This is a genomic window from Kitasatospora sp. NPDC054768 (genome assembly GCF_053612025.1).
This window is the reverse complement of sequence record NZ_JBSHBN010000021.1, coordinates 1-54,342: the sequence shown is the minus strand read 5'-3', so window position 1 is coordinate 54,342 and position 54,342 is coordinate 1. Positions and strand designations below refer to the sequence as shown.

The following is a 54,342-nucleotide window of genomic DNA, read 5'->3' as shown; positions in this document are numbered from 1 at the left end:
TGTGCGCGGACGGTACGGCGCCGCGCGACCCGGAGGACTACTGGCGCCGGATCGAGCGCGACCGCGCCCGGTACCCGCTGTCCGGCCCGCTGCTCGACAACATCTCCCCGTGCGCCTTCCTGGACCCCCCGCGCGAGGCGCCCACCGAGGTACGCCGCGACGCCCGGGCACTGATCCTCTCCGCCACCGGGGACCCGCGCACCCCCTACCGGGACGGCGTCGCGCTGCACGGGCTGCTGCCCGGCTCCCGGCTGCTGACCCTGCGGGGCGCCGACCAGCACGGGCTCTACGGGACGTACGGCAACGCGTGCGTGGACGACGCGGTCAACGCCTACCTGGCCGGCGGACGCCTGCCGGAGGCCGACCCGACCTGTACCAAGGCGTAGCCGGGGCGTCCCGGCCCGCTTGTCCTGGAGGTTCGCTGAAGGTCTTTCAGGACCGCTCGGTCGCGTTCCGCGCCGCGATCGCGTCCGCCCCCGACCTTGACGTCCAGGTCCCGACCTGCCCGGACTGGACGCTGCGCGAACTGGCGCAGCACCTCGGCGACGGCCGCCGCCGCCAGGCCGCCATCGTCGCGGCGGGCCCGGGCGCCGAGCCCCCGGCGAAAACGGACCCGAAGGGCGCCCCGACCGCGCCCCGCGACCGCGAAGCCCTGGACGCCTGGCTCGCCGAGTCGACCGAACTCATGCTCGACGCGATGCGCGAGGCCGGCCCGGACCGCGGCTGCTGGACCTGGTGGGGCCGCTCGCAGGCCCCGGAGACCTGTTCAGGGGCCGTCCGGTGCGGGCACCGTTCGAAGAACGTCCAGGTGCCCCCAGCAGCCGGATCAGGGCGTGGGGAACTCGACCCGGACCCGCAGTCCGCCCGTGCTGCCGGGGACGGCGGTGACGACGGCGTGATGGGCACGCGCGATGGAGGCGACGATGGACAGGCCCAGGCCCGCGCCCTCACGCGGGCTGTGTCGACGCTCCTGCAGGCGGCGGAAGGGCTCGAAGAGGTAGGGGACCGTCTCCGTCGGCACCTGGGGGCCGGTGTTGCCGATCTCCAGGACGCCGTCGCGCACGCCGACCTCGACCCGGCCGCCGTCGTGGTTGTAGCGCAGGGCGTTGCCGACCAGGTTGCGTACCAGGTGTGCCAGCAGCACCGGATCACCCTCGACGGACACGGGGGCGGTGTCGGTTCGGACGGTGACGCGGTTCGCTCGGGCTTCCTCCGAGGCGGCGCACTCGGCGGCCACCGCGCGGGCCAGCTGGTCCAGTGCGACCGGTTCGCGGTGGTCCAGCCTCTGGTCGGAGACGGACAGCAACAGCAGGCCCTCGATGAGCCGTTCGCTGCTCTCGGAGACCTCGATCAGTTTGCGGCGGATCCGGGCGACGGCGGCCGGGTCCTCGGTGGCCAGCCCGATTTCGGCCGCGGCCCGCTGCACCGCGAGCGGAGTCCGCAGTTCGTGTGCGGCGTTGGCTGCGAACCGCTGCTGCGCACCCACCAGTTGCTCCATGCGGTCGAGCATGGCGTCGAAGGTGTCGGCGAGCTGTTTGAGCTCGCCCGGGGGCGCGTCGAGGGCGATCCGCTCGTGCAGGTTCTCACCCGAGAGCCGCCGCGCCGTGTTGGTGATCACCGCCACCGGGCGCAGCACCCGTCCCGACATCCACCAGGCCAGTGCCATCGAGATGACGGCGAAGGCGGCCAGAGCGATCAGGGAGACGGTCAGCAGCTGGTTCTGGGCGGCCTGCTCGGCGGCCTGGGTGACGACCTTGACGGCCTGGAAGTGGGACTGTCCGCCGTCGGCGGGGGTGGTTCCGGGTGGAGCGTTCGCGGGTGCGGCGGTTCCCACCGTGAGGGGTTTCGCCGCGGCGAGGTCCGGGGTCGCCAGTGTGGCCAGTCGCGGTTCGACGGCGACGGCCGTGCTGATCGAGGTGTACAGACCCTCCCGGACCAGGAAGTTGACCAGGACGATGAGCATGGCCCCGGCGAGGACGAGCAGCCCGCCGTAGAGCATGGTCAGCCGGCCCCGCTCCCCGCCCGGCAGCCGCGGGCGTGGTCGGCCGGGCAGCGGAGGGCGGTTCGGGCCGACCCGGGCGGAGCGCCTCATGCCGGGACGCCGATGCGGTAGCCGTGGCCGGGCACGGTGTCGATGACCGAGGGCTCGCCGAGCTTGGCGCGGAGTTTGCTGAGGGCGACCCGGACCGCGTTGGTGCGGTATCCCATGTTCCGCTCCCACACCCGCTCGATCAGGTCCTCACCGCTGACCACGGCGCCCTCGGCCTGCATCAGCGCCTCCAGTACGCCGAACTCCTTGCGGGACAGGGCGAGGTAGCGGCCCTCCCGGAAGGCCTGGCGGCGAGCGGTGTCGAGGGTGATGCCCGCACGTTCGAGGACCGGCGGAAGGGCGGGGTGGGTGCGGCGGCCGAGCGCCAGTACCCGGGCCAGCAGTTCCTCGTAGGCGAACGGCTTGGTGAGGTAGTCGTCCGCGCCCAGGTCCAGGCCGTCGACGCGGTCGCGGACGGTGCCGGCGGCGGTGAGCATCAGTACCCGGGTCAGCAACCGCTGTTCGACGACGCTCTGGCACACCTCGTCGCCGTGCGCTCCGGGCAGGTCGCGGTCGAGCACGAGCACGTCGTAGTCCGTGAGGCGCAGCCGCTCCAGCGCGTCGGCGCCGTTGTACACGACGTCGACGGCCAGGGCGTCGCGCCGCAATCCCTCGGCGATCATGTCCGCCAGGAATTCCTCGTCCTCCACGATCAGTACACGCATGACATCAGGTGTACCTGAGAACCACCTTTCGTCGCCGTAAAGGTCTCGGCTGACAGCGGCGAAATGCGGGTGCGTGCCAGCCTCTGCGTGGTCGGTCACCCGGTATCGGAGACGGTGGTCGGTCACTCGCAATCGGACACGGAGGAATTCCATGCGGAACCACATGCGGAACCACATGCGAAACCACAGGTACGGCGCGGCGGCCGTGCTGGTGGCGGGGATGGCGCTGTTCACCGCGGCTTGCGGCGGAGGCGCCACGGGCACGGGCGGGGGCGGCGGCTCGGACTCGTCGGGCAAGGGCGCGGCGGCGGACCGGGCCTACGAGCACCGTAAGTGCCTGCGCGAACACGGCGCCCAGGTGAAGGAGCCGGAGCCGGGCCAGGACCCGCGGGGTCTGGTCATCGAGGGCGGGCAGGACAAGATGGCGGAGGCCCTCAAGGCCTGCGGGGGAGTCGGCGGCTCGGGCGGCACGAAGATGTCCCAGGCCGACAAGGACAAGGCCGTCGAATTCGCCCGGTGCATGCGCGGTAACGGTGTGGACATGCCGGACCCGAAGTTCGACGGCGACTCGGCGATGTCGGGACAGGCGATGAAGATCCCGGAGGGCGCCGAGAAGGACAGGTTCGACAAGGCGAACAAGGCGTGCAGTGGTCAGAATGCGGAGTGAGCGCGGGCGGAGCCGCCGAACGTACCTGATCGCCGCGCTGGTCACCTCGGTCTCGCTGGTGGGCGGGGTCACGGCCCTCTCGCAGACCGGCGGTGTCAGCAGCGCCGGCACGGACCGCACCGGCGGGCCGCCGCCGAGCACGGGCTCGGTGGAACGACAGGACCTGAGCAGCCGGACCCAGGTGGACGGGACCCTCGGCTATGCCGAGGAGCACCGGCTCAACGCCGGTGTGCCGGGCACCCTCACCTGGCTCCCGGAGGCCGGCGCGGTGGTGAAACGCGACGGGGTTCTCTACGAGGTCGACGGCCGGAAGGTCCGGCTCATGGACGGCGAGCGCCCCGTGTACCGGACGATGAAGGCCGGCGACAAGGGGCCGGACGTCGGACAGCTGAAGGAAAACCTCCGCGACTTGGGCTACGGCAAGGGGCTGGCCGCGGACGAGGAGTTCACCCCCGGCACCGCAGAAGCGGTCAAACGCTGGCAGAAGGCCCACGGTCTGGCCCGGACCGGCGAGATCGGCCCCGAGCAGATCGCCTTCTCGCCCGGTCCGGTGCGGATCAAGAAGAACGATGCGGCCGTCGGCGACCAGGCCGCCCCCGGCAAGCCGGTCCTCACCACCACCGGCTCCGAACGGCAGGTGCAGATCAAGATCGAGGTCTCCCGGGCCGACCTCGCCAAGCCCGGTACCCGGGTCGAGGTCGACCTGCCCGGCGGCGGCAGGGCCAAGGGCAAGGTCGCCTCCGTCGACCGCACCATCGGTGAGGACGGCAAGGAGCAGGGCTCCCAGGACAAGCCCGCCAAGATCACCGCCCGGGTGCTCTTCGACGACCCGGGGCAGGCGGAGGGCTTCGACCAGGCGCCGGTCACCGTCGAGCTCGAAGGAGAGGTCCGCAAGGACGTGCTGACGGTACCGGTCAACGCACTGCTCGCGCTGTCCGGCGGGGGCTTCGGCGTCCAGGTCGTGGAGGACGGGAAGGTGCGCGACGTCCCGGTCGAGCTCGGCATGTTCGGACAGGGCCGGGTCGAGGTCAGCGGGACCGGCCTGGCCGAGGGAATGAAGGTCGGGGTGCCCAAGTCATGAGCGCCGTGGTCGAGTTGAACCAGGTCACCAAGGAGTATCCGGGCGGGGTCGTGGCGCTGCACGGGGTGGACCTGCGCATCGGACGCGGCGACCTGCTCGCCATCGTCGGCCCTTCGGGGTCGGGCAAGTCCACCCTGCTGCACATCGTCGGCACCCTGGACCGGCCCAGCGCCGGATCCGTCACCCTGGCGGGCCACGACGTCGCCGCCCTCTCCGACCGCCGGCTGTCCGCCCTGCGGGCCCGGCACATCGGCTTCGTCTTCCAGTCCTTCCATCTGGTGGCCGGGGTCAGCGCCCAGGACAACGTCGCCGAGGGCCTGCTCTACTCGGGCCTGCCGCGCGCCCAGCGCCGCAGGCGCGCGGCCGTGGCCCTGGAGCGGGTCGGGCTCGCGGACCGCATGCACCACCGTCCGCACGAGCTGTCGGGCGGCCAGCGGCAGCGGGTGGCCATCGCCCGGGCGGTGGTCGGCGAGCCGGACCTGCTGCTGGCCGACGAGCCGACCGGCGCGCTGGACTCCGCCTCGAGCGAAGCGGTGATGGAGCTGCTGCACGACCTCAACGCCGAGGGTGCCACCATCGCGGTGATCACCCACGACGGCGAGATCGCCGACAGCCTGCCGCGCCAGGTCCGGATCCGCGACGGCCGCGTCGTGGCGGATCTGCGCACCGGCGCCGCCGACCCGGCCGATCGGGGTGGGGAGCGATGAGCCGCACACGGCTCTCCCCGGCCCGGCTCGGCCCCCGTGACGTCCTCCACGTCGGCTCGGCCGGCCTGCGCACCCGGCCGCTGCGGGTGGTGCTGTCCGCGCTGGGCATCGCCATCGGCATCGCCACCATGATCGCGGTGGTCGGCATCTCCTCCTCCAGCAAGGCCCAACTCCTGCGACAGCTCGACCAGTTGGGTACCAACTTGCTGGTGGCCTCCCCCGGCCAGGGGCTGTTCGGCGAGAAGGTGAAGCTGCCCGAGGAGTCGATCGGCATGCTGAGCCGCGTCCCCGGGGTCGAGCAGGTCGGCGCGACCGGTGACCTGGCGCAGTCCGTCAGGCGCAGCGAGAAGATCCCCAGCGACGAAACCGGCGGCATCACCGTGAAGGCCGCCACCGAAGGGCTGCTGGACGTCGTGCGCGGCGCGGTCGGCTCGGGCACCTGGCTCAACGAGGCCAACGGGCGCTACCCGTCGACGGTGCTCGGACACGTCGCGGCCCAGCGCCTGGGCATCACCGCCCCCGGTCAGCAGGTCCACATCGGCGGCCGGTACTTCACCGTCATCGGCATCCTCGACCCGCTGCCGCTGGCTCCCGAGATCGAGCGGGCCGCCCTGGTCGGCTGGGACGGCGCCGGCGCGCTGCTGGGCTTCGACGGCCATCCGACCCAGATCTACGAACGGTCGACGGACCGGACGGTCGGCGCGGTCCGCGAGCTGATCCCACGCACCGTCGATCCGCAGAACCCGCACAACGTGCAGGTCACCGACCCCTCCTCGGCGCTCCGGGCCAAGGCCGCCACCGAGGGGGCGTTCACCGACCTCCTGCTCGGGCTGGGCGGGGTGGCACTCCTGGTCGGCGGCGTCGGGGTCGCCAACACGATGATCATCTCGGTATTGGAGAGGCGCCACGAGATCGGACTGCGCCGCTCCCTGGGCGCCACCAGGGGCCAGATCCGCCTCCAGTTCGTGACGGAGTCCCTCCTGCTCTCCGGACTGGGCGGGCTGGCCGGCGTGGCCCTGGGCGCGGCCGCCACCTACGCCTTCGCCGTCTCGGGCGGCCTGCCCTGGGTGGTCCCCCTCTGGGCCGTCACCGGGGGCTTCGCCGCCACCCTGCTCATCGGGACGGTGGCAGGCCTCTACCCGGCCGTCCGGGCCTCCCGCCTCTCCCCGACCCTCGCCCTCCGCACCGGCTAGGGCGGCCTGCTCGGGAAGGCGTCGAAGGTACGCCTGGTTGGCCGTCCCGGAAAGCTTCGGGCGGCCAACCAGAGGACGAGTGGCTCTGTTCACGTGAAGTCGCAGCGGGTTCGCACCGGGGCCCCGGCCGGGTCCCGGGCCTGGTCACCCTTGACGAAAGGTTGACCTGCTCACGGCAGAAGGTTGACGATCACCGCCTCTATGGTCGGCCCATGCCCTCACAGCCCATCAGGCCCACCACCCTGCCGGTCCTGCCCTACCGCAAGCCCACCCGCGGACGGGACTACTGGGTCCTGGACGACGTGCTGCCGGACCCGGACGCCGTCCGGGAGCGCTGCCTGGCCCGCGGGGACTGGACCGAGGGCTACCCGCACCGCCCCGAGACCTGGCCCGGACTGCGCACCATGCCGGGCCTGGAACCCGAGGAGCTGGCCCGGGTCGAGTCGCTGGTCCGCAAGGCCACCGGGGCCTCCCGACTCTGGGTGCAGAGCACCCCGGGCGGCGGCACCCTCAACCACAACTGCGTCCAGGTCGTCGGCGCCGGGGAGTCGGAGTCCCGCCCGCACACCGACTCCCGCGCGCTCTGCCGCTACGCCGCCGTCCTCTACCTGAGCCCCGGCGCCCCCAAGGACGCCGGCACCAGCTTCTACCGCCAGCAGTTCCCCGGCGGCCGCCTCGGCGGCAACCTGGTCAACGCCCCGCACAACAACCTGGTCGAGGCGCTCGGCACCCGCCACGTACCGGCCGACCACTTCACCGAGGACGTCCGCGTCCCCAACCGCTACAACCAGCTGCTCCTCTACCACGCCAACCTGATCCACAGCGCCACCGGCTACTACGGCACCGACCTGGCCGAGCGGCGGATGACGGCGGTCTTCTTCTGGATGGCCTGATCCGGCACGCACCTTCTCGGACCGTCGGGCCCTCACCCGGCACCGGGCCGACCCGCCCCTCACCCGGCCCCCACGTGCGCCAGGCTCGCCCTGGTCAGCGCCGCCGCCAACCGGGCCAGGTCCCCCGGCCCGACCAGCGCCGCCAGCCCGTCCGGCTCGCCCGGCAACCCGAGCGTCCGGGCCTCCGCCAGCGCCCGCTCGTCGACGTACGGCCGCAGCGAGGGCCAGACCGCCTGCGCCTCGCGCCGGAAGATCCCGGCGCCGACCGGCCCGATCCGGGGGAACTCCCGGAGCAGCTCGCCGATCCGCTCCGACTCGCCCCCGGCCTCCTCCCGCAGCCGCCGCAGATCGCCGTGCCAGCGGTCGAGCAGCAGCCCGGCCCCCTGGGCGAGCGCCGTGGCGGTGCTCTCGTCGTAGCGCACGTAGTGGGCCCGGCCCAGGGCGGCGATCAGCGTCCGGCGCCGGGCGTCCGCCATCGCGCGCGGGGTCCGCAGTCCGGCGGCCGACAGTTCCCGGGCCGCCGCCGTGGCGGTACCGGCGCCGATCCGCACCGAGCACAGCACGGTCAGGACGAGCAGCCGGTAGAGCGGCGAGGGCTTGTCGCGCAGCGTGATCCCGGCCTCCTCCGCGTAGGTGCGGCCGAACCGGTCCAGGAGTTCGGCAACGGTCGGTTCCACGGCCTTCACCTCCTCCCCCACGCTTGCCCGGATTCGGACGCCCCGCACCCGGGGAGGCTCGCCGCATGAGTGAGCGAAGCACGGGGACACCCCCGGCCGGAGGCTGGGGGCGAATCGTCGACGGGTGCGCGCGGGCGCAGGCCCCTGCCGGGCGGAGCGGGGCGGGCGTGAGCCGGGACGCCGTACCCGCAACCGAGACCGTCCGCCCCGACTGGGCCGCGATCGACCGACTGCCCACCGTCGAGCTGCTCCGCCTGATGAACGCCGAGGACCGCACGGTTCCGGCCGCCGTCGCCGGGGAGTTGGAGCGGATCGCCGCCGTGGTCGACGCCGTGGCCGCCCGGATGGCGCGTGGTGGCCGGCTGGTCTACGCCGGCGCGGGGACGGCCGGGCGGCTCGGTGTGCTGGACGCCGTCGAGTGCCCGCCGACCTTCGGCACCGATCCGGCGCTGGTCGTCGGTCTGATCGCGGGCGGGCGCTCGGCCGTCACCGCGGCGGCCGAGGGCGCCGAGGACCGCACCGACCTCGCCGAGGCCGACGTGGCCGCGCTCGCCCTCACTCCCGCCGACACCCTGGTGGGCGTCTCCGCGTCCGGCCGGACGCCCTATCCGCTGGCCGCCGTCCGTGCGGCGCGGGCGGCCGGGGCGCTGACCGTCGGGTTGGCGTGCAACCGCGGCTCGGCGCTCGCCGCCGCGGCCGAGCTGGGCATCGAGGTGGAAGTCGGCCCGGAGGTGCTGGCCGGATCGACCCGGCTCAAGGCGGGCACGGCGCAGAAGCTGGTGCTCAATCTGCTCTCCACGGCCGTGATGGTCCGGCTCGGCCGGACGTACGGCAATCTGATGGTCGACCTCCGCGCCACCAACGACAAGCTGCGCGACCGTGCCCGACGGATCGTCGCCGAGGCGACCGGCGCCGACGAGGCCGCGGTCGACCGTGCCCTGACCGCGACCGGCGGCCGGGCCAAGGATGCGATCCTGTCCCTGCTCGCGGACGTGGACGCGTCCACCGCCGCCCGCCTGCTCACGGCCTCGGACGGACGGCTGCGCGAAGCCCTCCGCCTCGCCCGGCCGTAGCGGCCCTCCGCGTCGCCCGGCCGTAGCGGCCCGCCACCGAACCGGCGGCAACCCGCCCCGCCGGCTCACCCCAGCCGCACGTCCGCGGCCGCGACGACCTCGCCGAGGCGCGGGAAGTCCAGCTCCACCGACGCCCGGTGCTCCTCCCCCGTGAGCGCGGCCATCGCGTCCTCGACGAACACCAGCCGGTACCCGTGGTCGCCGGCGGCCCGGGCACTCGACTCCACGCCGAGGTTGGTCGCGATCCCGGCGAACACCACGGTCTCCACGCCCCGCGCCCGGAGCAGCTCGTCCAGGCCGGTGCCCTGGAAGGCGCCGATGGTGCGCTTCACCACGACCTCGTCGGCCGCCGCCGCGACCTCCGCGGGCAGCCCGCTCCCGGGCGGCTGCTCGGTCACGTTCGGCCGCTCGACCCGTACCGCGATCACGGGCGCGCCCGCCGCCCGGAACTTCCGGGCCAGCTCCAGCGAGGCCTTCAGCACCTCCGAACCGGTGCGCGGCGCGAGCGGGTTGGCGACGATCCGGTCCATCAGGTCGATCAGGACCAGGGCCGTGCTGCGGGGGTCAAGGGTGGTCATGGGGTCACGCCGGTCCATCGGACGAGTGGCCCCCGGGGCCCGGTCCGGCGCCGGGGCGCCCTGCGCCGCCTCCCGCGCGATCTCCGTCCGGAACCCCTCGATCAGCACCCGCAGCCCGTACTCGAAGTCGGCGTCGTGGTCGGTCATCCGCAGGACGTCGACCGCCTCGCGCAGCAAGGGCAGTTCGCACAGCGCCTCGTCCGGGAACGGCGGCCGGTCGCGGCCCGCGGAGTCCTGTCGCCAGGCCTGCTCCTCGGTGACCCAGCCCATGATGTACCGGTCGACGGTCAGCAGCAGGCGCAGCGCCGTTCGCGGGCGCAGGCCCGCTCCACAGAGGGCACTCAACTGGGCCTCGACCGCCGGGAGTTCGTCCTCGGTCGGGAGGGTTCCGGCGTGCACCCGGGCGCCGTCGCGGTAGGCGAGCAGGGCGTTGCGCTTGGCGCGGGCGTCGGCGGCGATCCACTCGGGCCAGCGCGCCGGGTCCGGCTCACGGTCGGGCGGGAGGGCTTCGGCGAGCATCGCCTCGGCCATCAGGTCGAGCAGTTCCCGCTTGCTCGTGAAGTGCCAGTACAACGCCGGTGACTGGACGCCGAGTTCGCGGGCGAGCCGCCGGGTGGTCAGCCCGTCGATGCCCTCCTCGTTGAGCAGGCGCAGCGCCGTGCGCACCACCTCGTCGCGCTTCAGAGCCATCCGATCGGCCTCCTGGGTCGTCCGCTTGCCAGACCCACCTTATCGCCGATAAGTTCCCGAGCTGGAATTTATCAGCGATAAGGAGAGCCGTCGCGACACCGACGGCCGCGAAGGGATCCCACCCCTCATGACCTCCGGACCGAACCCGACCCCCGGACCGAGCCCAACGCCCGGACCGAGCCCGACGCCCGGAACGGACAGCGCCTCCGGACCGAACACCACCCCCGGAACGCACCGCCGCTGGTTCCGCCTGCTGCCGAACACCGCGCCCTGGCGGTCCTCCCGCGACTTCCGGCTGACCTGGACCTCGGGCACTGTCACCCTGCTCGGCTCGATCTTCACCATGACGGCGATCCCGCTCCAGATCGCCGACCTCACCGGTTCGCCGCTGGCCGTGGGCGCGGTCGGCGCGGTCGAACTCGTGCCCACCGTCCTGTTCGGCCTCTACGGCGGCGTCCTCGCCGACCGCGCCGACCGCCGCACCGTCGCCCTGGCCACCGAGGTCGCCCTGGCCGCGCTCAGCGCCCTACTGCTGGCCAACGCGCTGCTCGGCGCCCCCGCCGTCTGGCCGCTGTACGTCGCCGCCGGGCTGGCGGCGGCGCTCCAGGGCGTCCAGCAGCCCTCGGTCGAGGCGATGGTCCCCCGGCTGGTGCCCCAGGACCAGCTGGTGGCGGCCGGCTCCCTGCTCTCGCTGCGCTGGAGCATCGGCGGCGTGGCGGCCCCGGCGGCGGCCGGCCTGCTGATCGCGACCGCCGGCGTCCCGGCGGCGTACCTGGTCGACCTCGGCACCTTCCTGCTCTCGATCGCCCTGCTCGCCCGGGTCCGGCCGGTCCCCTCGGAGCGGGACGCCGAGGCGCCGCAGCTCACCGAGTTCCTCGACGGCGCCCGGTACGCGGCCCGGCGCCCGGACCTGATCGGCACCTACCTGGCCGACCTCGCGGCCACCGTCTTCGCCCTGCCCACCGCGCTCTTCCCGTTCCTGGCCGCGGACCTGGACGCCACCTGGGCGCTCGGCCTGCTCTACTCGGCCGGCGCGGTCGGCAGCCTGATCGCCGCCGCGACCGGGGGGTGGGCGGAGCGGGTCCACCGGCACGGCCGACCCGTCCTGCTCTCCGCCGCCCTGGTCGGCGCGGCGACGGCGGCGGCCGCGTTCGCCCCGGGCCTGTGGGCCGTCCTGCTCTGCCTGACCGTCGCGGGCGGTGCCCACTGGATCGGCGACACCTTCCGCAGCGCCATCTGGAACCAGTCCATTCCGGACGAACTCCGGGGCCGCGCGGCCGGGCTGGAGATGCTGATCGGCTCCGCCGGGCCGGCCCTGGGTGACCTGCGGGCGGGCGGGCTCGCCGCCCGCCAGGGCATCCGGGCGGCCCTGCGCACCGGCGGCCTGCTCTGCCTCGGCAGCTCGGCCGCGCTGTCCGCCGCGATCCCCGCGCTCTGGCGCTACGACCGGCGGGCGCACCGGGCCGGCCCGGCGGAGCCCACCCCGTGACGCGCCCCTCGCCCCGGCCGCATCGGCCCCACCGAAGGGACCGCCCCAGGAACCGCCCCAGGAACCACCGCTCAGTCCGGGACGAGCGCCGTCGCGTGCCGGTCGATCAGCTCCCCCAGCCCCCGGAGGTCGTCGGCCCCGCGCTTGGGCAGCATGGTCAGCACCCCCGTCTCCTCGTTGCCGGTCAGCAGCAGGAACAGCCGGGGCGTCTCCAGGTAGTACCGCTGCTCCGGCCAGGAGAACTCGGTGACCGAGGCCTCGGTGCTCACGACCACCCCGTCGTCGTCCAGCAGGACCCTGAACTCGCCCTTGTCCGCCGCCGCCCTCGTCACCCGCCGCACCCGCGTCCCGGGCCCCGCGAGAACCACGAGCAGCGCGACCATCACCAGCAGGGCGGCCAGCAGCAGCACCGTCCCGCCGAGGACGGCGAGCAGCCCGGCGACCGCCGTCCCGCCGGCGGCCACCGTGTACACGGCTCGCCGCGACCGGCGTCCGGCCACCGTGCGCCGGTCCCACGCCGCGAAGGCCTCCCGGAAGTCGGCGGCCGTCGGGGTGTAGCGAACCTCGACCGACGTCACCGCCCGTCCATCGGAACCCACGTCCCCACCCTCCGACCCGTGTACGCACAACTCCTGACACCAGCTTCGCCGGATCGTAGCAAAGACCGTACGTACCCGATGCGACGGCGACGGCGGTTACAAGGGCGTGGTCAACCCCTCGATCAGCCCCGACGGCCGCTACGCGGTCTACTCGTCCTGGGTCCTGCACGGCGACACCCAGTGGGACCGTCACTTCGAGGTCTACGTCCGCGACCTGAAGCAGGGCACCGAGACCCTGGTCAGCACCGGCCTGCCCGGGACGACGACCACCCTCGGCTCCTACGGCGGCCGGATCACGGCGGACGACCGGTGGGTCGTCTTCAGCTCGGAGGCGGACAACCTCGTCCCCGGCGACGCCACAGTCGCCCCGACCCGGCCCGCCCCGGCGCGGGTGCTCCCGGACTCACACCGTGAGCGCCCGCGTCGAGGCCCGGATCGGCGCCGGAAGCTCCGTCCACCCGCGCAGGTACCGGTCCACCGCCGCCGCCACCGCCCGCCCCTCGGCGATCGCCCAGACGATCAGTGACTGCCCGCGTCCGGCGTCCCCCGCCACGAACACACCCTGCGCCTCCGTGGCGAAGCCGTCGTCCCGGGCCAGGGTGCCCGCCGACCCGGTGGTGAGGCCGAGCTGGGCGAACAGCCGCCGGTCCGGCTCCGGCCCGGTGAAGCCCAGCGCGAGCAGCACCAGCTGCGCGGGCAGGCTCCGCTCGGTGCCCGTCCGCGGGCTGCGGTCGGCCGGTTCGGCCTCGGCGAAGCGGACGGCGGCCAGCCGGCCGTCCGGGCCGGCTTCGAGGCCGACGGTGGTCGCCGCGAACACCCGGGGCCCGGCCTCCGCGGCGCCGGACTCCTCGTGCGAGGTGGTCTCCCGGTACACCTTGGGGTGCACCGGCCAGGGCTGTCCGGCGGCCCGGTCCTGCGGCGGGCGGGGGTTGATGTCCAGTTGGGTGACCGTGGCGGCGCGTTGACGGAGCGCCGTTCCCAGGCAGTCCGCCGCCGTGTCCCCGCCGCCGACGATGACCACGTCCAGCCCCTCGGCGGACACCGGCGAGACCGGGCGGTCGCCCTCGTCCACCCGGTTCGCCCAGGTCAGGTAGTCGATCGCCTGGTGCACCCCGGACAGGTCCCGGCCCGGCACCGCCAGCTCCCGGCAGGCGGTCGCCCCCACCGCGACCACCACCGCGTCGTACCCCGATCGCAGTTCCTCGCCCGGAACGTCCCGGCCGACCCACACCCCGGTGCGGAAGGCGGCGCCCTCGGCCCGCAGCTGGTCCAGTCGGCGCTCCAGCCGGTGCTTCTCCAGCCGGAACGGCGGGATGCCGTACCGCAGCAGTCCGCCCGCGCGGTCGGCCCGTTCGTACACCGTGACGGTGTGCCCGGCCCTGGTCAGTTGCTGGGCGGCGGCCAGCCCGGCCGGACCCGAGCCGATCACCGCGATCCGCCGCCCACCGGGGCGGTCGGGCGGCCGGGGCCCGTCCCAGCCCGCTTCCCAGGCCCGGTCGGCGATCGCCAGCTCCACGTTCTTGATCGCCACCGCGGCGCCGTCGATCGCCAGGACGCAGGCGCTCTCGCAGGGCGCCGGGCAGAGCCGCCCGGTGAATTCCGGGAAGTTGTTGGTGGCCAGCAGCCGTGCCGCGGCCGCCCGCCAATCCGCTCCCGCCCCCGGCTCCTGGCCCGTCCCCGATTCCGCCACCAGCCGGTTCCAGTCCGGCACCAGGTTCCCCAGGGGACAGGCGTGGTGGCAGAACGGCAGCCCGCAGTCCATGCACCGCCCCGCCTGCCCGCCCACCACCGGCAGCAGTTCGCCCGGCCGGTACACCTCCCGCCAGTCGCCCAGGCGCTCCCGCGCGTCCCGCCGCGCCCGCTCCGCGCGCGGGGTGGTGAAGAAGGCCATCCGGTCTGCCATCGCGGCCTCCGGCAGGGCGTGCCGACTCGAACCAGGCGGCCCACCCGGCGGCGCGCCACCGTACGGCCACCGTACGCCCGCGAAGCACCGCGCAACAGCCGCGGCCGTCGGGGAGGGCCGCGGAGCGGACCCGGAACACCTCGGCCCCGACCGGAAGCGCCGTGAGCACGTCAGGGAGAATCTCCGCCATGACGCACACCGTGCTGATCGCCGAGGACGACCGGGCCATCCGCGACTCGCTCGCCCGCGCCCTGATGCTGGAGGGCTACCGGGTGCGGGTCGCCGCCGACGGCACCCAGACCCTGGCCGTCCACGCCGAACAGCGCCCGGACGTCCTGGTGCTCGACGTGATGATGCCCGAGCCGGACGGCCTGGAGGTCTGCCGCCGGCTGCGCGCGGCCGGCGACCGCACCCCGGTGCTGATGCTCACCGCCCGGGTGGAGGTCCCCGACCGGATCGCCGGCCTCGACGCCGGCGCCGACGACTACCTGGTCAAGCCCTTCGACGTGGACGAGCTCTTCGCCCGCCTGCGCGCCCTGCTGCGCCGCCACCCGCCCGAGCCCGCCGCCGAGGCGCTGACCGTCGCGGACCTGCGGGTCGAGCCGCCGGCCCGTCGGGCCTGGCGCGCCGGCCGGGAGCTCGAACTCTCCCGCACCGAGTTCGACCTGCTGGAGCTGCTCGTCCGGCACGCCGGCGCCGTCCTCGACCAGGCCACCCTGTACGAGCAGATCTGGGGCTACGACTTCGGCCCCGGTTCGAAGAACCTCGCGGTGTTCATCGGCTACCTGCGCCGCAAGCTCGACCGTCCGGGCCTCGTGCCCCTGATCCACACCGTCCGCGGCGTCGGCTACACGCTGCGCGAGCCGTGACCGGCCCCGCCCGCCGCCTCCCCCGGTTCCTGCGGTTCCCGCGGTTCCCGCACCCGGCCCGCCGCCTCCCCCGGCTGCCGCGCCCGGGCCTGCCCACCACCCTCGCGCTGGCCTTCGCCGCGATCGCCGCGCTGGTCGCGGTGCTGATCGGCGCACTCGGCTACGACGCCGCCGCGCGGCTGATCCGGGACGACGAGACCGCCGACTTCGGCGCCGCCGTCGACTCCGTCGGCCGGCAGGTCCAGCGGGAGGTCCTCTTCCCGGGCGACTTCGCCGGCCCGAGCGGCCTGAGCGCCGACCTGGTCCGCCCGATCCGGGTCACCACCCAGTCGCTCGACCCCGACGGCGCGGTGCTGCCCGGCACCGCCCGGCTCGACCTGCCGCCGAGCCCGTCCGACCACGAGCTCGCCCACGCCGACCAGCCGGGCCGCACCTCGATCGGGCTGCGCCACCAGCACCGCGAGGCCTACCGGGTCGGTGTGGTCTCGCTCGGCGGGCGGCGCGGGGCGGTCCAGATCATCCAGCAGGTCGGGCCCACCGAGAAGCTGCTGACCGCCCTGCGGACCCGCACGGTCGCCCTGGTGGCGATCGTCGCGGTGCTCGCCGGCGGGGCCGGCCGGCTGCTCGCCCGGCGGATCACGCGACGGCTGGTCCGGCTCACCGCCGCGGCCGAACTGGTCGCCACCAGTGGGCGGTTGGACGTCGCGGTGCCCGCCGCCGGAACGGACGAGGTGGGCCGGCTCGGCCGGGCCTTCGACCGGATGCTTGTCCGGCTCGCCACCGCGAAGGAGAACCAGCGCCGCTTGGTGCAGGACGCCGGGCACGAGCTGCGCACCCCGCTGACCAGCCTGCGCACCAACCTCTCGGTGCTGCCCGGCCTGGACCGGCTGCCGCCCGCCGAACGTGCCGCGCTGATGGCCGATCTGATGGAGGAGTCACGGGAGTTGGCCCAGCTGGTGGAGGAGCTGGTGGCGCTCGCGGCGGACCGCAGGGCGGACGAGCGGCCGACCGAGGTGGTGCTCGCCGACGTGGTCCGGCAGGCCGCCGCCCAGGCCCGGCGGCGCAGCGACCGGCAGATCGTGGTGGACGCGGACGGAACCGTCGTCACCGCCCGGCCGGACGCGCTGGCCCGCGCGGTGGGCAACCTGCTGGACAACGCCGCCAAGTTCGACCCCTCCGGGACCGGCCCGATCGAGGTGGTGGTGCGCGGCCCGCGGGTGGAGGTGCGCGACCGCGGCCCGGGCATCGACGAGGCCGACCTCGACCGGGTCTTCGACCGCTTCTACCGGGCCACCGCCGCTCGCAGCCTGCCCGGCTCCGGACTGGGCCTGGCCATCGTGCACGAGGTGGCCCGCTCACACGGCGGGACGGCCTTCGCCGCCAACCGGGAGGGCGGCGGCGCGGTGATCGGCTTCACCCTCGGCGGCTGACGGCGCGGACCGGCCCGGCGCGTGGCGGCGCCGGGCCCGCGGTGGAACCCGCCGTCAGACGGCGGCCAGCAGCCCCCGCCCGAGCCAGTCGGCCTCGTCCCTCACGCCCGGCAGGACGAAGAAGTACCCGCCGCCGGTCGGCGAGATGTAGTCCACCAGCGGCTCGCCGATCAGCCGGGTCTGGGTGGCCTCGAACTGCCGCACCACGTCCTGCTGGTAGCAGCAGAACACCAGGCCCATGTCCAGGTTGCCCGCCTGGTCGACGCCCCGGTCGTAGTTGAAGCCCCGGCGCAGGATGCGCGAGGTGTCGGTGTCGGCGGTGCGCGGGTTGGCCAGCCGGATGTGCGCGTCGAGCGGGATCGCCTTGCCGTCCGGGTCCTTGGCGTAGTCGGGCGCGTCGGTCTCCCGGGCGCCGTCCAGCGGCGCGCCGGTGTCGCGGCGGCGGCCGAACATCTTCTCCTGCTCGGTGAGGGTGACGCGGTCCCAGAACTCGATCAGCATCCGGATGATGCGGATCACCTGGTAGCTGCCGCCGGTCGCCCAGCCGGGTTCGCCCGTCCCGTCGGCGACCCAGACCAGCCGGTCCATCTCGCGCGCGGAGCCGGTGTCGGGGTTGACGATGCCGTCCTTGAAGCCGAGCAGGTTGCGCTGCGCGCCGTCCGGGCGGGACTGGTTCTGGAAGCCGTCGATCCGCCAGAGGATCTGCATCGCGCCCCGGGTGTGCCGGGTGATGTCGCGCAGTGCGTGCAGCACGGTGTCCTGGCGGTCGGCGCAGATCTGCAGCGAGAGGTCGCCGTGCAGTTCGGCGGCCCGGAGGTTGTCGTTCGGGAAGGTCTTCATCGGCGCGAGCCTGACCGGCTTGGCCTTGGCCAGCCCGTAGCGGTCGTCGAAGAGCGAGGCGCCGGCGCCGACCGTGACGGTCAGGTGGTCGGCGGGGACGGTCGGGCCGAGGATGCCGCTGTCCGAGGGCGGCGCGCCGACCCCGAGGTCCGGCGGGGTGCCGCCGGCGGTGAGGAAGCGGATCCGCTCGGTCAGGGTCCGGAACAGCGCTTCGAGGCCCTTGCGGTCCTGGGCGATCACCTGGCAGGAGACGAAGGCCGCGAAGCCGGGGGCCGGGGTGGTGACGCCGGCCTGGTGGGCCCCGTGGAACGGCACCGCCCCGGCCTTCTCCTGCTTGCCGTCCCCGGCGGCGGCCTGGGAGGCGCCGAGGGCGAGGCCGCCACCGGCCAGCACGGCCGCGCCGGCTCCGGCGCCGAGCGCGGCCCGGACGAAACTGCGCCGGGCCGGTCCGGCCGGGCAGCCGCCCTCCGCGGCGGCCTCGGCCGGCGCGGCGTGCGGGAAGGGGCAGGACCCGGTGGCTGCGGTGTGGTCGGTCATCAGGCGGCCTTCCGGATTTCGAGCAGGGCGGGGACGGGGGCGAGGTCTTCGAGCAGTTCGCCGGTTGCCCCGTTGAGCTGTCGGCGGGCGTCGGCGGGCAGCCGGTCGACCGGGGTCCACCCCTCGGGCCGGTGCGCGGCGGCGAGCAGGTCGCCGACCCGCTTCATGCCGGCGTTCGCCTTGACGAGCACCTGCGGGTCCCGCTCGTCGAGCAGCGGCTGGAGCAGCGTCAGCAGTTCCTGGGTGCCGGTCAGGTTGGCCTGGGCGGTGGCCAGGTTGGTGCCGCTGCCCATGTCGGTGTCGCCGGTCAGCTCGAACTGGAGGGTGTTCTCCAGGATCTCGTGGGCGCGCAGCGGCAGGTCGCCGGGGGCGAAGTCCTGCCCGGGGAAGTCGTGCGCCAGCTGGTCGACGTTCTGCGCCAGGTCGTCGGCGACGGGTGTCAGCTCCTCGGCGGACCGGCCGTGCCAGAGGCCGTACTCCAGGCGCAGGAAGCCGGTGAAGCCCGGGTCCTTCTCCTTGTCGGCGAGGCCGTCCGGGCGGCCGTCGATCTTGCCGTCGAGGTCGGCGAAGGTGCCGTACGCGGCGCCGAGGGAGGCGTACTGGAGGTGGGCGGCGAGCCAGTCGGCCTTCGCGGTGGCGAGGTCGCCGGAGCGCACGTCGGCCTGGAGCTTCCGGCTCTGCGTCACGAGCGTCGCGAGGCCCTGGCCGACGTACTCCTTGTAGCCGTCGAGCGGGGCCTTGAGGTCGCCCTCGGCGACCGGCTTGACGGCCTTGACCACGGCGGCGCCGCTGACGTGCACGGCGGCCGAGGTGACGGGCTTCCCGCCGGTGGGCACGCAGCGCCAGGCGTAGTCGCCGGAGCCGATGGTGGCGGTCAGGGCGCGGGTGGTGCCGGGGGCCAGGCCCTCGATCTCCCCGTAGACCGAGCCGGTGCCCGGGTCGACGAGGTAGACCTCGGCGACCTTGTCGCCGGTGTTGCGCATCTGGAACACCTGCTGGCCGGGCCGCGGGGCGGCGAAGCCCTTGCCGCACTCCTGCTCGGAGACGGCGACGGTGGCGGAGCCGCCCTGCTTGCCGTCGCTGATCGCGATCACGGCGCCGGCCAGCACCACCGGGACGGCGACCGCCGCGGTCGGCAGCACCCAGCGCGGCCGGCCGGCCCGCGCCGGCGGGGCCTCGGACTCCGCGTCGGCCCCGGCGGGCTTCTCCGCGACGGGCGCGGCTGCCGCGACGGGCGCGGCGGCCGGGGCACTGGTGCCGCCGCGGACGCCCTCGATGAACAGCGTCATCACGATGCCCAGGTAGGCGACGTAGCCGACGACCTGGAGCACCGTCATGGTGACGGTCAGGTTGAGCGTGCCCTGAACGAGCGTCGCGTACCAGGACGAGGCGTCCAGGTGCCCGCCCAGGTCGAAGGCGTACGAGGTGCCGCCGCCGATCAGCCCGGACTCCTGGAGGTCCCGCAGGCCGTAGCCGAGCACGCCCGCCGCGACGACGATCAGGCCGATGCCGGTGATGGTGAAGAACCGGGTGAGGTTCATCCGCAGGGCTCGCCGGTACAGGCCCCAGCAGAGCCCGGCGGAGAGCAGCAGGCCGAGGGCCGCGCCGATCAGCGGCCCGGTGGACTCGCCGGCGGTGCGCACGTTGGTCCACAGGAAGAGCGAGGTCTCCAGGCCCTCCCGGGCGACCGCGAGGAAGCTGGTGAGCACCAGCGCACCGGCGCCCATCGCCAGCGAGGCCCGGACCTTCTCCTTGATCTCGGCGGAGAGGGTGCGCGCCGAGCGTCGCATCCAGAACACCATCGCGGTGACGAAACCGACCGCGATCAGGCTGAGCACCCCGCCGAAGGCCTCCTGCGCGTGGCCGGAGAGGTTGGCGGCGGTGAAGGTGAGCACCGCGCCGAAGCTCAGGCTGAGCGCGACGGCCGCCGCGACGCCCGTCCACACCTGGGGCAGCCGGGCCTTCTGGTCCGCCCGGACCAGGGTGGCGACCAGGATCGACACGATCAGTCCGGCTTCCAGGCCCTCGCGCAGCCCGATCAGGAAGCTGGGAAACGCCTCGTCCCACATGCGGCGGGCTCCTTCCCCGGGCCCGGCCCGGGTCGTTCACCTGTTCTCGCTCCGCCGCGGTGGCGGTGGAGCGGCACAGCCGAACGCCCCGGACACCGGGTCCGGGGCGACGGCTTAGCTTAGGCAAACCTTAGAGCCGGCAAGGTCAACCGCACCCCCGCTTCGGGTAAGGATTCGGTATGAGCCCGCCCTCGCGTTGACCGGGCCCGCAGACCTCAGGGGTCGTCAGGAGTCCGCGGTCACCCCCACCACTGCTCCGGCACCGGCTCCGGCTCGGACGACTCCGGGACCGTCACCGGTTCGGCGCAGCGCACCAGCAGATCGCCCTCCTCCGTCCCGGCGACGAGGTAGCCGCACTCGCGGAGCACGACCGCGGCCGCGCCGCTCAGCGCCGCGAGCGCCTCCCGGGAGGGTGGTCCGCCCGGCTCCGCGCCCGGCGTCCAGCCGACCACCACGCCCTCGGGGTGACGGTCGATCCACAGCGGTGAGGGCCCCGGTCCGGTGTCGAACCCGGCGCGGGCCAGGGCCTCGGTGACGTCCTCGAAGAGTTCACGGTGATCCACCATTGGCGCAGCGTAGGCCCGGGACCACGCGACCCCCGGCCGCGGCGCGCGCCGAAACGGTTCAGCGGCACTCGACCGCAGCATCGGCACCCGTTGGGCCGAGCGGCGGCCAGCCGATCGGGCGTCAGGGGCCCCCGTCCGGCCCGACACGAGCGGCCGGACGGGCCGATGGACGTGCACAGTCGGCCCCCTGCCGACAGCATGACAGAGTAAGCGCTCCATCACCCTGAGCAACGGGTCCAGTGGAACACCTGGTCCGCGCGCCGGTCCGGCCGGCGGGCCCGTATCGAGAGGTCCCATGATCACAACACTTCGCCGGCCGGTGTTCCCGCCGGCGGGCCTCCAGCACGGCACGCCGAGGACGCCGGGGAGCCCGTCGTGAGAACCGACCAGCAGTCGCAGCCGGGACCGGTGACCAGCACGCGCGCCGACCCCACCAACAAGGCCGAGGCCCTGGCCGACTGGACCGACGGCCGACTGGGCATCTACTCCCTGGCCAAGTCCAATCTGCGCAAGATCTTTCCCGACCACTGGTCCTTCATGCTGGGTGAGATCGCGCTCTACACCTTCGTCATCATCATCCTCACCGGCGTCTGGCTGACCATGTTCTTCACCCCGAGCATGGGCGAGGTCGTCTACGAGGGGACGTACGTCCCGCTCAGGGGCATCGCGATGTCCGAGGCCTACTCCTCGACGCTCAGGATCAGCTTCGACGTGCGCGGCGGCCTGCTGATGCGCCAGATCCACCACTGGGCGGCCATCGTCTTCGTCGCCGCGATGCTGACGCACATGATGCGCGTCTTCTTCACCGGCGCGTTCCGCAAGCCGCGCGAGATCAACTGGGTCTTCGGCGCGCTGCTGCTGATCCTCGGCATGTTCGACGGCTTCATGGGCTACTCGCTGCCGGACGACCTGCTCTCCGGCACTGGCATCCGCTTCATGGAGGGTGCCATCCTCGCCGTCCCGATCGTCGGGTCGTACCTGCAGTTCTTCATGTTCGGCGGCGAGTTCCCGGGCACCGAGATCATCCCCCGGCTGTTCACCGTCCACGTCCTGCTGATCCCGGGCATCATGGTGGGCCTGCTCGCGGCACACCTGATCCTGGTCTTCTACCACAAGCACACCCAGTTCGCCGGGCCCGGCCGGACCAACCGGAACGTGGTCGGCATGCCGCTGCTGCCGGTCTACACGGCCAAGGCGGGCGGCTTCTTCTTCCTGGTCTTCGGCGTGGTCGCGGTGATGTCCGCGATCGCCACGGTCAACCCGATCTGGGCGTACGGGCCGTACCGTCCGGACCAGGTCTCCACCGACGCCCAGCCGGACTGGTACATGGGCTTCTCCGAGGGCCTGATCCGCGTGATGCCCGGCTGGGAGATCAGCGTCTGGGGCGGCCACACCCTCAACCTCGGGGTGTTCATCCCGCTGATGGTCTTCCCGCTCGTGCTGATGGTCGTCTGGGGCTACCCCTTCCTGGAGGCCTGGATCACCGGGGACCGGGGCGAGCACCACATCGCCGACCGGCCGCGCAACGCCCCGGTCCGCACCGCCTTCGGCGCGGCCTGGATCGGCCTCTACTTGCTCCTGCTGGCCGGCGGCGGCAACGACCTGCTGGCCACCCACTTCCAGCTCTCGATCAACGCGATCACCTACGCGGTGCGGATCGGCTTCTTCACCGTGCCGGTGGTCGTCTTCGTGATCACCAAGCGGTGGTGCCTGGGCCTCCAGCGGCGGGACAAGGAGAAGGTGCTGCACGGCCGGGAGACCGGCGTCATCAACCGGCTCCAGCACGGCGAGTTCGTCGAGATCCACGCCCCGCTGCCGCAGGGCCGGCTCTACACCCTCACCGCGCACGACCAGCCCCGGCCCTCCGAGCTGCCGCCCGAGGTGGACGAGAACGGGGTGGCCCGCAAGACCGGGCTGTGGACCCGCACCCGGGTGAAGCTCTCCCGCGGCTTCTACGGCAAGGGCAGCCAGATCACCAAGCCCACCGTCGAGGAGCACGAGGAGATCAGCAGCGGCCACGGCCACCACTGATTCCCGGGCACGACGAGGGCCCGCCGCGCCGGCAACGGTGCGGCGGGCCTCGTCGTGCCCGGGCCCGCCGACGGCGGCGGGCCCGGACCGCTCAGCCGCGCAGAACGGCCGGGACGACGGCGAACAGCGCCGCCGTCACGGTGACGGAGAGGCAGAGCGCCGCCCAGCGGGCGCAGATCCGGCGGCACTCGACGCGGTACCGGGCGGCCAGCCGGCGGCAGCGCTCGACCGCGCGGTCGACGACCTCCTCGGCGTAGCGCAACCGATCGGCGGCGTAGGCCTGTTCGAGGCTCTCCCGCTCCGCCGCCGGCAGCCACGGGAACTGCGCGGCGAACGCGCGGGCGTCCCGCTCGGCCGCCGCGACCTCCGCCTCCCAGGCCAGGAAACCCTCGATGCGGGCGAACTCCGCCCGGGAGTCCACCCGGGGGCGGGCGCCGGCGGGCCTGCCCCGGCGAGGGGTCCGCACTCTCGGCGGACGCTGTCTGCCACCCATGACCGCTCCGTACGTTGTAAGGCGGCCCGCCGGAGAAGCCTGCGGGGGACGGGCTCCTGACGGGGATCGCTCCGCGACCAGGCAACTACTATCAGCGACGAACAGCAGGTGGCGGGCGGCTCGCCACAACCCGCGCGATTCTTGCCGGACGGTGGAGCCCGCGACGAAGGGCCGGCCGGTCCACGGGGACGGACCTCCGGGTGACACGGACGGGCCCGCCCCCGGTGCGCCCGGGGGCGGGCCCGTTCCCGCCGTGCGCGGGGTGGCCGGGGAGCCGTCCGACGCGTGGGGGACAATGGACGGCATGTCCCGACGTCGTTCCGCTCCCCGCGCCGCAGCGCCGCGGCTGCTGCCCTCCTCCCCCTGCCCGTGCGGCCTCTCCGCCGGCTACGGCGACTGCTGCGGCCGGCTGCACCGGGGCCAGTCGACGGCCACCACCGCCGAGTCCCTGATGCGCTCCCGGTTCAGCGCCTTCGCCGCGCAGGACGAGGCGTACCTGCTGCGCACCTGGCACCCGGACACCCGGCCCGCGGAGGTCGACTTCGACCCGGGGCTGCGCTGGACCGCGCTGGAGGTGGTCGCCACCACCGAGGGCGGCGCGTTCCACGCGCAGGGCACGGTCGCCTTCCGGGCCCACTGGACCGAGGGCGGCGAGGAGGGCGTGCTCACCGAGAACAGCCGCTTCGTGCGGCACGAGGGCGCCTGGGTGTACCTCGACGCCCTCTCGCTCGGCTGAGCCGCCCGCCCCCGAGCCACCCGGACCGCGGCCGCCGGGTGGCCGCGGGCCGGGTGGCCCCTGCCGACAGGTGCTACAGGTAGTCGTCCAGCCGGGCCAGGGCGAAGCCCTGCGCGGTGACGTCGTTGACGACCTTGCGCAGCAGGTCCGGCATGGAGGCCTTCCAGATGTCGGTGCCCCGGAAGTGGGTCAGGATGATGTCGCCCGGATGCAGCTGCTGGTCGTCGTAGCGCCATTCCATGTGGTCCGGGAAGGCCTCCTCGTTCCACAACGGCACCGCCTCCACCCCGCAGGAGGCCGCAGCGCGCAGGGTGTCGTCGTTGTACTCGCCGTACGGCGGACGGAACAGCCGGGGGCGGACACCGATCTGCTGCTCCAGCTGGTCCTGCTGGTTGCAGATCTCCTGGCGCTGGGTCTCGTAGTCCAGCACCTTGAGGTTGCGGTGGTTGATCGTGTGGTTGTTGATCTCCACGCCCTGGGCGTGGAGGTCCCGGAAGTAGCCGTAGTTCTCGCGGGCGAGGTAGTCGGAGACGTACGTGCTGAGCGGGATGCCCAGCTCCTCGGCCATCCGGGAGAACTCCGGGTCCTTCTCGGCGCCGTCGTCGACGGTCAGGAAGACCACCTTGTCGTCGGTCGGGACCCGGTAGACGACGGGCGGGCGGCCCTCCGCGAGCGTGACGCCCTGCCCCGGGGTGAGCGCGGGCCTGGTCGCCGGGCGCGGCGGGGCCTTCAGGGGCGGGCGTTCCAGGCCCCAGCGCTGCGCGGTCTCCACCGCGGCGCGGGCGGCCACCTCCTGACGGGCCGTGGCCTCGCTGCCGCTCTGCTCCTCCTTGCGGGCCAGGCCCGGCAGCTGCGGCCGCTCCACGGGCGGGGCGCCCGCGCGGGCGGGACCCTCGGCGGCCTGTGCCGCCGCGGCACCTCCCGGAGCCGCGGCGGCTTCGGCGGCGGGCGCCGCGTTCGCGTCGGCGGCCGGGGCGGGCTTCGGTCGGGCGGGAGCGGCCGGACCGGCGCAGCCGGCGAGGACGGCGGAGAGGCAGACGGTGGCCAGCAGGCCGGTCCGTACGCCGCTCCGGCGCTGCTGATTCCCCCTCAGATCCCCACTAATACGACAACCTGATGGTCTGTTCATAGCTGCACTGCTCCCCCGCCGCGCACCACCGCCAATCCCCACGTCACCCGCGCGGGGCAACGACGCACCGGAGCCTTGCCGTTCCTTTGCCCCGGGCGGCGGCCGACCGGACGGCCGATCGGCCGGGCGACCGGGGTGGAGCGGGGCGGTCGGGCCGGGCCGCCGGGAAAACCGATTGCGGGGGCGGCGCCATGAAGTGGATCATGCGCCCATGACCAACACCGCGCCCCGCAGCTCCGGCCCCTGGACCGTCGCCACCGCCGACGTGACCGCCCCCGAGGCCCTGGACCTGCTGCGCGAGTACTACGACGACGTGGCCAACCGCTACTACCGCCTGCACTTCGACCGGGAGGGCACCCCCGAGGAGCTGGAGTCCGGCCTGGCCGGCTCCCCCAGCGACGACCTCGCCGCCCCGGACGGCCTCTTCCTGATCGGCCGTCACGACGGCGTCGCCCACTCCTGCGCCGGCCTGCGGCGGCTCGACGCCACCACCGCCGAACTCACCCGCGTCTTCGTCCGCCCCGGCCTGCGCGGCACCGGCGGCGGCGCCGAACTGCTGGCCGCCGTCGACCGGGCCGCCCGCTCCCTGGGCGCGGACCGGATCGTCCTCGACACCCGCCTCGACCTGGCCGAGGCCCGCGCGCTCTACCTGCGCAACGGGTACCGGGAGATCCCCGCCTACAGCAGCGGTCCGTACGCCGAGATCTGGTACGGGAAGGACCTCACCGCCCTTGCGCGGTAGGCGGGTTGGGCCCGGCTACCCGGCACTCGCCGGGGCGTGGGACGGCGGCCCGTCCGTCAGGGCGGCCGCGAGTTCGGCCGCCGAGGGCGGGTTGGCGCCCGGGCGGGCGACGGTCAGCGCGGCCGCCGTCACCCCGTGGGTGAGGCAGACCGCGAGGTCGGCGCCGGCCGTACGGGCGTGCAGGAAGGCGGCCATGAAGGAGTCGCCGGCACCGACGGTGTCGGCGACCGGCACCGGGAGGGCCGCGGCCTCGGCGTGTCCGCCCCCTGCGGTACGGGCGAACGCGCCCTCGGCCCCGAGGGTGACCGCGACCACGGCCGGGCCGAGGGCCAGCCAGCGCTCGGCCACCGCCTCGGGCGGCTCGCCCGGGTAGAGCCAGGCGAGGTCCTCGTCGCTGGCCTTGACCAGGTCGCTCAGCGCCACCCAGCGCTCGACCCGTCGGACGGACTCGGCCCGGTCGCCCATCAGCGCCGGGCGCACGTTCGGGTCGTAGCTGATCCACGCCCGCCCGCGCCAGCGCTCGACCAGCGCCAGCACCGAGCCCGCGCCGGGCTCGGTGACCGCCGCGATCGAGCCGAGGTGGATCGCGGCGGGCGGCTCGGCCAGTTCGGTCGGCGGGAGCGTCCAGCGGATGTCGAAGGTGTAGCGGGCCCGCCCCTGCCCGTCCAGTTCCACCACCGCCGAGGGCGTCCGGGCGACCTCGGCCGCCCGCACCCGCACACCCGCCGACTCCAGGTGCCGCCGGATCAGCAGGCCGTTGGCGTCCGGCCCCAGTTCGGTGAGCAGCACGGCCGGGCGGCCCAGCCGGGCCAGGCCGTAGGCGACGTTCGCGGGGCTGCCGCCGGGGTGCACCCGGTCCGGCGCCGCACCCGATCGGACGATGTCGGCCACGCACTCGCCGATCACCAGAACGGGTGAAGCTGGGCTGGTCACGGCGGCTCCTGGCATCCGGAACGCGGGCGTCGTCAGAGCCGCCAGCCTACGGGGTGCGGCCGGGCACGCGGTGCCGGGGCAACAGAGTACGGCCGCCGGACCTGGCCAGGTTTTCCGACGGCCGTGGATCGTCCGTCAGGGGACGATGCACTCCTCACGGTAGACCGCGTGCGGCGGCCGCGCCATCACCCTGGGCCGTCCGGGGGACCACGGTGTGTCGTCGAAGCGCACCAGTCGCTCCCGGGCCGCCGCGACGGTCCACTAGCATCCGTGGCCGGGCTCCCCGTTCCGGCGGCTCCCGCCCTCTCCCCCGCTCCCGGTCGTGAAGTGCGGTGATCACCCTTGTTCAGGCCCCGCGCCGGTCTCCTTCCCCCGCTCGTGCTCAGCGCGGTCGTGCTCTCCGCGAGCGTGCCGACGGCCGGCGCCGCCGACGGGCCGGGCGATCCGGTCTTCCCCTCGCTCGGGAACACCGGGTACCGGGCGCTCGGGTACGACCTGGCCTTCGACTACCGGGCCGCGACCAGGACGGTGGACGGCACGGCCGTGATCACCGTACGGCCGGACCGCGCCCTCGCCCGGCTGGAGCTGGACGCGCTCGGGCTGACCGTGCGCAGCGTCCGGGTCGACGGACGGCCGGCGGACTTCGCGGCCCACGACGAGAAGCTGACGGTCACCCCGGCCGGGCCGTTCCTGCCGGGCGCCGTCACCCGGCTCACCGTCGAGTACAGCGCCGATCCCCGTGCCGCGCTGCCGCACACCGGCTGGGTCCCCACCCCGGACGGCTTCGCGGTGGCCGGCCAGCCCCACAGCGCGCACACCGTCTTCCCGTGCAACGACCACCCGGGCGACAAGGCCCGGTTCACCATCGCGGTGACCGCCCCGGACGCTCTCCTCGGCGTGGCCAACGGCGAGTTGACGGCCACCGAGCGGCTGGGCGACGGCCGCACCACCCGCCGGTACGTCTCCCGCGAGCCGATGGCCACCGAACTCGTCCAGGTCTCGGTCGGCGACTACACCGTGCGCGAGCGCACCGGCCCGCACGGCCTGCCCCTGCGCGACGTCGTGCCGACCGCCCGCGCCGCCGAGCTGGAGCCCGCGCTCGCCCTCACCCCCGGCCAGCTCGTGTGGGCGGAAGCCCACCTGGGGCGGTTCCCGTTCGAGGTGTACGGGATCCTGCCGGTCAACACGGACGACCCGGCCGCGTTCGCCTTCACCGGTCTGGAGACCCAGACGCTCACCCTGTACAAGCCGAACTTCCTGCGGCAGGGGGAGCCGGCGATCGGCTCGCACATGATGCACGAGCTGGTCCACTCCTGGTTCGGCAACAGCGTCTCCCCCGCCCGATGGTCCGACCTCTGGCTCAACGAGGGCCACGCCGACTTCTACGGGCTGATGTACCGCTACGAGCGCGGGTGGCCGGACGTCTGGGGCCACACCACGCTGGTCGACCGGATGCGCTACGTCTACGGGCTGGGCGACCAGTGGCGGCACGACTCCGGGCCGGTCGCCTCCCCCACCGCCGCCGACCTCTTCGACAGCCAGCGGTACACCGGCGGCGCGCTGGTGCTGTTCGCGCTGCGGGAGAAGGTCGGGGCGGAGGCCTTCGACCGGATCGAGCGCACCTTCCTGGGCACCCACCGGTACGGGACCGCGAGCACCGAGGACTACGTGCGGACGGCCTCCGCGGTGTCCGGGCAGGACCTGCGCGGCTTCCTCCACGACTGGCTGTACGGGCTGCGGACACCGCCGATGCCGGGGCATCCGGACTGGGTGGTGGGCCCGGTCGGCCCGGCGGGGGCGGTGCCGGCGGTTCCGGCCGCGCCGGGCGCTGCGGGGGTGGCGGTTCCCGGGCCCTCGGCCTGGGACCGTGGGGCCGCAGGGGCGGGCGGGCCCGGGGTGGCGCGGGGCTCCGGAACGCTCTGACGGCGCGGCTGGGGCTGCTGGTGCACGCCCGGCGCGCCGCCGTGCGTCCGGTCGCACCGTACGCGCCCCTGACCGGCAGGGGCGGGTGGGGCCATGGTGGTTCCCACGGCCCGCCCGCCGCCCGGCAGAGTCCCGGTCGGTTCGCGGGCCGTCCAACCTTTCCGGACACCCCTGCCGCGGGCCCGCGGGTCCGGGCCGTAACCCTTCCGGCGCAGCGTCGTTGGACCGGCCATGAAGAAGCGCAGCATGCTCGCCGTTGCCTCGCTCGCCGTTGGTGTCGTGGCCTCCCTCACCGCACCGAGTGCGCACGCCAGTGCCGTGGGCGGGCAGGAGGGACTGCCCGGGCCGCTGAGCAGCGCTCCGGACGTGGTGCCCGGGCAGGTCGGTGACGCGGGTGGCGTCCTCGGGGAGGCCACCGGCTATGTGACCGGGTCGGCGAACGGCCTGGTGGCGGCCACTCCCGCGTAGTCCGGCGCCGGCGCCCACCGCACCGGACACGGTCACGGTCACGGACACGGTTCAGGACATCGGGGCTCCGAGGTCCTGGGTCCAGTAGGGGGTGCCGGCGGAGCTGGTGGCGAAGCCGACGCCGATGTCCTTGAATCCGCAGTCGAGCATGTTGGACTGGTGGATTCCGCCGTCCATCCAGCGGGCGAAGACGGCGGCCGGGGTGGTCGGGCCCCGGTCGAGGTTCTCGCCCCACTGGGACCAGCGGTAGCCGGCGGCGGTGATCCGGGCCTCGGTGCGGACGCCCTCCGGGTTGACGTGGTCGAAGAAGCCGCGGGTGGCCATGTCGTCCGCGTGCTTCTGGGCCGTGCCGTGCAGCCGGGGGTCGATCCGCAGCGGGGCGCAACCCGCCCTGGCGCGTTCGGCGTTGACCAGGTCCACCAGCTGGCGTTCCGGGTTGGGCTGCGGTGTCGCGGCGGCGGTGCGGGTCGCGGTGGGCGTCGGTGCGGACGTCGCCGTCGCCGCCGGGCTCTCCGCGGGCAGCGGGGTCGGCTCGGGGGCGACGGCAGCGGGTGCGGCGGCGGCCGTCGGCGTGTCCGGTGCCGCGGCCGGAGCGGTGGGCTCGGGTGCCGTCGGCTGCGGGGGTTCGGCCTGCGGCCAGACCAGGGCCAGGGTGGTCACCGCGACCGCCGCGGCCGCCCCGCTCGCCAGGACGGCCTTGCGGGCCGCGGTGCCGGCCCAGCCGCCGTGCCCTCCCGCATGCGCCCCGGCACCGGCGTGAGCCCCGGCCCCCGCTCCGGTGGAGGCTCCCGTTCCGGTGGCGGCCGCCGAGGAGACGACGGCGGCCGCGGTGTGCTGGAAGTGCAGCAGCACGGGCCAGTCGAGCGGGATCGGCACCAGGGCGAGGCCGGCCAGCAGTCCCTCCGCCGGGAAGAGGTCCCGGCCGAGGCCGTCGCAGTCGGCGCAGTCGCGGATGTGGCGGGCTATGCGCTTGCGCCAGACCGAGTTCGGGGTGCCGTCGAACCCCGCGGTGAGCTCGGTCAGTCCGGGGCAGCGGGGGTAGGCGCAGAGCGCGCGGACGACGATGCGGCCCGCTTCGAGCTGCTTCTTCATCCGCTGTACGCGCACGGCGGTGTGCTGCGGGCTCAGGTCGAGGGCGTCGGCGAGTTCGGCCCGGGTCAGTTCGCCGGCGGCCTCCAGCCACCAGAGGGCGAGCAGCTCCCGGTCGTCCGGGTCCAGCCAGCGGGTGGCCTCGGCCACCTCGCGGCGCTGGCCGGACAGGCCGAGGCGCAGGATGGTGAGGTCCGTGAAGTCGGCCCGGGGGTCGGCGACCTCCCAGGTCTCGTCCAGCCCGCCGACGGTCGGCTGCTGCTGGCCGGCGGCGTGCCGACGGCGCACCTGGTTCATGGTGATGGCGACCAGCCAGGACCGGAAGGACTCGGGGTCGCGGAGCCCGTCCAGGCCGTCCAGGGCGCGGATCATGGTCTCCTGCGCGACGTCGTCCACGTCGGCGTGGCCGCCGAGGGCGCGGCCGGCCACGTTGTAGACGAGCGGCAGCCAGGCCGCGACCAGCGCCTCCTGGGCCTGCCGGTCACCTGCCTGCGCCGCTAGCACCAGGGTGGTCCCGGTCCTGTTCTGCACATCAGCGTTCATGGTCCGCACTCCGTCTTGCCGTGTATCCGTCCGCCGCTGCCTCCTCGGAGACCCGTGTGGAGTGATCAGATAACAACAATGTGCACGGAATCGGAAAATCGGTCCGGACTACTCGGCCCGAGCCGGAGCCCGGACCGGACCGGAGCGGACCAGGCCGGGCCGATTCACGCCGGGGACGCGAACACCTGGGTCCACCACGGACCGTTGGCGCCCGGCCGCACGCCCACGCCGAGCTGCTTGAACGAGCAGTTGAGGATGTTGGCCCGGTGGCCGGGGCTGTTCATCCAGGAGTTCATCACGTCGGCCGGGCCCTTCTGGCCGCGGGCGATGTTCTCGCCCCAGGTGCTCCAGCTGTAGCCGGCCGCCTCGATCCGGTGGTCGGCGTGGTAACCCTCGGGGCTGGCGTGGTCGAAGTAGTTGCGGTCGGCCATGTCGTTGCTGTGCGCCTGGGCGGCGCTCGTCAGCCGGGGCTCCGCGCTGACCGGCCCGCAGCCGGCCTTGCTGCGCTCGACGTTGACCAGGTCCACGACCTGCTGGGCGTACGACGGAGCCGCGCCGCCGCCCGCCGGCGGGGCCACGGTGGGCCGCTTGGGCGGGAACGGGAAGCCGCCGGTGGCGGCCCGGGCGGCGTCCGAGGCCGCCTTGGGCGCGGAGGCCGCGGGGGTGGGCGCGGCGTTCGGGGCGGCGGTGGCCGCGGCCGCCGGGGAGGCCGGAGCGGTCGAGGTCGGCGTGAGCGAGGTGCTCGGAACGGCCGCCGGGTCGGTGGCGGTGGGGGTGGCCGGGGGAAGGACGTCCGGGTTCGTCCCGCCGGCGCCGGGCACCTGGATGCCCTCGCGCGTGCCCAGCTCCGCGGAGATCAGCATGTCGGCGGAGAGCGACTGGCCCGCCGTGTCCCGGTCGGTCTGCTTGCCGCCGTACGCCGCGTAGCCCGCGCCGGCCAGCGCGGCGAACAGCCCGGTGCCGGCCACGGCCGCGACGACCGCGGTGACCGGCACGATCCCGCCGCGCCGACGCGCCCGCCGGCCCCGCCCGGTGTGCCGCTCGGCAGCCCGCCGTGCCGCCCGGCCGCCGGAGCGGCCGCCGGCTCCACTCCCGCTGTCGCTGCCGGCGCCGCCTCCGCTCGCCGGGAGGATGGTCGTCCTGTCGTCGCTGTTCACGTGGCCACGCTTTCTGTTCCGGGTCGACTGGTCGGGTGTCGACACATGGGAGACCTCCCGGCCGGGCGCCGATAACAGAAACTCCGAACGAATGTCCGGCGGTCGGGCCGCGGCCTCAGTCGACCGGTGCCTCCGGGGCCATGTCGTAGGTGAGGAACCTGGTCCGTACGGCGACCTTGTCGTATTTTCCGCGGGCCCGGTAATTGTCCTCGGAGGTGATCCAGCGGACGGTGTTCCAGCCGCGTTCCGCCGCGATTTCCCGCAGCCGGCCCAACAGCGCGTCCACCGCGCCGCCGCCCCGGACCTCGGGCGCCACGAACAGATCGTCCAGGAAGCACCCGACGGCCCCGTGCAGAGGTCGCGCGAACGGCCGGTAGTGCGCGAGGCCGACCGGCCTACCGTCGCCGTCCCGCACCAGGAGCCCCGCCACCTCGTGCCCCGGGTCCATCAGCCAGGACCAGACCAGCTCGGCCTTCTCCTCCGGAACCGGGACCCGGTAGTAGTCGCCGTACCCACGGAACAGTTCGCGCCAGGCCGCGAAGTCACCGGCCTCGGGCGCGCCGACGCTCCAGCGGGTCGTGGGGGTGTCGCTCATCTCGGTCTCCATCACTCGGAAGGTGGTGCGGGCCCTCAGCATGACGCGCCGTCGCCCCGTCTCTGATCACCGGCCCGGCCAAGAGCACCCGCCCCCTGCGCCATCGCGGCGCCTTGCGGCGACGGGCGCTCGGTGCCGCGCGGGAGGGGCGCCGGGAGGGGCGCCGGCCGTGGTGCGGGGCCGGCGGCCGGGGCGGATGCTGAGGGGGGTGGAGGTGGTGCTGTGGCGGGGTTGCTGCGGCTGGCGTCGGTGTCGCGGGAGGTGGCGGCGGAGGCCGGACGGCGGGCGAAGACGGAGTTGTTGGCCGGTTGTCTGCGGGGCCTTGGGCCGGTGGAGGGGGCGGCGGCGGTCGCCCTGCTGTCCGGGGAGTCGCAGCGGCTGCGGACCGGCATCGGGCCCGCGGCGCTGCGGGGGCTGCCGGAGCCGGCGGCGGAGGCCTCGCTCGGCGTCCGGGAGGTGGAGCGGGAACTGGAGCTGATCGCGGGGGTGCACGGGACGGGGGCCCAGGCGGAGCGGCGGCGCTTGTTGCACGGGCTGTTCGCGCGGGCGACCGCCGTGGAACAGGGGTTCCTGCGGGCGGTGCTGGTCGGGGACCTGCGGCAGGGGGCGCTGGACGCGGTGGTGGGGGACGCCGTGGCGCGGGCGGCCGGGGTGCCGGCGGCGGCGGTGCGGCGGGCGTTGATGTTCCGGGGGTCGGCCCGCGCGGTGGCGCAGGCCGCGCTGACCGGTGGGCAGCCGGCGCTCGCGGCGTTCCGGCTGGAGGTGGGACGGGCGGTGCGGCCGATGCTGGCCGCCTCGGCGCCGGACGTGGCCACCGCGCTGGAGCGCACCGGCCCGGCCGCGGTGGAGTGGAAGCTGGACGGCGTCCGGGTGCAGGTGCACCGGGAGGGCGGGGAGGTCGCGGTGTTCACCCGCGGCCTGGAGGACATCACCGCCCGCGTCCCCGAGGTGACCGAGGCCGCGCTGGCGCTGCCGCTGCGCTCGGCGGTGCTGGACGGTGAGGCGATCGCGCTCGGCCCGGACGGCCGGCCGCGCCCGTTCCAGGAGACCGCCGCACGCACCGCCTCCCGGCGGGAGCCGCACCGGCTGCGTGCCGAAGTCCCGCTCGAGGCCTACTTCTTCGACCTGCTGCACCGGGACGGCGAGGACCTGGTGGACCGTCCCGGCCGGGAGCGCTGGGCGGCGCTGGCCGAGGCGGTGCCGGACGGCCTGCGGCCCGCCCGCGTCGAGACCGGGGACCGCGACCGGGCGCTGGCCTTCTTCCGGGAGACGCTGGCGCTCGGCCACGAGGGCGTGCTGGTGAAGGATCCGGCGGCCCCGTACGCGGCCGGGCGGCGCGGCGCGGGCTGGATCAAGGTCAAGCCCCGGCACACCCTGGACCTGGTGGTGCTGGCCGCCGAGTGGGGCAGCGGGCGGCGGCGCGGCTTCCTCAGCAACCTGCACCTGGGCGCCCGGGCGGCGGGCGAACCGGGGCTGGGCCCGTGGGTGATGCTCGGCAAGACCTTCAAGGGCCTGACCGACGAGACGCTCGCCCGGCAGACCGCCGAACTGCTGGCCCGGGAGACCGGGCGGGACGCCTGGACGGTGCGGGTCCGACCGGAACTGGTCGTCGAGATCGCCTTCGACGGGGTGCAGCGCAGCTCCCGCTATCCGGCCGGTCTCACCCTGCGGTTCGCCCGGGTGGTGCGCTACCGGCCGGACAAGAGCGCCGACGAGGCCGACACCGTCGCGACCGTACGGGAGATCGCCGCCGCCGAGGGGCTGTGAGCCGCTGGCGAAGGGCGGTGAGCCACCGCCGAAAGGCCGGTGAGCCACCGCCGAAAGGCCGGTGAGCCACCGCCGAAAGGCCGGTGAGCCACCGCCGAAAGGCCGGTGAGCCACCGCCGACGGGCCGGATCCGGGCCGGCTCAGGGGCCGGTGGCTGCGGGGCGCGCACTTGTCACCACGGCGTCAATTCAAACCTGGTTCACCGCCCGGGGGCTCCGACGGGAGCCGAATCGGCCATTCTCGGTGATCCCGCCACCGCGCCCTCCGTGGACGGAGCAGCGCCGGTTAGGTTGGCAATGACAACGAGAGGCGGCCGCCGGGCAGCCGGCGGCGCACTGGCGAGAGGTGCCCGACCATGCGGGTGAATGTCGACCGGGACCGCTGCTGCAGCTCCGGGATGTGCGTCACGAACGTTCCCGAGGTCTTCGACCAGGACGACCACGACAGCCTGGTGAGACTCCGTCAGACCTCCTTCCGGCCGGACCAGTTCGACGATCTCAGACTGGCCGCCCAGCTCTGCCCGGGCGGTGCGATCACCGTGGTCGAGGACGGGCCCGCACAGGCCGAGTAGGCCGGGAGGCCGAGGCCGGGCCGTTCCGGACACCCCGGCCGGCCCCTGACCGACGTCCGGTCACCACACCACCCCCACCGGAGAACCATCGCGACGCAAGGAGACCCCGCCTTGACGAGCACGCCCACCGTCCCCGCCGTCCCGCTCCCGGCCCGGCACTCCGCCGGCTGCCCGTTCGGCCCGCCGCCCGCGTACACCGAGGCCGCCGCGAGCGCCCCGCTGACCCGCGGCGATCTGCCCGGCGGCGATTCCTGCTGGCTGGCCACCGGCTACGCCGAGGTCCGCACCATCCTGTCCGACCGCCGGTTCAGCGCCGACATACGCCACCCCTCCTTCCCGCTGCTGGTCGCCGGCGACCGGGAGCAGATCACCGATACCCCGAGCTTCCTGAACCTGGACGACCCCGAGCACGCCCGGCTGCGCCGCATGGTCACCGGGGACTTCCTGGTCAAACGGGTCCAGGCGATGCGCCCGGACATCCAGCGGATCGTGGACGAGGCGCTGGACGCCATGACCGATGGCCGCACCGAGGCCGACCTGGTCGCCGACTTCGCGCTGCCCGTCCCCTCCCTGGTGATCTGCCTGCTGCTCGGCGTCCCCTACGAGGACCACGAGTTCTTCCAGGGCGTCGGCCGGACGCTGCTCAGCAACGCCAAAACGATCGAGCAGCGCCTGGCGGCCCGGGACGAGATGCTGGAGTACCTGGAGGGGCTGGCGACCCGCAAGCGGGCGGAGCCGCGGGACGACATCATCAGCCGGCTCGCCGTCCGGGACGACCTCACCCCGCGCGAGGTCGCCAGCACCGGCATCCTGCTGCTGATCGCCGGGCACGAGACGACCGCGAACATGATCTCGCTCTCCACCGCCCTGCTGCTGGACCGGCCCGAGCAGATCGCCAGGCTGGCCGACCCGGCCGCCCTGCCCGGCGCGGTGGAGGAGCTGCTGCGCCACCTCACCATCGTCCACACCGGGGTGGCCCGGCTGGCCCTGGAGGACGTGGAACTGGGCGGCACCACGGTCCGCGCCGGGGAGGGCGTGATCGCGATGCTCTCCACCGCCAACCGGGACGAGGAGGTGTTCGGCGGCGCCGACCGGCTGCCGGTCGACGAGCTGGACCTGGACCGGGACGCCCGGCGGCACCTGGCCTTCGGCTTCGGCGTGCACCAGTGCCTCGGCCAGCCGCTCGCCCGCGCCGAACTGCAGATCGCGCTGGCCACGCTGTTCCGGCGGCTGCCCGGGCTGCGGCTGACCGTCCCCCGCGACGAGCTGGCGTTCCGCACCGACTCGTTCATCTACGGCATGCGGTCACTGCCCGTCGCCTGGTGACGACCGGGCGAGGTCCGGGCGAGGTCCGCGGAGGCCCGCGGAGGCCCGCCGGGTCACCCGGCTGGCCCCGACGCCGGGGCGGAGGCAGGCTGGAGGGGCGAAGAGACACCTCCGGTCCTGCCGCGCCCGCGACCCCGCGCGCCGGGACCGGCCGAGGAGACGGAGCCCGCGATGACCGACATGAGCGACCGGTCCAAGGTGAGCACCGAGGACGACGAGGACGTCCGCGCCGCGGACCCCGAGGAGGGCATCCCCTCGATGCAGAACCTGCACGCGCAGGACACCTCCCAGGCGGAGGGCGCCCCCATGCTGGACGAACCCGGCCAACCCGACTGAACCGTCCGCCGTACCGACTCGACCGCCCGGTGGGACCGGGCGGTCGCCGTGACCGCGGGTGTCGCTGCTCCGGCGGCGGGCCACCCGCGGGGGAGGATAGGCGCATGACCGAACACGACCAAGGCAACCGCCAGGCCCGGCCGTCCGCGGACCCGCGCACGTCGTGGGCGACCTGGACCACCCAATCGATCATCAGCGGCCCCGGTGGGGTGACCACCACCGAGGTCGGCCCCATCTCCGGCGACCTCACCGTGCACACCACCTGGGTGGACGGCGAGGCGAGGCTGACCGTCCAGTACACCGGCGCGCTGGACTGGTACACGGTCGCCGGCAGCCCGGTGCCGGCACACGACGAGAGCACCGCGCGGGCGATCCACCAGGCGATGGTGAACGGCGTCAAGGCCGGCCGGGGCGCGGGTGCCCCGGCCCCGCCGAAGCCGTAGCGTCTGTCTTCAAACTCCCGTCGTCCGCCCGGAGGGCGGGCGGGGCGGCGTTGGGGTGCGTGCATCGCAAGGCGGAGGAGGGCGCCACTGCGGTGGTGGCACTCCCGGCAGCTCCAGGAGGAACGGCAGGACGACGGCGCGCCCCGGACCGGTCCCGGGCGCGCCGTCCTGCTCCTCGCCGCTACGGAGCCTTCCCGTCGGCCTCCACCGCCCCGCCCTTCGGCACCGCCCCGCCCTTCGGCACCGCCCCGCCCTTCGGCACCGCCCCGCCCTTCGGCACCGGCGCGGCCTCGGCCCAGTAGCCGCCGTCCGCCGGGCGGCGCCCGCGCAGGTCCGCCCGCACCTCGCCGGCCAGCCGGCGGGTGTCGCGGCGGTTCATGGTCGCGCCGATGCCGGCGCCGACCAGCAGCGGTATCACCGCCGGCAGGTGGCGCAGCGAGCTGCGGGTCAGCCGGCGGCGGACCTGCTGGCGCACCTCCGAGCTGATCGCCAGCGCGGCGAAGCCGGCGGGCCGCACCAGCAGGTTCGCGTCGATCCCCCGGCGGTTGGCCCAGGCGCCGAGGTAGGCGCCGGTCCGCTGGGTGGCGCCGCCCTGCGCCGGAGTGCCGTAGACCTCGTGCAGCTCGGCGATCAGCTTGATCTCCACGGCCGCCACCGCGAGCGTCTCGGCGGCGATCTCCAGCGGCATCGCGGGCGGCACCGGCAGCATCGCCGCCGCGCCGACGCCCGCGCCGAGCGCGCTGGAGGCCCGGACGGCGCCGGTGACCAGCAGGTCGGCCAGCTGCTCCGGGAAGGCCGCGTCCGGGTGCTGCGCCCGCAGGGTGGCGAGGTCGCGCACCGGGATCCGGGGCGCGGTCCGCACCAGCTGTTCGGTCAGGGCCCGGCCGCCGTACGCGGCGCCCTTGGCCGTTCCCCTGGCGGCGGCCCGCCCGCCGTGGCCGAGCAGCCGGGCGGTGTGCAGCACCACGGCCCGGCCGCGGCCGCGCTGCTTCGCGGCGTACTCGGCGACCGGGCCGACGGGCTGCTCGGACTCCTCGACCAGTTCGGCGAGCTGCTCGCTCAGATCGGGCTCGGGAGCCGGCCGGGAGCGGCCCGGCCTGCGGAAGACTGCCATGGGAACCCGGTACCCCTTTCGCGACGACGGCACCGCCCTGGGGGGCCTACTCGGCGACCTCCACCCCGTGCCAGAAGGCGATCCGGCCGCGCACGTGCTCGGCCCCGGGCTCGGGGTCGGCGTAGAACCAGGCGGCGTCCGGGTTGGTCCGCCCGTCCACCTCCAGGGTGTGGTAGCCGGCGGTGCCCTTCCAGCCGCACACCGTGGTGGTGTCCGAGGGGCGCAGGTACTCGGTGCGCACCGCCTCGGCCGGGAAGTAGTGATTGCCCTCGACGACGACGGTGTCGTCGCTCTCGGCGATGACGACGCCCTGCCAACTCGCTGTGGTCATACGGCGATTGTTCCCGACCACGGGCGGCCTCACCCCTTCCGTGTTCCGGGCGGTCCGGCTGCGGCCGGGCGGCGCCGGTCAGGTCAGCGGGTGGGCGTGCACCGGCACGTGCGGACTCTGGTGGCCGCCGCTGGCGAGCATCCGGACCTCGCCGGCGGCGCTGATCTCGGCCCGGACGATGCCGCTCTCGTCCTCGTACACCGGGTGGCCGCCCGGCCCGCTCGCGTCGGTGCGGGTGACCACCACGACGTCCTGCGGGGCCTGGGTGCCCGGGGTCCCGGGGAAGGTGAGGGCGTAACGCTCGGCGGGTTTCATCACACCTGCTCCTGCCTACCCGGCGACCTCGGCCGGCACGGCGGCCCGCGTGTGCGGGCCGCGGACCTCCAGCTCCGCGAGCAGCCGGGCGGTGGCCTCCGCGACCGCCTCCACCGCCCGGTCGAAGGCCTCCCGGTTGTGCGCCGCGGGGGCGCGGAACCCGGACACCTTGCGGACGTACTGGAGCGCGGCGGCGTGGAAGTCCTCCTCGTCGGCGTCGGGCGTGACGGGGGGTCGCAGCGTCTTGATGTTGCGGCACATGCTCCCAGTCTCGCGCGCGGGAGCCGTGTCGGCGACCCCCTTTCGTCACACGCACCTCACAGCGCCGTCATCCGGCCGGATTAGGATGCCGGACGAACGAATTCGTCCCACCGCCGTCCCACCTCCGTTCCACCTTCCTCCCGCCGCGCGCTTCCCCGGTCCGTCGGCATCACTCCGGAGTCACCCCCTTGCCTCTCGCGCTGCTCGCGCTGGCCGTCACCGCGTTCGCCATCGGAACCACCGAGTTCGCCGCCATGGGGCTGCTCCCCCAGGTCGCCGACAGCCTCCACGTCTCCATCCCGCAGGCGGGCTGGCTGATCTCGGCGTACGCCCTGGGGGTGGTGGTCGGTGCGCCGCTGCTGACCGCGCTGGCCGCCGGGCGGCCCCGCAAGGCGGTGCTGGTGGCGCTGGCCGGACTGTTCGCGACCGGCAACCTGCTGTGCGCGGTGGCGCCGGACTTCTGGACCCTGGCCGCCGCCCGGCTGATCACCGGGCTGCCGCACGGCGCCTTCTTCGGGGCGGGCGCGGTGGCGGCGGCCGAGCTGGTCGCACCGGACCGCCGGGCCCGGGCGGTGGCCGTGATGTTCTCCGGCCTGACCGTCGCCAACATCGTCGGCGTCCCGGCCGCGACCCTGCTCGGCCAGCACCTGGGCTGGCGGGCGACCATGCTGGTGGTCGTGCTGATCGCGGCCGCCGGGACGCTCGCCATCGCCCGGCTGGTGCCCGCGCTGCCCTCCCCCGGCCAGTCCGGGCTCCGGAACGAGCTGCGGGCCTTCCGCAGCGGGCAGCTCTGGCTGGCGCTGGCCACCGTGGTGTTCGGCTGCGGCGGCTTCTTCGCCTGCTACAGCTACATCGCCCCGCTGCTCACCAACGTCTCCGGCTACGCCACCGGCTCGGTGACCCTGGTGCTCGCACTGTTCGGCGTCGGCATGACGATCGGCAACGTGCTGGGCGGGTTCGCCGCCGACCGGGCGCTGCGGCCCACCGTGTGCGCGGCCTTCGTGCTGCTCTCCGCCACCCTGGCACTGTTCGCGGTGACCGCGCACGCCCGCTGGTCGGCGGCCGTCACGGTGGTGCTGATCGGGCTGTTCGGCTTCGCGATCGTGCCGGCCGTGCAGACCCTGGTGCTCCGGAAGGCTCGCAGCGCGCCGACCCTCGCCTCGGCGACGGTCCAGGGCGCCTTCAACCTGGCCAACGCCCAGGGCGCGTACTTCGGCGGGCTGGCGCTGGACGCCGGGCTCGGCTGGACCGCCCCGACGCTGGTCGGCGCGGTCCTGGCCGCCGCGGGGACGCTGATCGCGGTGCTCGCCTGGGTGGTCGACCGCCGCCGGCCCGCCCCCGTGACGACGGAACCGGCGGCGGCCGCGATGACCACCGCCTAGCACGGGCCCGGTGTCTCCCGGTGGGCCTCATATCTCCCGGTGGGCCTCGGCGAGCAGCTGGTAGCCGGCGCCGTTGGCCCTGATGCCCGCCTTCTCGTCCTCGGTCAGCTCCCGGCGGACCCTGGCCGGGACGCCGGCGACCAGCGAGCCGGGCGGGACGACCATGCCCTGCGGCACCACCGCGCCGGCCGCGACCAGCGAGCCGGTGCCGATCCGGGCGCCGTTGAGCACGGTGGCGTTCATGCCCACCAGCACGTCGTCCTCGACGGTGCAGCCGTGCAGCACGGCGTTGTGGCCGACCGAGATCCGCTCGCCGACCACCAGCGGGAAGCCGGGGTCGGCGTGCAGGGTGCAGTTGTCCTGGATGTTGCTGCCCGCGCCGACGCTGATCGACTCGGCGTCACCGCGCAGCACCGCGCCGTACCAGACACCGGCGCCGGCGGCGACGGTCACGTCCCCGACCACGACGGCGTTCGGCGCCACGAAGGCGCCCGGGTCGACGGCGGGCACCCTGCCCCCGACGGCGGCGATCAGCGGCTCTGCCATGTCTCGTCCTCCTGGTGACGGTGGGCCGTTCGCCCGCCGGTCAGCGTAGGGGGTCGGTCACGGCGCCGTGCGGGCGAGGTCGGTTCCGGCGGCCACCGGCCGGGGTCGGTCATCCCGGCGAGGGCGGCGTCGGCGGCCTCCCAGTCGGCGCGGCCCGGAGTGCGGGCCCCGACTTCTGACACCCTGTCATGGTTTCTGCCGCCGGTCCTCGGCCTGGGGGCGGGGTCCGACCCGGAGCGAACCCGGGACGGCCCCGGAGCCGTACCCCGGGACGGCTCGGGGTACGGCTCCGGGAACGCCGGCCGGAACGGCTCCGGCGCGCGTCAGGCGAGCGGCGCCTTGGTGCGCAGGACCTCGACGAAGGCGCGCAGCCACCCCGGGTGGTCGGGCCAGGCGCGGGCCGAGACGACCGTGCCGTCCACCACGGCCTCGCCGTCCACGAACTCGGCGCCCGCCGCCTTGATGTCCGGGGCCAGCGCCGGGTAGGCCGAGGTGCGGCGGCCGTTCAGCACGCCGGCGGCGGCGGTGATCAGCGGGCCGTGGCAGATCTGGGCGACGGGCTTGTCCTCGGCGAAGAAGTGCTGCGCGATCCGCTGCACGTCCGGGTCGTTGCGCAGGTACTCGGGGGCGCGGCCGCCGGGGATGACCAGGGCCACGTAGTCGGCCGGGTCGACGTCGGCGAGGGCCACGTCGGCGGGCCAGGTGTAGCCGGGCTTCTCGGTGTAGGTGTCGAACCCCTCGACGAAGTCGTGCACCACGAACTGGAGGCGCTTCTTCGTCGGGGCCGCGATGTCGACCTGGTAGCCCTCCTCGCGCAGCCGCTGGTACGGGTAGAACACCTCCAGTGACTCGGCGGCGTCCCCGGTGACGAGCAGGATCTTCGATGTCATCGCCGACATCCCTCCACGTGGTCGAGCCTCAGGTCGGGTACGGGCGCCGGGCGGTGGCAGCCGGCCCGGGCCCGGTCCAACCTCCCGTACCGGGGTCACCGTTGGCAACGGGGCGCACCGGGCGCGCAACGGCGCATACGGACGTGCGCGCGCCGGTTACGGGGAGTGCGCGCCGGTGGGACGCCCGGCTGCGGAGGCCGGCGGCCCGGGTCCTAGACTCCTGCTGCCTGTGACCGTCCCCCTCCCGGAGAAGCCCATGCCCGACCGCACCACCCACCTCGTCCTGCCCGGCTACCAGAACTCCGGCCCCGAGCACTGGCAGACCCGCTGGGAGGCGGCCGAGCCGGACTCCTTCCGCCGGGTCGAACAGGCGGACTGGGACCACCCGGAGCGGACGGACTGGGTGGCCCGGGTGGACGCGGCGGTGGCCGCCGCCCGGGGCCCGGTGGTACTGGTCGCCCACAGCCTGGGCTGCGTCACGGCGGCCCACTGGGCGGCCACCGCCGCCGCCGGGCGGACCGCCGCCGTCCGGGGCGCGCTGCTGGTGGCCCCGGCGGACGTCGACACCGCCGAGGTCCCGGAGCTGGTGGGCTTCCGCCCGGTGGCACTGGAGCCCTTGCCGTTCCCGGCCGTGGTGGTCTCCTCGACCGACGACCCGTGGGTCTCCCCCGAGCGGGCCCGCGCGTTCGCCGCCGCCTGGGGCGCCCGGTACGTCGAGCCGGGCGCGTACGGGCACCTCAACTCCGACTCCGGACTGGGCGACTGGCCGGAGGGCCGGAAGCTGCTCGCCGAGCTGTGACCGCGACCACGGGGGAACGGGGAACGGGGGCGGAGGGACGATGAACCGGGGGACGACGAACCGACGCACGTCCCGGTCCAGGCGCGTCCTGGTCCGGCTGCTGGCGGCCGGCGGGCTGGCCGCCGTGCTGCTCTACACCGAGGGGCAGTGGGAGAGCCGGTCGGGCGGGCGGATGCTGGTGGCCGACCTGTTCAACCGGCCGGAGCTGCTGCTCGGCGGCGCGCTGGCGGCGCTGATCGCGGCCGCCTGGCTGGGCGACCTGCGCGCCGCGGTGCGGACGGCCACCCGGACCGTCACGGTGACCGCCGGGGTGGTGTTCCTGCTCGGCGTGGTGGCCGCGCACAAGGTGTCGGCGGCCGAGACCCGCAGCCGGGAGGACGCCCCGGCCGGGGCCGAGCGCGCCCTGGTGGTGGTGCACCGCTCGTACGCCACCGGGCCGGAGTCGGGCGAGCACTGGCAGGTGCTGCTGGAGAGCGGTGAGGGCTGGTCGGCCCGGCGCTGGTCGCTGGCGGACGTCGGCAGGGACCAGGGCGACGCCCGGCTGGTGGAGGCGAGCTGGACCGGGCGGGAGCAGATCACCGTGGTGACCGACTCCTATCGGCGGGTGTTCAACCTCGACCAGGACAGCGGGGAGCCGGTCGCGGCGCGGTAGCCCGGCCCGACCCGAGGCCGTCGCCCGTCGCCCGTCGCCCGTCGCCCGTCGCCCGTGGGCAGCTGGGCAGCTGGGCAGCTGGGCGTCACTGCTCCGTCATGTGCGCGATCATCTGCTCCCGGACCCGGTCGAGGTGGCGGGCCATGACCTCGGCGGCGCGGTCGGCCCGGCCCTCGGCGACGGCCTCCGCGAGGTGCTCGTGGTCGGCTATCGAGGCCTCGGTGTGCGAGGCCGGCACGTTGTGCCGGCTGCGGAGCACCGCGATCTGCTGGTGCACGCGCTCCACCTGTTCGGCGATCCGGGGGCTGCGGGCCGCGTCGAGCAGCGCCTGGTGGAAGTCGAGACTGCTGCGGTGGGCGAACCGGCGGCCCCCGGTCATCAGCTTCCTCGACTGTTCGCACGCCCGGCGCAGGGCCGTGACGTCCTTGCGGTCGCGCCGCTCGGCGGCCAGGCGCGCGGCGGCGGTCTCCAGCGCGGACCGCAGCTCGAACAGGGCCTCGACCTCCCGCGGGCCGGCCTCGAAGACGACGGCGCCCTTGTTGGGCACGTGCACGAGCAGGCCCTCGCTGACGAGCTGCCGGATGGCCTCGCGCAGCGGTCCCCTGCTGATGCCCAGCTCGCGGGCGACCTCCACCTCGTTGATCCGGGTTCCGGACGGGATCTCGCCGGTGAGGACGCGCTCGCGGAGCGTGCCCACGAGCTGGCCCGCCAGGCCGCGCCGGAGGGTCTCTGGCATGGGTGGTGTCCGTCCGTTCGGGACTGGCCGCCGCTGTCGTCCGGCCAGGTCGGGGGGTGTGCCCGGGGTGATGGGCCGGAGCGCCGTGGCGTCGGCGGCCGACGGTGGCACAGGGCCGCGTCCGAGTATGTCAGCACCCGGCGGGGGCATCGGCGCGGACCACGTTAAAGTGATAACTGTTGACACTTCGAGTCGTCCTTTCGGCCGTGGGGCCGAAGAGAGGGGAATGCGCTGTGCACGCGATGGTGGCGGAGGTGTGGCGAGGTGACTTCCTGGAGTCGGTGCACCACGGGACGGTCCTCGCACTCGGTCCTGACGGGCGGACGGTGCTGAGCCTCGGCGAGACCGACCGCCCGATGTACCCCCGGTCGTCCAACAAGCCGCTCCAGGCCCTCGGCATGCTGCGTGCCGGACTCGACCTGGACGGCGAACTGCTGGCCCTGGCCTGCGCCAGCCACTCCGGCGAGGCCTTCCACCTCGACGGCGTCCGCGAGATCCTCGGGGGCGCCGGCCTCAACACCAGCGCTCTGCGGTGCACGGCCGCGCTGCCCATCGGGGAAGCCGCACTGCGGGACCACCTGGCGGCCGGCGGCGGCCCCACTCCGCTGACGATGAACTGCTCGGGCAAGCACGCCGCGATGCTCGCCACCTGCGTCGCCAACGGCTGGGACACGGCCACCTACCTCGACCCCGGCCATCCCCTGCAGCGGGCCCTGCGGGACACCGTCGAGGACCTGGCCGGCGAGAAGGTCGCCGCGACCGGCGTGGACGGCTGCGGAGCCCCCCTGTTCGCCATCGGCTACCGCGGCCTGGCCCGGGCCTTCGCCGCACTGGCGACGGGCCCCGCCGGGTCACCGGAACGGCGGGTCGCCCGGGCGATGAACCAGCACGCCGAGTACGTCGGCGGGACCGGTCGGGACGTGACCCGCCTGATGCGCGCGCTTCCCGGCTCGGTCGCCAAGGACGGCGCGGAAGGGGTCTACGCCCTGGCGCTCCCCGACGGCTCCGCCGTCGCGCTCAAGATCGCGGACGGCTCCACCCGGGCCCGTCCCGTGGTGCTGGCCGCCGCGCTGCGACGGCTCGGCGTCCCGGTGGACACCGACGACACCCTCGCCGAACTGGCCGTCGTCCCCGTCCTCGGACACGGCGAACCGGTCGGCGCGGTGCGCCCGGCCCGGGCGCTCCTGGACGGTTCGCCGCTCCGGCCCACCCAGCCCGGCGCCACCGAGCCCGGCGCCACCGCCCCGACGGCCTGACGGCCTGCCGCCGCCCGGACGCACGGCGGAACCCCCGTCCGCCCGCGCGCCGCGGCCCCGCACGAGTACGGGTACTCGGGCGGGGCCGGGCGGCTCACCGGTCCTCGGGGTCCGCGGTGCCGGGCGGGGCGAAGGGCCCGGTGCGGCCGGGGGTCGGGGTGCCCCCGCGCGGCCTGCCGGTGTTCCCCGGGCCGCCGGTGGCGGGGGCGCCGGTGCAGGTGGCCGAGCCCGGCGTGCCGCCGGGGGTGGGGCAGTTGGTGTCCCGCCGCACCGGGTCCGGGATGTAGACGGTGGTGAAGTCCTTCTCCGGCATGTTCCGCACCGCGTCGCTCATCGCCTGCTGCCAGATCGGGCCGGGGCCGGTGGCGCCGAAGACCTCGGCCTGGTACTTGCCGCCGATCCGGATGTTGCGCATCGGCACCTTGGTGCCGGGGCTGCCCAGCCAGACCGAGCCCGCCAGGTTGCCCGTGTAGCCGGTGAACCAGGCCGACTTCTTCTCGTCCGTCGTCCCGGTCTTGCCGGCGATCTGGCGGCGGTCGTCCAGGCCGAGGTCCCGCGCGGTACCGCCCTTCTCGGTCACCCCGAGCAGCACGCTGTTGATCACGTCGGCGGTGTCCTCGGACATCGCCGGGGTGCACCGGACCTGGGGCACCGGGACGTCGGCGCCGTCCACCGTGGTGATCCGGTTGATCGCCATCGGCGCGCAGTAGGTGCCCCGGGCGGCGAAGGTCGCGTACACGTTGGCCATGGTCAGCGGGCTGACCTCCTGGGTGCCGAGGCCGAGCGCCGGCACCTCCTGCAGCGCCGAGCCGTCGGCCTTGCCCTCCATGCCCAGCTTGTTGGCCATCTGCTTGACGGCGCAGAGGCCGATCTCCTGCTCCATCTGCACGAAGTAGGTGTTCACGGAGAGCGCCATGGCCTGCTTGAGCTCGTACGGGCCGACCTCGGAGGTGCTCTCGTTGGGGATGGTCCCCTCCTTCTTCCCCTTGCTGAGGTTCTTCCAGGTGCCGTCGCAGGTCCGCATCGTCGGCCAGTCCATCCGGTTGGGCGAGTCGTACCGCTGGGTCGGCGACAGCCCGGCCTCCAGGGCGGCGGCGGCCACGATCGGCTTGAAGTTGGAGCCGGGCTGGAAGCCGATGCCGCCGCCCATCGCCGCGTCCACGTTGTAGTTGACGACGGTCTCGTTCTTCTCCTTGGCCAGGCCGTACGGGCGGGTCTGCGCCATCGCCAGGATCTTGCCGCTGCCGGGCTCGACCATCGTCATCGCGGCCGAGACCGGGTCGGTGACGTACACCTTGGTGGAGACGGCGTTCTGGGCCGCGGCCTGCTTTTCCGGGTCCAGCGTGGTGTAGATGTTCAGGCCGCCGGTGTCCCACAGCTTCTTGCGCTCCGCCGTGCTCTTGCCGAACGCCGGGTCCTGCTTGACCACGTGGCGCACGTAGTCGCAGAAGAAGCCCATCCCGGCCTGGGCGGTGATGCAACCGTTGCGCGGATCCTTGTAGTTGAGGCCGAGCGGGGCTGCCTTCGCCTCCCTGGCCTGCTCCGCGGTGATGTGCTTGTTCTCCACCATCTTGTCGATGACGGTGTCGCGGCGCTTCTGGGCGGCCACCGGGTGCAGCTTCGGGTCGTACTGGGACGGGTTCTGCACCAGCCCGGCGAGCATCGCCGCCTCGGGCAGGACGAGGTCCTTGGCGTCCTTGCCGAAGTAGCGCTGGGAGGCGGCCTGGATGCCGTACGCCTGGTGGCCGTAGAAGGTGATGTTGAGGTAGTTGGTGAGGATCTGCTCCTTGGTCAGGTCCTCCTCCAGCTTGATCGCGTACCGGAGTTCCTGGATCTTGCGGCCGAGCGTCTTGCGCTGCGCCTCGCGCACCGCGTCCGGGTCGTCCCCGGCCTTCTCGACGTTGACGTTCTTCACGTACTGCTGGGTCAGCGTGGAGGCGCCCTGGACGGCGGCTCCGCTCTCCGCGTTCTTGGTGATCGCGCGCAGGATGCCCTTGAGGTCGACGGCGCCGTGCTCGTAGAACCGGGCGTCCTCGATGTCGACCTGCGCCGTACGGATCAGCGGGGACATCTGGTCGGCGGGTATGACGGTCCGGTCGCGCTCGTACACCTTGGCGATCAGACCGCCGTTGGCGTCGAAGATCTGGGTCGCCTGGCTCAGCGGCGGAGTCTTGAAGTCGTCGGGGATGCTCTCGAAGCCCTCGGCGCCGTTCTTCGCCCCGAGTCCGACCGCCCCGGCCGCCGGGAGGATCAGGCCCGCCAGCAGGATGCCGCCCAGCACGCTGGCGCCGAGGAAGGTGGCCGCGTGGCCCAGGATGCCGAGCGGGGTCTCGCGGCGCCTCGGGCGCGGCACCCAGGTGTCGCCCGGGTCCGAGGCGGCGGGTATGCGGCTCTTCGGTGACATAGATCGAACATTACGGCCGTCAACAGGCCGTGGGGGGCGGGTGCCGGCGAAGGATTGTCACAAAATCGCGACGGATTCGACTCATTCCCGAGGGCCGAACGGGCGTGCACGCAGGAACAAGGGCCGTTCGTCCACGGCCCGTTGCCCCCGCGCGCTGCGTCCCGTGCCTGTCCGGCCCTACCCGCCCGGCCTTCCCCGCCCGGTCTTCACCGGCTCGGCCGGCGCCGCTCGGGCCGCGGCGCTCAGCCCGCCGGGCAGAAGACGTCCCGGGCCGGGCGGCGGCCGGTGACCAGGTAGTCCGTCACCACCTGGTCACCACAGGCGTTCCCGTTGGCCCGGTACACGTCGTGGCCGCCCGAGTCCACCGCCACCATCCGTGCCCGGTCCCCGAAGGCCGCCCGCAGCTTGAGCGCACCGGCGTACGGCGTCGCGGGGTCGCGCAGGTTCTGCGTGAGCAGCACGTTGGCCGGGCCGCGGTCGGTCACCCGCACCGGCGGCTCGGCGGGCGCGAACGGCCAGAAAGCACAGGGCATCACGTTCACCGGCAGGCCGGCGGTGAGCGGACGGGCGGCGCGGTCCGCGGTGACGGCCTTGGCGTAGCTCGCCGGGTCGGTGGGCCACTTGACGTCGTTGCAGAGGGTGCCGACCGAGACGGCGAGGGTGTTCTGCACCGCCTGCAGCTCCCGCTCGCCCAGCTTGGGCGGGGCGGGCAGCGGAGCCCGGCCGAGACCGGCCAGCATCAGCCGGGCGAGGACCGGGAACTTCGCGTCCGCGTACATGCTCTCCAGCAGGGTCTCGCGCAGCACGTTGCCGTTCAGCTCCGCCGGGTTGGCGCCCTCCCAGGGCAGCGGGGCCCGGTCGAGGCGGGCGGCGAGGTCGAGGAAGAGCGGGCGGACCTCCTCGGGGGTGTCCGCGACCCGGTCCGGGTTGTCCGGGGCCGACGCCCAGGCGGCGAAGTCGGGGAAGCGGTCCTCCACGCCCCGGCCGTAGTTGTCCAGCCAGCCGCGCCCGACCCGGGTCGGGTCCGGGTCGTCGTTGCTGTCCAGCACGATCCGGTCGGTGCGCTCGGGGAACATGGTGGCGTAGACCGCGCCCGCGTAGGTGCCGTACGAGACGCCCCACACGGAGAGGCGGCGCTCGCCGAGGGCGCGGCGGACGCTGTCGATGTCGCGGGCCTCGTTGGCGGTGGAGATGCTGCGCAGCACCGGGCCGCCGTTGCGCGCGCAGGTCTCGGCGACGCGGCGGGCGGTGGCCAGGTTCCCGTCGATCGAGCCGTCGGCGGCCGGCCAGGGACGCACCTTGACCATCGACAGGTCGGCGGTGTCCAGTGCGCAGCTGACCGGGGTGGAACGGCCGACGCCGCGCGGGTCGAAGCCGATCACGTCGTAGCGGTCCCGGACAGACTGCGGCAGGTGCCCCGCCATGCCGTGGACGAGGTCGAGGCTGGAGCCGCCCGGTCCGCCGGGGACGGCCAGCAGCACGCCGCGGCGGAGGCCGGGATCGGCGGCGGTGATCCGGGAGACGGCGAGGGTGATGCGGGGGCCGTTCGGGTCGGCGTAGTCCAGCGGGACGGTGACCTCGGCGCAGCGCTGGGGGCTGTCGGCCGGGGCGTCCGGACAGGCCGTCCAGGCCAGGCCGTCCCTTCCGGGCGGTGCGGTGCCGGCCGCGCCGGCGGGCAGGGCGCTCAGCGCGGTCATGGCGAGGGCGGCGGCCGCGGTGACCGCGGCGGTGATGGTACGGGTGGGCTTCGTCATGCCCAAGAGTCTGCTGCGGCACGGGACTTGGTCCCATCCGGACAGCGGGCCGGTCGGGGGTGGGGAAATCCCCCGGGGACGGGGTGGAGACCGCCGTCGGTCGCGGTCTCCAGCCGTGGAGGGTGGGGGCGGTGGGCGGGGCCGGTTTCGCCGGGCCGGTTCGCCGAGCCGGGTTCGCCGGGCCTGTTCGCTCAGAGGCCGAGCAGGCCCGGGTCGGTGGCCAGGGCGCGCAGCGGCTCGCGCGGGTCGGCGACCAGCCTGCGCTCCGTCAGGTCGAGGATGCCGCCGACGCCGGTGATCTCGGCGGCCAGCACGCCGTCCTCGCGGACCAGCCGCTGCACCAGCTGGAAGGTCTTGCCCTCCCGCCAGGTGAACGAGCAGCCCACCTCCACCGAGTCTCCCGCGCGCAGCTCCCGCAGGTACTTGACCGTGGTCTCCAGGACGACCGGGCCGACCCCCTCGGCGACCAGGTCCGCCTGGCGGATCCCGGCCGCCCGGAGGTACTCCCAGCGGGCGTGCTCGGCGTACTGGAGGTAGACCGCCTGGTTGAGGTGACCCTGGGAGTCGGTCTCGTACCCGCGGACGGTGATGCGTGTGGTGAAGTCCTGATCACTCATGCCCGCACGCTACTCCGGGCCGCGGGCGTGCCACCTCGTGTCCTGCGTCACGCCGTCACGCCGCCGGGTCCGGCCTCTCCGGGATCATCCGGTCAGGACGTCCAGCACCGGCGTGAGGGCGTCCGGGCGCCGGTCGACGGGCAGGTGCTCGACGGGGTGGAAGCCGCAGCCGAGCGCGGTCGCACCGCCGTCGCAGGTACGGTCGTCGCCGACCATCAGGACGTCGGCCGGAGCGAGCCCGAGCCGCTCGCAGGCGATCTCGAAGATCACCGGATCGGGCTTCTGCGCGCCGACCTCGTACGACAGCACGTAGACGTCGACCAGTTCCGCCAGGCCGTACGCGCGGAAGACCGGCCGCAGGTCCCAGCCGATGTTGCTCACCACCGCGACCGGCACGCCCCGGCGGCGCAGCTCGCGCAGCACGGCGGCGGTGTCCGGGTACGGCCGCCAGTTCGCGGGCGCCCAGTGGGACTCGTAGAGGGCGTCCACGTCGAGGGCGGCGGGCGGCTCGGCGTCGCGGGTCAGCGCGGTGTACGCGGCCCGGTGCAGCTCCGGGGTCAAGTCCCGGGTGTCCCACGCCGGCTGGACCTCCGGCCGGATCCGCCGCGGCGGCACCCCGCCGGGCAGGGCACCGAACTCCTCCAGCCGGGCCACCAGTTCGGCCTCCTCCCGGGCCGGCAGGACGAGGCCGGTGGCGGCGGTGTGGGCCGCCAGCCACTCGGCGGTGGGGACGACGCCGAAGAGGGTGCCGGAGAAATCGAACATCACGCCTTTGGTCATGGACCCCGAGCTTAGGGCGTGCCTTGTGGATCTTGTCGGATCAGGGCAGGGTGAGAATGCGCGGACCGTCCTCGGTGATGGCGACGGTGTGCTCGACGTGGGCGGCGCGGCTGCCGTCGACGGTGCGCAGGGTCCAGCCGTCCGGATCGGTGCGGTGGTCGTCGCGCCCGCCGGCCAGCAGCATCGGCTCGATCGCCAGCACCAGGCCGGGGCGCAGCGGGTAACCCCGCCCCGGGCGGCCCTCGTTGGCCACGTGCGGGTCCTCGTGCATCCGGCGGCCGATGCCGTGCCCGCCGTAGCCGTCCAGCAGGCCGTAGCGGCCGGCGCGGGCGACGGTGCCGATGGCATGGGCGATGTCCCCGGTCCGGTTGCCGACCACGGCGGCGGCGATGCCCGCTTCCAGGGCGCGCCGGGTGGTCTCGATCAGGGCGGTGTCCTCGGGGCGGGCGGTGCCGACGGTGAAGCTGACCGCCGAGTCCCCGGCCCAGCCGTCCAGGAGGGCGCCGCAGTCGATGCTCACCAGGTCGCCGTCGCGCAGCCGGTAGCCGTTCGGGATGCCGTGCACCACGGCGTCGTTCACCGAGGCGCAGATGACGGCCGGGAACGGGACGGGCGCGAAGGACGGGCGGTAGCCGAGGAACGGCGAGCCGGCCCCGGCGGCCTTGAGCACGCCCCGCGCCACCTCGTCCAGCTCCAGCAGGCTCACGCCGACCGCCGCCTGCTCCCGGACGGCCGCCAGCGCCTGCGCGACCACCCGTCCGGCCTCGCGCATCGCGGCCAGCCCGGCGTCCGACTTGAGTTCGACCATGGTGCTTCTCTCCTCTGGATCCAATTCTTATACCGGTATTTGTATCACGGTCGCGGGGCGTGGACGCCGGGCGGCGAGGGGGCCGTAGACTCGTCGGCATGGTGAGGACTCCGCTGACTTCGTGGGAGCGCGAGCGCGGCGAGCGCTTCGGGGCGCTGCTGCGGGAGGCGCGCGGCGAGCGCAGCATGGTCGAGGTGGCCGCGGCGGCCGGCGTCTCGGCCGAGACGCTGCGGAAGATCGAGACCGGCCGGGCGCCGACACCGTCCTTCTTCACCATCGCGGCGCTGGCCTTCGCGCTCGACCTGTCCATGGACGACCTGGCCGCCGCGTGCGCGCCCCCGGAGAGCGGCGAGGCGCTCTCCGCCTAGCGCACCCCTCCGCGGCGCCCGTACGCGGACCGTTAACATCCGGTGACGCGGCCTCCCGGATATTGTCACAATCAAAACTTGACGCGTTTATGCCACCGGACTAGCGTCGTCGTTCGTCGGCCTTCTCGGTTTTCACCGCCGAATCGATTTCCGAAGCCCTCCTCAAATCCCGTGATGATGTCGCTCGCGGGAATTTCGGTGTCCGTCGAAACGCGACGCGACACCGTCCGCCGAACGATCTTCATCGGTTTCCCCAGGAGCTGAAGACATGGTCGCCCCGCGCCCGATTCGCACGCCCAAGGAACTGCTCGCCCAGCAACTCGTCCCCGAGGAAGAATTCGCGACGATCACCGACGTCGCCAAGAAGTACGCCCTCAGCATCACTCCCGCCATGCGCGGGCGGATCGTCGAGCTCGACGATCCGGTCGCCCGTCAGTTCGTGCCCACCGGCCAGGAATTGATCTCCCTGCCGGAGGAGCGGGAGGACCCGATCGGCGACGACCCCTTCACCCCCGTCAAGGGCATCACCCACCGCTACCCGGACCGGGTACTGCTCAAGCCGGTGCTGGTGTGCCCCGTGTACTGCCGGTTCTGCTTCCGCCGGGAGGTCGTCGGCCCGGGCGACTCCATGCTGAAGGAGGGCCAGCTCGCCGCCGCCCTGGACTACATCCGCAGTCACCCGGAGATCTGGGAGGTGATCTTCACCGGGGGCGACCCGCTGATCATGTCCCCGAGCCGACTGCGGCCGATCCTGGCGGCGCTCGACGCGATCGAGCACGTCAAGGTGATCCGCTTCCACACCCGGGTGCCGGTGGTGGATCCGGACCGGGTGACCGAGGAACTGGTCGGGGCGCTCACCCTGGACACCCCGGTCTGGGTCGTCGTGCACACCAACCACAGCCAGGAGATCGGCCCCGGCGCGCGTCGCGCGCTGCGGCTGCTGGCCGGCTCCGGCATCCCGCTGGTCAGCCAGACGGTGCTGCTCAAGGGGGTCAACGACACCCCCGAGGCGCTGGAGGACCTGTTCCGCACCCTGATCGTGAACCGGGTCAAGCCGTACTACCTGCACCACGGCGACCTCGCCGTCGGCACCAGCCACTTCCGCACCACCATCGCGGAGGGGCAGGCGCTCGTCCGCCGGCTGCGCGGCCGGGTCTCGGGCATGTGCCAGCCGACGTACGTGCTCGACATCCCCGGCGGCCACGGCAAGGTGCCGATCGGCCCGGGCTACCTGAACGGCGACGGGACCGTGACCGACCCGTGGGGCATCACCCACACCTACCCGCCCCGGAGCAGCACGGACTGATCCTGCGGCAGTGCCCGGGGAGCCGACCGGCCGACCGGCCGGTCCGACGAGCGCCGAGCACTGAAACGACCGAGCACCGAGGACCGACCGCCCGACGCCGAAGGGAACCCACCGGCCCATGGTCACCGAACCCACCCCGTGCCGACCGGACTCCGCCCTCCCGACCCGCTCCCGGAGCTCCGCGACCGGCGTGATCGGCAACGCCGTCCGCCACCCGGGCGGAACGCTGACCCTGATCGGGGCCTCGGCGATCTGGGGCCTGTGGACCACCGCGGAGAAGTACGCCCTGCGCGGGCTCCCGGTCGTGACGGTGCTCGCCGTCTCCCTGGTCACCGCCGCCGCCCTGCCCTGGGCCCTCCTGCTCCGCCGGGGCCACCGGCGCCCGCCGCGCGACCAGCTGCGGCGGCTCGCCCTCCTCGGGCTGTTCGAGCCGATGGTCGGGTACGGGGCGATCGGGCTGGGGATGGCGCACATCGACGCGACCCAGGCCTCCGTCCTGCGCGGCTCGGAGGCCTGCTTCGTGGTCGCGCTGGCCGCGCTGGTCGGCCGCCGGGCACCCACGCCGCGCGCCGTCGGCGGCGTGGTGCTGGGCGCGGTGGGCATCGCGGCGCTGGGCGGCAGCCACGCCGTGTTCGGGCTCGGTACGGGGGACCTCCTCGTCCTGCTCGGCACGGTGGCGGCCGCGGCGGCCACCATCCTCACCGGACGGATCGTCCGGGACACCGATCCGCTGGTCGCCACGGCCTACCAGTTCGGCTTCGGGCTGCTGTTCACCGTGCCGCTGATCGCCGGTCAGTGGCTGCTGGGCGGCGGCCTGACCACCGGCGGGGCCCGCCCGCTGCACTGGCTGGTCGCGGCCGGGGTCTGCGGCGGCGGGCTGGCGGGCGCGTTCCTGATGTACAACCGCGCCGTGACCCGGACCCCGGTCACCACGGCGGGCGTGCTGCTGAACATCATCCCGGTGTTCGGGCTCGCCTTCGCGGTGCTGCTGCTGGGCGAGCGCATCGACGCCTGGCAGTACGGCGGGGCCGCGCTGATCCTGGCCGGGATCTTCCTCTTCTCCGAGGCGGACACGGCGTAGCGGCGGCCCCGACGGCGGCGGCCCGCCCCGCGCGCGGTGCGCGGG

54 protein-coding genes and 2 pseudogenes (1 of these 56 only partly in view) are annotated in these 54,342 nt (G+C 74.4%); 28 read left to right on the top strand and 28 right to left on the bottom strand.

Annotation, left to right across the window (positions count from 1 at the left end; translation table 11 throughout):
• Positions 1-386 carry the 3' portion of an alpha/beta fold hydrolase gene (locus ACWGKU_RS09300; RefSeq protein ID WP_452177852.1) on the top strand. 1,174 nt of this gene lie to the left of the window's left edge, so the window shows 386 of its 1,560 coding nt (coding positions 1,175-1,560); the start codon falls outside the window, past its left edge; the stop codon is at positions 384-386.
• 35 nt (positions 387-421) lie between these two features.
• Positions 422-778 (top strand): annotated as a pseudogene (locus ACWGKU_RS09295) (maleylpyruvate isomerase N-terminal domain-containing protein); the annotation flags it as partial.
• Positions 779-826: 48 nt separating this feature from the next.
• On the opposite strand, the gene ACWGKU_RS09290 reads toward ACWGKU_RS09295, so the two are convergent.
• A complete protein-coding gene (locus ACWGKU_RS09290; protein WP_452177851.1) occupies positions 827-2,092 on the bottom strand; it encodes a sensor histidine kinase in 1,266 nt (421 codons plus the stop codon).
• Positions 2,089-2,754 carry a response regulator transcription factor gene (locus ACWGKU_RS09285; RefSeq protein WP_380550139.1) on the bottom strand — a complete coding sequence of 222 codons (666 nt, stop codon included), beginning with the start codon at positions 2,752-2,754 and terminating at the stop codon, positions 2,089-2,091. The genes ACWGKU_RS09290 and ACWGKU_RS09285 overlap by 4 nt, the downstream gene beginning before the upstream one ends.
• A 220-nt stretch (positions 2,755-2,974) precedes the next feature.
• Between ACWGKU_RS09285 and ACWGKU_RS09280 the strand changes: the two genes are divergently transcribed.
• The 5 genes from ACWGKU_RS09280 to ACWGKU_RS09260 all read left to right on the top strand — a co-directional run bounded on the left by ACWGKU_RS09280 (position 2,975) and on the right by ACWGKU_RS09260 (position 7,295).
• Positions 2,975-3,421, top strand: a complete 447-nt coding sequence (locus ACWGKU_RS09280; RefSeq protein ID WP_452177850.1) for a hypothetical protein — start codon at positions 2,975-2,977, stop codon at positions 3,419-3,421.
• Positions 3,411-4,502 (top strand): efflux RND transporter periplasmic adaptor subunit, encoded by a 1,092-nt coding sequence (locus ACWGKU_RS09275; protein ID WP_452177849.1) that lies wholly within the window; start codon positions 3,411-3,413, stop codon positions 4,500-4,502. The genes ACWGKU_RS09280 and ACWGKU_RS09275 overlap by 11 nt, the downstream gene beginning before the upstream one ends.
• Positions 4,499-5,209 carry an ABC transporter ATP-binding protein gene (locus tag ACWGKU_RS09270; protein ID WP_452177848.1) on the top strand — a complete coding sequence of 237 codons (711 nt, stop codon included), beginning with the start codon at positions 4,499-4,501 and terminating at the stop codon, positions 5,207-5,209. Before ACWGKU_RS09275 ends, ACWGKU_RS09270 begins: the two co-directional genes overlap by 4 nt.
• Positions 5,206-6,402, top strand: coding sequence for an ABC transporter permease (locus ACWGKU_RS09265; RefSeq protein WP_452177847.1), 1,197 nt, complete (start codon positions 5,206-5,208; stop codon positions 6,400-6,402). The genes ACWGKU_RS09270 and ACWGKU_RS09265 overlap by 4 nt, the downstream gene beginning before the upstream one ends.
• Before the next feature lie 212 nt (positions 6,403-6,614).
• Positions 6,615-7,295 (top strand): DUF6445 family protein, encoded by a 681-nt coding sequence (locus ACWGKU_RS09260; RefSeq protein WP_452177846.1) that lies wholly within the window; start codon positions 6,615-6,617, stop codon positions 7,293-7,295.
• Between the two features lie 59 nt (positions 7,296-7,354).
• Here ACWGKU_RS09260 and ACWGKU_RS09255 read toward each other — a convergent pair whose 3' ends face one another.
• Positions 7,355-7,972, bottom strand: coding sequence for an endonuclease (locus tag ACWGKU_RS09255; protein ID WP_452177845.1), 618 nt, complete (start codon positions 7,970-7,972; stop codon positions 7,355-7,357).
• A 113-nt stretch (positions 7,973-8,085) separates the two neighbouring features.
• Between ACWGKU_RS09255 and murQ the strand changes: the two genes are divergently transcribed.
• Positions 8,086-9,045: an N-acetylmuramic acid 6-phosphate etherase gene (gene murQ, locus ACWGKU_RS09250; RefSeq protein WP_452177883.1), complete on the top strand. Its 960-nt coding sequence runs from the start codon at positions 8,086-8,088 to the stop codon at positions 9,043-9,045.
• Between the two features lie 65 nt (positions 9,046-9,110).
• Here the strand turns inward: murQ and ACWGKU_RS09245 are convergent, their stop codons facing one another.
• Together ACWGKU_RS09245 and ACWGKU_RS09240 are read right to left on the bottom strand one after the other, a co-directional pair.
• Positions 9,111-9,623 (bottom strand): isochorismatase family protein, encoded by a 513-nt coding sequence (locus ACWGKU_RS09245; protein ID WP_452177882.1) that lies wholly within the window; start codon positions 9,621-9,623, stop codon positions 9,111-9,113.
• A 96-nt stretch (positions 9,624-9,719) separates the two neighbouring features.
• Positions 9,720-10,313: pseudogene (locus tag ACWGKU_RS09240) on the bottom strand (TetR/AcrR family transcriptional regulator C-terminal domain-containing protein); the annotation flags it as partial.
• A gap of 127 nt (positions 10,314-10,440) precedes the next feature.
• On the opposite strand from ACWGKU_RS09240, the gene ACWGKU_RS09235 reads away from it, so the two are divergent.
• Entirely contained in the window at positions 10,441-11,802 is a 1,362-nt protein-coding gene (locus ACWGKU_RS09235) for an MFS transporter (RefSeq protein WP_401049165.1), read from the top strand.
• A gap of 71 nt (positions 11,803-11,873) precedes the next feature.
• Here the strand turns inward: ACWGKU_RS09235 and ACWGKU_RS09230 are convergent, their stop codons facing one another.
• Positions 11,874-12,380 carry a YcxB family protein gene (locus tag ACWGKU_RS09230; RefSeq protein WP_401049167.1) on the bottom strand — a complete coding sequence of 169 codons (507 nt, stop codon included), beginning with the start codon at positions 12,378-12,380 and terminating at the stop codon, positions 11,874-11,876.
• Between the two features lie 424 nt (positions 12,381-12,804).
• Positions 12,805-14,304 (bottom strand): glutamate synthase subunit beta, encoded by a 1,500-nt coding sequence (locus tag ACWGKU_RS09225; protein WP_452177844.1) that lies wholly within the window; start codon positions 14,302-14,304, stop codon positions 12,805-12,807.
• Between the two features lie 188 nt (positions 14,305-14,492).
• On the opposite strand from ACWGKU_RS09225, the gene ACWGKU_RS09220 reads away from it, so the two are divergent.
• Positions 14,493-15,173 (top strand): response regulator transcription factor, encoded by a 681-nt coding sequence (locus ACWGKU_RS09220; protein WP_359908776.1) that lies wholly within the window; start codon positions 14,493-14,495, stop codon positions 15,171-15,173.
• Positions 15,170-16,603 (top strand): HAMP domain-containing sensor histidine kinase, encoded by a 1,434-nt coding sequence (locus ACWGKU_RS09215; RefSeq protein ID WP_452177843.1) that lies wholly within the window; start codon positions 15,170-15,172, stop codon positions 16,601-16,603. The genes ACWGKU_RS09220 and ACWGKU_RS09215 overlap by 4 nt, the downstream gene beginning before the upstream one ends.
• A gap of 54 nt (positions 16,604-16,657) precedes the next feature.
• Here ACWGKU_RS09215 and efeB read toward each other — a convergent pair whose 3' ends face one another.
• From efeB to ACWGKU_RS09200, 3 genes are all read right to left on the bottom strand, one after another.
• Positions 16,658-17,980 carry an iron uptake transporter deferrochelatase/peroxidase subunit gene (gene efeB, locus ACWGKU_RS09210; RefSeq protein WP_452177842.1) on the bottom strand — a complete coding sequence of 441 codons (1,323 nt, stop codon included), beginning with the start codon at positions 17,978-17,980 and terminating at the stop codon, positions 16,658-16,660.
• A complete protein-coding gene (gene efeU / locus ACWGKU_RS09205) occupies positions 17,980-20,049 on the bottom strand; it encodes an iron uptake transporter permease EfeU (protein ID WP_452177841.1) in 2,070 nt (689 codons plus the stop codon). The genes efeB and efeU overlap by 1 nt, the downstream gene beginning before the upstream one ends.
• A 239-nt stretch (positions 20,050-20,288) precedes the next feature.
• Positions 20,289-20,615: a hypothetical protein gene (locus tag ACWGKU_RS09200; protein ID WP_359908787.1), complete on the bottom strand. Its 327-nt coding sequence runs from the start codon at positions 20,613-20,615 to the stop codon at positions 20,289-20,291.
• Positions 20,616-21,023: 408 nt separating this feature from the next.
• Between ACWGKU_RS09200 and qcrB the strand changes: the two genes are divergently transcribed.
• A complete protein-coding gene (qcrB, locus tag ACWGKU_RS09195; protein ID WP_452177881.1) occupies positions 21,024-22,646 on the top strand; it encodes a cytochrome bc1 complex cytochrome b subunit in 1,623 nt (540 codons plus the stop codon).
• Positions 22,647-22,737: 91 nt separating this feature from the next.
• Here the strand turns inward: qcrB and ACWGKU_RS09190 are convergent, their stop codons facing one another.
• The gene (locus tag ACWGKU_RS09190) at positions 22,738-23,112 is read right to left on the bottom strand and encodes a cytochrome C oxidase subunit I (protein ID WP_452179852.1); all 375 of its coding nucleotides are present in this window, start codon (positions 23,110-23,112) and stop codon (positions 22,738-22,740) included.
• Between the two features lie 331 nt (positions 23,113-23,443).
• Here ACWGKU_RS09190 and ACWGKU_RS09185 point away from each other — a divergent pair, with 331 nt between their 5' ends.
• Positions 23,444-23,875, top strand: coding sequence for a YchJ family protein (locus ACWGKU_RS09185; RefSeq protein WP_359908792.1), 432 nt, complete (start codon positions 23,444-23,446; stop codon positions 23,873-23,875).
• 73 nt (positions 23,876-23,948) lie between these two features.
• Here the strand turns inward: ACWGKU_RS09185 and ACWGKU_RS09180 are convergent, their stop codons facing one another.
• Positions 23,949-25,004 carry a polysaccharide deacetylase family protein gene (locus ACWGKU_RS09180; protein WP_401046948.1) on the bottom strand — a complete coding sequence of 352 codons (1,056 nt, stop codon included), beginning with the start codon at positions 25,002-25,004 and terminating at the stop codon, positions 23,949-23,951.
• 211 nt (positions 25,005-25,215) lie between these two features.
• Here ACWGKU_RS09180 and ACWGKU_RS09175 point away from each other — a divergent pair, with 211 nt between their 5' ends.
• Positions 25,216-25,746 carry a GNAT family N-acetyltransferase gene (locus ACWGKU_RS09175; protein WP_401046951.1) on the top strand — a complete coding sequence of 177 codons (531 nt, stop codon included), beginning with the start codon at positions 25,216-25,218 and terminating at the stop codon, positions 25,744-25,746.
• Between the two features lie 15 nt (positions 25,747-25,761).
• On the opposite strand, the gene ACWGKU_RS09170 is transcribed toward ACWGKU_RS09175, so the two are convergent.
• On the bottom strand, positions 25,762-26,679 hold the full coding sequence (locus tag ACWGKU_RS09170) for a carbohydrate kinase family protein (protein ID WP_452179851.1): 918 nt from the start codon (positions 26,677-26,679) through the stop codon (positions 25,762-25,764).
• 378 nt (positions 26,680-27,057) lie between these two features.
• Here ACWGKU_RS09170 and ACWGKU_RS09165 point away from each other — a divergent pair, with 378 nt between their 5' ends.
• Together ACWGKU_RS09165 and ACWGKU_RS09160 are read left to right on the top strand one after the other, a co-directional pair.
• On the top strand, positions 27,058-28,602 hold the full coding sequence (locus tag ACWGKU_RS09165) for a M1 family metallopeptidase (protein WP_452179850.1): 1,545 nt from the start codon (positions 27,058-27,060) through the stop codon (positions 28,600-28,602).
• A 231-nt stretch (positions 28,603-28,833) separates the two neighbouring features.
• The gene (locus tag ACWGKU_RS09160; protein WP_380553209.1) at positions 28,834-29,070 is read left to right on the top strand and encodes a hypothetical protein; all 237 of its coding nucleotides are present in this window, start codon (positions 28,834-28,836) and stop codon (positions 29,068-29,070) included.
• 51 nt (positions 29,071-29,121) lie between these two features.
• On the opposite strand, the gene ACWGKU_RS09155 is transcribed toward ACWGKU_RS09160, so the two are convergent.
• The 3 genes from ACWGKU_RS09155 to ACWGKU_RS09145 all read right to left on the bottom strand — a co-directional run bounded on the left by ACWGKU_RS09155 (position 29,122) and on the right by ACWGKU_RS09145 (position 32,454).
• Positions 29,122-30,702 (bottom strand): sigma-70 family RNA polymerase sigma factor, encoded by a 1,581-nt coding sequence (locus tag ACWGKU_RS09155; RefSeq protein ID WP_401054081.1) that lies wholly within the window; start codon positions 30,700-30,702, stop codon positions 29,122-29,124.
• Between the two features lie 164 nt (positions 30,703-30,866).
• Entirely contained in the window at positions 30,867-31,859 is a 993-nt protein-coding gene (locus ACWGKU_RS09150) for a CAP domain-containing protein (RefSeq protein WP_452179849.1), read from the bottom strand.
• A 115-nt stretch (positions 31,860-31,974) separates the two neighbouring features.
• Complete coding sequence (locus ACWGKU_RS09145) at positions 31,975-32,454, bottom strand: N-acetyltransferase family protein (RefSeq protein WP_452179848.1); 480 nt, start codon at positions 32,452-32,454, stop codon at positions 31,975-31,977.
• A 222-nt stretch (positions 32,455-32,676) separates the two neighbouring features.
• On the opposite strand from ACWGKU_RS09145, the gene ACWGKU_RS09140 reads away from it, so the two are divergent.
• The 5 genes from ACWGKU_RS09140 (at position 32,677) to ACWGKU_RS09120 (ending at position 36,897) form a co-directional block, all read left to right on the top strand.
• Entirely contained in the window at positions 32,677-34,221 is a 1,545-nt protein-coding gene (locus ACWGKU_RS09140; protein WP_452179847.1) for an ATP-dependent DNA ligase, read from the top strand.
• Positions 34,222-34,576: 355 nt separating this feature from the next.
• Entirely contained in the window at positions 34,577-34,792 is a 216-nt protein-coding gene (locus ACWGKU_RS09135) for a ferredoxin (RefSeq protein WP_359908818.1), read from the top strand.
• Between the two features lie 111 nt (positions 34,793-34,903).
• Positions 34,904-36,118 (top strand): cytochrome P450, encoded by a 1,215-nt coding sequence (locus tag ACWGKU_RS09130; protein WP_452179846.1) that lies wholly within the window; start codon positions 34,904-34,906, stop codon positions 36,116-36,118.
• A gap of 171 nt (positions 36,119-36,289) precedes the next feature.
• Complete coding sequence (locus ACWGKU_RS09125) at positions 36,290-36,454, top strand: hypothetical protein (protein ID WP_401051087.1); 165 nt, start codon at positions 36,290-36,292, stop codon at positions 36,452-36,454.
• 104 nt (positions 36,455-36,558) lie between these two features.
• Positions 36,559-36,897 (top strand): hypothetical protein, encoded by a 339-nt coding sequence (locus tag ACWGKU_RS09120; RefSeq protein WP_380553229.1) that lies wholly within the window; start codon positions 36,559-36,561, stop codon positions 36,895-36,897.
• A 181-nt stretch (positions 36,898-37,078) separates the two neighbouring features.
• On the opposite strand, the gene ACWGKU_RS09115 is transcribed toward ACWGKU_RS09120, so the two are convergent.
• From ACWGKU_RS09115 to ACWGKU_RS09100, 4 genes are all read right to left on the bottom strand, one after another.
• Entirely contained in the window at positions 37,079-38,011 is a 933-nt protein-coding gene (locus tag ACWGKU_RS09115; protein WP_452179845.1) for a hypothetical protein, read from the bottom strand.
• Between the two features lie 46 nt (positions 38,012-38,057).
• Positions 38,058-38,342 (bottom strand): DUF427 domain-containing protein, encoded by a 285-nt coding sequence (locus tag ACWGKU_RS09110; protein ID WP_359912522.1) that lies wholly within the window; start codon positions 38,340-38,342, stop codon positions 38,058-38,060.
• A 78-nt stretch (positions 38,343-38,420) separates the two neighbouring features.
• On the bottom strand, positions 38,421-38,657 hold the full coding sequence (locus tag ACWGKU_RS09105; RefSeq protein ID WP_380554301.1) for a DUF6296 family protein: 237 nt from the start codon (positions 38,655-38,657) through the stop codon (positions 38,421-38,423).
• A 15-nt stretch (positions 38,658-38,672) separates the two neighbouring features.
• Positions 38,673-38,918, bottom strand: coding sequence for a DUF2277 domain-containing protein (locus ACWGKU_RS09100; RefSeq protein ID WP_401051092.1), 246 nt, complete (start codon positions 38,916-38,918; stop codon positions 38,673-38,675).
• A 188-nt stretch (positions 38,919-39,106) separates the two neighbouring features.
• Here ACWGKU_RS09100 and ACWGKU_RS09095 point away from each other — a divergent pair, with 188 nt between their 5' ends.
• Positions 39,107-40,300 (top strand): MFS transporter, encoded by a 1,194-nt coding sequence (locus tag ACWGKU_RS09095; RefSeq protein ID WP_452179844.1) that lies wholly within the window; start codon positions 39,107-39,109, stop codon positions 40,298-40,300.
• A 27-nt stretch (positions 40,301-40,327) separates the two neighbouring features.
• Here ACWGKU_RS09095 and ACWGKU_RS09090 read toward each other — a convergent pair whose 3' ends face one another.
• The gene (locus ACWGKU_RS09090; RefSeq protein WP_359912510.1) at positions 40,328-40,846 is read right to left on the bottom strand and encodes a gamma carbonic anhydrase family protein; all 519 of its coding nucleotides are present in this window, start codon (positions 40,844-40,846) and stop codon (positions 40,328-40,330) included.
• A gap of 323 nt (positions 40,847-41,169) precedes the next feature.
• Positions 41,170-41,736 carry a DJ-1/PfpI family protein gene (locus ACWGKU_RS09085; protein ID WP_359912504.1) on the bottom strand — a complete coding sequence of 189 codons (567 nt, stop codon included), beginning with the start codon at positions 41,734-41,736 and terminating at the stop codon, positions 41,170-41,172.
• 229 nt (positions 41,737-41,965) lie between these two features.
• On the opposite strand from ACWGKU_RS09085, the gene ACWGKU_RS09080 reads away from it, so the two are divergent.
• Together ACWGKU_RS09080 and ACWGKU_RS09075 are read left to right on the top strand one after the other, a co-directional pair.
• Entirely contained in the window at positions 41,966-42,535 is a 570-nt protein-coding gene (locus ACWGKU_RS09080) for an RBBP9/YdeN family alpha/beta hydrolase (protein WP_452179843.1), read from the top strand.
• A 40-nt stretch (positions 42,536-42,575) separates the two neighbouring features.
• Positions 42,576-43,187: a hypothetical protein gene (locus tag ACWGKU_RS09075; protein ID WP_452179842.1), complete on the top strand. Its 612-nt coding sequence runs from the start codon at positions 42,576-42,578 to the stop codon at positions 43,185-43,187.
• Between the two features lie 85 nt (positions 43,188-43,272).
• On the opposite strand, the gene ACWGKU_RS09070 is transcribed toward ACWGKU_RS09075, so the two are convergent.
• Positions 43,273-43,923, bottom strand: coding sequence for a GntR family transcriptional regulator (locus ACWGKU_RS09070; protein ID WP_387695487.1), 651 nt, complete (start codon positions 43,921-43,923; stop codon positions 43,273-43,275).
• Between the two features lie 242 nt (positions 43,924-44,165).
• Here ACWGKU_RS09070 and ACWGKU_RS09065 point away from each other — a divergent pair, with 242 nt between their 5' ends.
• Positions 44,166-45,179, top strand: coding sequence for an asparaginase (locus tag ACWGKU_RS09065; RefSeq protein WP_452179853.1), 1,014 nt, complete (start codon positions 44,166-44,168; stop codon positions 45,177-45,179).
• A 94-nt stretch (positions 45,180-45,273) separates the two neighbouring features.
• Here the strand turns inward: ACWGKU_RS09065 and ACWGKU_RS09060 are convergent, their stop codons facing one another.
• The 5 genes from ACWGKU_RS09060 to map all read right to left on the bottom strand — a co-directional run bounded on the left by ACWGKU_RS09060 (position 45,274) and on the right by map (position 51,542).
• On the bottom strand, positions 45,274-47,583 hold the full coding sequence (locus tag ACWGKU_RS09060; protein ID WP_452179841.1) for a transglycosylase domain-containing protein: 2,310 nt from the start codon (positions 47,581-47,583) through the stop codon (positions 45,274-45,276).
• 242 nt (positions 47,584-47,825) lie between these two features.
• Positions 47,826-49,337 (bottom strand): alpha/beta hydrolase, encoded by a 1,512-nt coding sequence (locus ACWGKU_RS09055; RefSeq protein WP_452179840.1) that lies wholly within the window; start codon positions 49,335-49,337, stop codon positions 47,826-47,828.
• A 191-nt stretch (positions 49,338-49,528) separates the two neighbouring features.
• Positions 49,529-49,954 carry an acyl-CoA thioesterase gene (locus ACWGKU_RS09050; protein WP_452179839.1) on the bottom strand — a complete coding sequence of 142 codons (426 nt, stop codon included), beginning with the start codon at positions 49,952-49,954 and terminating at the stop codon, positions 49,529-49,531.
• Positions 49,955-50,038: 84 nt separating this feature from the next.
• Complete coding sequence (locus tag ACWGKU_RS09045; RefSeq protein WP_401054920.1) at positions 50,039-50,734, bottom strand: HAD family hydrolase; 696 nt, start codon at positions 50,732-50,734, stop codon at positions 50,039-50,041.
• A gap of 40 nt (positions 50,735-50,774) precedes the next feature.
• The gene (gene map, locus ACWGKU_RS09040; RefSeq protein ID WP_401054919.1) at positions 50,775-51,542 is read right to left on the bottom strand and encodes a type I methionyl aminopeptidase; all 768 of its coding nucleotides are present in this window, start codon (positions 51,540-51,542) and stop codon (positions 50,775-50,777) included.
• 98 nt (positions 51,543-51,640) lie between these two features.
• Between map and ACWGKU_RS09035 the strand changes: the two genes are divergently transcribed.
• The 3 genes from ACWGKU_RS09035 (at position 51,641) to ACWGKU_RS09025 (ending at position 54,297) form a co-directional block, all read left to right on the top strand.
• Entirely contained in the window at positions 51,641-51,910 is a 270-nt protein-coding gene (locus ACWGKU_RS09035; protein WP_452179838.1) for a helix-turn-helix domain-containing protein, read from the top strand.
• A gap of 268 nt (positions 51,911-52,178) precedes the next feature.
• A complete protein-coding gene (locus tag ACWGKU_RS09030; RefSeq protein ID WP_452179836.1) occupies positions 52,179-53,216 on the top strand; it encodes a lysine-2,3-aminomutase-like protein in 1,038 nt (345 codons plus the stop codon).
• 118 nt (positions 53,217-53,334) lie between these two features.
• Complete coding sequence (locus ACWGKU_RS09025) at positions 53,335-54,297, top strand: DMT family transporter (protein ID WP_401051581.1); 963 nt, start codon at positions 53,335-53,337, stop codon at positions 54,295-54,297.
• Positions 54,298-54,342: the final 45 nt, after the last annotated feature.

What these genes read in the sequence shown, in the direction of transcription:
- ACWGKU_RS09290 (WP_452177851.1), bottom strand. Translation starts at nt 2,092, where the DNA reads ATGAGGCGCTCCGCCCGGGTCGGCCCGAACCGCCCTCCGCTGCCCGGC.
- ACWGKU_RS09285 (WP_380550139.1), bottom strand. Translation starts at nt 2,754, where the DNA reads ATGCGTGTACTGATCGTGGAGGACGAGGAATTCCTGGCGGACATGATC.
- ACWGKU_RS09280 (WP_452177850.1), top strand. Translation starts at nt 2,975, where the DNA reads ATGGCGCTGTTCACCGCGGCTTGCGGCGGAGGCGCCACGGGCACGGGC.
- ACWGKU_RS09275 (WP_452177849.1), top strand. Translation starts at nt 3,411, where the DNA reads ATGCGGAGTGAGCGCGGGCGGAGCCGCCGAACGTACCTGATCGCCGCG.
- ACWGKU_RS09270 (WP_452177848.1), top strand. Translation starts at nt 4,499, where the DNA reads ATGAGCGCCGTGGTCGAGTTGAACCAGGTCACCAAGGAGTATCCGGGC.
- ACWGKU_RS09265 (WP_452177847.1), top strand. Translation starts at nt 5,206, where the DNA reads ATGAGCCGCACACGGCTCTCCCCGGCCCGGCTCGGCCCCCGTGACGTC.
- ACWGKU_RS09260 (WP_452177846.1), top strand. Translation starts at nt 6,615, where the DNA reads ATGCCCTCACAGCCCATCAGGCCCACCACCCTGCCGGTCCTGCCCTAC.
- ACWGKU_RS09245 (WP_452177882.1), bottom strand. Translation starts at nt 9,623, where the DNA reads ATGACCACCCTTGACCCCCGCAGCACGGCCCTGGTCCTGATCGACCTG.
- ACWGKU_RS09235 (WP_401049165.1), top strand. Translation starts at nt 10,441, where the DNA reads ATGACCTCCGGACCGAACCCGACCCCCGGACCGAGCCCAACGCCCGGA.
- ACWGKU_RS09225 (WP_452177844.1), bottom strand. Translation starts at nt 14,304, where the DNA reads ATGGCAGACCGGATGGCCTTCTTCACCACCCCGCGCGCGGAGCGGGCG.
- ACWGKU_RS09220 (WP_359908776.1), top strand. Translation starts at nt 14,493, where the DNA reads ATGACGCACACCGTGCTGATCGCCGAGGACGACCGGGCCATCCGCGAC.
- efeB (WP_452177842.1), bottom strand. Translation starts at nt 17,980, where the DNA reads ATGACCGACCACACCGCAGCCACCGGGTCCTGCCCCTTCCCGCACGCC.
- efeU (WP_452177841.1), bottom strand. Translation starts at nt 20,049, where the DNA reads ATGTGGGACGAGGCGTTTCCCAGCTTCCTGATCGGGCTGCGCGAGGGC.
- ACWGKU_RS09200 (WP_359908787.1), bottom strand. Translation starts at nt 20,615, where the DNA reads ATGGTGGATCACCGTGAACTCTTCGAGGACGTCACCGAGGCCCTGGCC.
- ACWGKU_RS09185 (WP_359908792.1), top strand. Translation starts at nt 23,444, where the DNA reads ATGTCCCGACGTCGTTCCGCTCCCCGCGCCGCAGCGCCGCGGCTGCTG.
- ACWGKU_RS09180 (WP_401046948.1), bottom strand. Translation starts at nt 25,004, where the DNA reads ATGAACAGACCATCAGGTTGTCGTATTAGTGGGGATCTGAGGGGGAAT.
- ACWGKU_RS09175 (WP_401046951.1), top strand. Translation starts at nt 25,216, where the DNA reads ATGACCAACACCGCGCCCCGCAGCTCCGGCCCCTGGACCGTCGCCACC.
- ACWGKU_RS09160 (WP_380553209.1), top strand. Translation starts at nt 28,834, where the DNA reads ATGAAGAAGCGCAGCATGCTCGCCGTTGCCTCGCTCGCCGTTGGTGTC.
- ACWGKU_RS09155 (WP_401054081.1), bottom strand. Translation starts at nt 30,702, where the DNA reads ATGAACGCTGATGTGCAGAACAGGACCGGGACCACCCTGGTGCTAGCG.
- ACWGKU_RS09145 (WP_452179848.1), bottom strand. Translation starts at nt 32,454, where the DNA reads ATGAGCGACACCCCCACGACCCGCTGGAGCGTCGGCGCGCCCGAGGCC.
- ACWGKU_RS09135 (WP_359908818.1), top strand. Translation starts at nt 34,577, where the DNA reads ATGCGGGTGAATGTCGACCGGGACCGCTGCTGCAGCTCCGGGATGTGC.
- ACWGKU_RS09125 (WP_401051087.1), top strand. Translation starts at nt 36,290, where the DNA reads ATGACCGACATGAGCGACCGGTCCAAGGTGAGCACCGAGGACGACGAG.
- ACWGKU_RS09120 (WP_380553229.1), top strand. Translation starts at nt 36,559, where the DNA reads ATGACCGAACACGACCAAGGCAACCGCCAGGCCCGGCCGTCCGCGGAC.
- ACWGKU_RS09115 (WP_452179845.1), bottom strand. Translation starts at nt 38,011, where the DNA reads ATGGCAGTCTTCCGCAGGCCGGGCCGCTCCCGGCCGGCTCCCGAGCCC.
- ACWGKU_RS09110 (WP_359912522.1), bottom strand. Translation starts at nt 38,342, where the DNA reads ATGACCACAGCGAGTTGGCAGGGCGTCGTCATCGCCGAGAGCGACGAC.
- ACWGKU_RS09105 (WP_380554301.1), bottom strand. Translation starts at nt 38,657, where the DNA reads ATGAAACCCGCCGAGCGTTACGCCCTCACCTTCCCCGGGACCCCGGGC.
- ACWGKU_RS09100 (WP_401051092.1), bottom strand. Translation starts at nt 38,918, where the DNA reads ATGTGCCGCAACATCAAGACGCTGCGACCCCCCGTCACGCCCGACGCC.
- ACWGKU_RS09090 (WP_359912510.1), bottom strand. Translation starts at nt 40,846, where the DNA reads ATGGCAGAGCCGCTGATCGCCGCCGTCGGGGGCAGGGTGCCCGCCGTC.
- ACWGKU_RS09085 (WP_359912504.1), bottom strand. Translation starts at nt 41,736, where the DNA reads ATGACATCGAAGATCCTGCTCGTCACCGGGGACGCCGCCGAGTCACTG.
- ACWGKU_RS09075 (WP_452179842.1), top strand. Translation starts at nt 42,576, where the DNA reads ATGAACCGGGGGACGACGAACCGACGCACGTCCCGGTCCAGGCGCGTC.
- ACWGKU_RS09070 (WP_387695487.1), bottom strand. Translation starts at nt 43,923, where the DNA reads ATGCCAGAGACCCTCCGGCGCGGCCTGGCGGGCCAGCTCGTGGGCACG.
- ACWGKU_RS09065 (WP_452179853.1), top strand. Translation starts at nt 44,166, where the DNA reads ATGGTGGCGGAGGTGTGGCGAGGTGACTTCCTGGAGTCGGTGCACCAC.
- ACWGKU_RS09060 (WP_452179841.1), bottom strand. Translation starts at nt 47,583, where the DNA reads ATGTCACCGAAGAGCCGCATACCCGCCGCCTCGGACCCGGGCGACACC.
- ACWGKU_RS09055 (WP_452179840.1), bottom strand. Translation starts at nt 49,337, where the DNA reads ATGACGAAGCCCACCCGTACCATCACCGCCGCGGTCACCGCGGCCGCC.
- ACWGKU_RS09050 (WP_452179839.1), bottom strand. Translation starts at nt 49,954, where the DNA reads ATGAGTGATCAGGACTTCACCACACGCATCACCGTCCGCGGGTACGAG.
- ACWGKU_RS09045 (WP_401054920.1), bottom strand. Translation starts at nt 50,734, where the DNA reads ATGACCAAAGGCGTGATGTTCGATTTCTCCGGCACCCTCTTCGGCGTC.
- map (WP_401054919.1), bottom strand. Translation starts at nt 51,542, where the DNA reads ATGGTCGAACTCAAGTCGGACGCCGGGCTGGCCGCGATGCGCGAGGCC.
- ACWGKU_RS09035 (WP_452179838.1), top strand. Translation starts at nt 51,641, where the DNA reads ATGGTGAGGACTCCGCTGACTTCGTGGGAGCGCGAGCGCGGCGAGCGC.
- ACWGKU_RS09030 (WP_452179836.1), top strand. Translation starts at nt 52,179, where the DNA reads ATGGTCGCCCCGCGCCCGATTCGCACGCCCAAGGAACTGCTCGCCCAG.
- ACWGKU_RS09025 (WP_401051581.1), top strand. Translation starts at nt 53,335, where the DNA reads ATGGTCACCGAACCCACCCCGTGCCGACCGGACTCCGCCCTCCCGACC.